Here is a 55,051-nt window from a genome sequence, read left to right as displayed (position 1 = left end):
TTTTCGGTCTGACCGGACCAACGAAATGGCTCTCGCGATTGCGAGAGCTTTTTTGTGTCTGATAGGCAGGTTTATACGGGCCGGGTGGTTTATCGCCCACGCGGGTTTATTCGTGTCTGAAACGGATCAAGAAGACGACAGTGCGATGCCAGTCTGATCCCGCATCTGATCGCAGGGGCAAGGAAACAGCCCCGGCGATGCCGCCGAGCAACGCACTGCGGCAGATGGCATTGCTGAACCGCAATGGCTCGCGGTCCAGAAAGAAGGCGATCAGCTAGGCTGCACCTGCCGGCAATTTTGCAACGCCATGCCGATCAGCAGCAGGGCCGGCCAGTAGAGATAGGCCAGAGATTCCAGATTCTCGCCGAAGCTGTACATCAGCAAAAGTAGGGCCAACGAAAGCCCCATCCGTCCCAATGCGGAGGTTAAGGCAGAGCGCAGAAACAAAGCCAGTGTGACCATCATCGGTATGGCCAGCGCGAACAACCCCAACAAGCCTTTTACGAACAATAGCCCATACCAACTGTGGTGACTGCCAATGGGCATATATTCGACCAGATGCGGGCCGCGCTCGACTATACCATGGCCAAACCAGAAGGCTTCGGCTTGCCAGCGTTCCACTGCAATCCGGCCCAATGTCTCACGCACCCTCGTTGAGTCAGCACGGGCCCCGGAAAATTCGGATTTTGCGAGATTCAGCGCCTCGAGAATATCAATCGCAAACCATCCAGCCAGCAAGACAAATGGCAATATCACAAACCACATCCACGGGCGGGTAACCTGGCTGAAGAGGAAGGAAATGGGAGCGACAATCACCAGGCCGACAAGAGCAAGTCGCGATTGAGACAATATGATCATGGCGAGGGCAGCAGCGATACCCCAGCTTCGCCATCCACGGTCTTTCTCCTGGATCGCGCAGACCAGATAGACCAGGCCGATCATCCCGGCTGCGGGCGACCATGGCGCAAAAAACTGCCACCGCGGTACTCCAGAGCCGGGCTCCAAAGTGTAAAGGATCGTGGCAAAATATTCCGGACCGGATCCGCCAATTATCTTCAACGGCGAAACCCACAGGCTCGCTGGCAGACCGACAAAGGGTGCGGCGAGAAACAAGGGTAGCAGAAATATCGTATATTTCCCGGTTCGGCAGATCGCCCGACAGACAATCTCGGCCCTGATCGGGAGCACCGCGCCAGCAAATATGAACAACGCAATGAGAAGCCAGCCCTTCGCCCAGCCGATCGTGGATTTGATAATCACTCCCGTACCGAGACTGAAATTCAGATGTCCCGCTACCAAAATTACCAACATCATGATCATCGAGACGAGCCATATCGATACAGACCAGTGTGGCGTTGTCAGTCGCTTGGCTTTTGGCAAGCTTGGTGCGATATAGTAGAAATAGAGCGCTTGCAGGGAGAGTATACATCCCAGTACCGGCCCAGCTATATATAGGCCGCCGATCAACCATAATAGCCATGTGGCTATTATGGTATAATAGATCAGATTTTCGGCGCTATTCTGCGAATGATCGGTTGTCTGAACCATAATAATGCCAGTCCTACAAGGATGATGAAGGTCGCACCGGTTGCGCCTAATAAAGCGAGCAAAACAGAAGGGCTCGACGGCGATTGCGGCAAGGATGGCTGCTCCAGTGTCTGCACCAACGGATAGGAAGCAAAGGGATCCTGCTTGTTGGTATCAACCCGCGCCAGCGCAGAAGAAAATACCGCTTCGGCCACCCTGTGATCTCGCACAAGATCTGCCAGTTGCGACGCCTGTTTGACCAGCTTTTCACTTTTCATAGACTGATTGGAAATGTCTCTGCGTATCTCGGCAAGGCCTGCCTGTGCACCAGCGCTTTGGGAGTTGGCCACGATCATTCCCTGCATCATATTGGCTCTGCCATCGGCAACCGCGATATCCACGTTTTTCAAAATTGCATCGGCACCGAGACCCGTGAGAGAGCGTCCGCGCTTAACCAGGGCACCTTTTAGCTGGTCCCGCTCGGAATTGGCCTGCACCATATCGCCGTGATTTTCGCCCAATGTGGCTTCTTTTTCCTGTACCTCGACTTCCAGTTTCGCATAGCGGTCTGCCAACTGCTGGAACACCGGATCAGAACGCAGCCGCAATGCGGTATTGGCGCCAGTGACACCCTTGCCGAGAATGGAAGAGAAGCGGCCCGATTCCGCAGATTTCTGCTGCAGGCTAATCCGCGCTTCTCGCTCTTGCTGGCGCAGCGCGTCCATATTGGCAATCCGGGTATTGAACTGGTCCAGCGATACCAACCCCGTTTTCGCTTGAAAATCCAGCAAAGCCTGTTGGGTCGTCCTGACTTTCTTTTCCAGACCGACCAGATTTTTATTATCGGAACTTTCCCGCATTTCCGCTTCGTTTTTGCGCAATTCATCCAGTTGTTTCAGGAATGTATCTTTCAGGGCGATGGCGCGTTTGTTCGCCTGCTCGCCGTTGGCGCCAATCACTTCCACCTGAATCAGGTTTGTCTGGTCAATCAGTTTCACATTGGGAGCGGGGAACTTGTGCAACTGGTCACCGGATTTTTCCGCGCTCTGGCGCAAAGTCTTGTCCGTCATCAGCAGGCGCTTGTAATTCTCGGTAGGGCTGAGGGTGGCGCTGGAAAAAGCAGAAGAAACCGATGATTGTGCCTGACCAATGCTTTCCACATTCAATGACCCGCCAGCGCCTGAACCTGGCAATATCAGGGTAAACTTGCTTCGATATTGGTCGGGCGCCAATGCCAGGAACAAGCCTGTCAGAACCCAGATTACGACAATCCATATCGCCGCCGTGTTCAAATAGCGCCGGTGACGCATGCGCAGCGGTTTCCGGTTTTTCACGGCGTTCCAGAGCCGTGTGTTCAGGCCGGGCTGTTCGATGATTTTCTGCTGCATGATCAATCCAGATTTTTCAGAAGAAAATATGGGGAAGCGGTTTCGCCGACCAGACTGATAACATCCCGAACATTCATCGCGAAGCTATCGTAGCAGGCAAGGCTGTCACCCGGCATGAGATAAGGGTCCTTGCCATCGCGATCATCCTGGCGGACCAGCTTTTCGACCGAGCGCTGGATGACAACCGATTTCCCGTTAATCGGGTTGCGCGACATCAGCACGACTTTTCGAGCTGCGTTCATCGCCGATCCGCCGACACAGTTAGCGGCCACCATGGCCTGTGAAAGTCGGGTGCCGTAAGGCAGATTTGTCGCATCCCGATTAATCGCGGATGAGGCGTTGTTGCTTGCCGGACGGGACAGGTTTGACATGTAAACCCTGATACCGGGCGCGGTAATCTGCGATGGCTTCACCAAGGCATCCTGGAAACAGGCCCGCGATCCGACAATGACCCGGTCGTTTGCCGTCAATGCAATGTCATCAATAGCGTTGCCGTATATCGCCCCGTTGAGGTCGATTTTCGACCATTGTCCGCCGCGGACAAGATATACAGCTGAAAGATCAGCGTCGGGCCGCACGCCGCCAGCCGCTCGCAATGTCGTCGTCAAAGACCGGTTGGCATTGCGATCGCCGGAATCACTGTTGCTCAAATTCACGCCACGGGTCTCCGCATTGCGCTCTCCCACCCGGATCATTCCCGGTTCGAACACCGCACCGCTGACCGCGACGCTGATTCCACCCAATTCCAACAATTGCAGCCGTACACTGTTCTTGAGACCACGAATAAGCCCTGCATCGGCCAATTTTTTTGCAATGGCCTTTTCTGCCTCGACGATGGATCCTCCGGCTATTGCTATCACCAGCCGTCCATCCAAAGTGATCGTACCATTAGCGGCCAACACATAGGTCCGCGACAGGCTGTCTTGATCTCCAGCGACTTTCAGGCGGACACGGTCTCCGGATGCCAGCAGATCAGGGGTGCTGGCAAATATATGCGATGCTACCTGCTGGGTTGGCAAGTCATGCGTGGGAGCCATTGCGACCTGGCATGAGTCATGGCCCTCTCCGGGGGCCTCGAATTGCTGTGGCGCGTATTGACTGCCAACAGCGTTTGCAGGCCGTTCCATGGTCGCGCAGCCGCCAAGAAGCGATGCAGAAATAAGAATAGCGATTGTTTTGTGGGTCATATTTCACCTGAAGATTGAGTTCAGGCTACACACTGCAACGGCCGTGCCATTGCCTGTTTTATGCGACGTACAAAGGTTAATGTTCCGAAAATGCAAAATATTCCAGCGCTTGTTTGCATTTTGCGAAGCTTTTGTTGCATATTGCAAGCAAGTATCGTTGCAAAATGCAAGCCTGCGATAAGGGATCGCAAAAATCAGCCATTCGCATTTTGGCATAGAAGATGCTTTGATCTGGAGAGCATCCGGTATGAAAAGGAATGGAGCAAGATGAAGGGTATAATTTTTACGGAGTTGGTGCGATTTATGGAGAAAGTCCAATCGCCTGAATTTGCCGACCAAGTGATTTCAGGTGCCGCGCTTCCCAATGATGGTGCGTTTACATCGATCGGCAATTATCCTTCAGAATATGCGTTGGCCATGGTCGGCGAAGCTTCTGAAAAATCCGGCATCGAAACAACGGAACTATGTCGTGTGTTTGGTAAATATCTCTACGGTCGGTTCAATATACTATATCCGCATATCATGGAATCATACAAAACAGCGGAAGCTCTTTTGACCCATGTCGGCAGCCATATTCACACAGAAGTCTGTGTTCTCTATCCCGATGCGCGCCCTCCTCAGGTCACCGCGGAAGAGCAAAATGGTGAAACGGTCATTCACTATCTTTCGCATCGGCCGATGGCCGCTATTGCCCATGGCATGGTCCAGGGCTGCATGGAACATTATGATGACCGGCGTTTATTGGAATGGGAATGTGCCGTTGATGGAAAGTCAGCGATATTCAGGATAAAAGGATAAGCCCGTGTCCAGCCACAAAATTCTGATCATCGAAGACATAGCGTCACTGTCCATTGCTTATGCAGGTCATTTGGAAACCGCGGGCTTCCATTGCGTCATTGTCGATAGCCTTGCCGATGCCAGCACGGAATTGGGGCATAGCAAAGCCGGATTTTCGGCTGTTTTGCTGGACCTGCAATTGCCCGATGGCAACGGTCTCGACTGGCTGGAGCATAATGCGGCCATATTGTCCGAAATTCCTGTCATTGTTGCGACGGCAGATGGGTCAATCAATCGGGCAATCGACGCAATGCGCTTGGGTGCCTATGATTTCATGGTCAAGCCGCTGTCACCAACCCGTCTGGTGACGGCAATGAAAGGGGCTGTCGAGGTTACAAAATCTGTCCGGGCCGACGTAAAGGAACAGCCATGCAGCATTTCCGGTACCAGCGATTTTGCAGGCTTTATCGGTTCCAGTCCGCCGATGCAGGAAGTCTATCGCCAGATAAAAAATGTCGCCAATTCCAAGGCGACGGTCTTTATCACCGGCGAAAGCGGGACAGGTAAAGAGGTTTGCGCTGATGCAATCCACAAGTCCGGACCCAGAGGTAAGAAACCATTCATTGCCATCAATTGCGGCGCGATTCCCGAAGATCTGCTGGAATCAGAACTTTTTGGGCATCTGAAAGGTTCATTCACCGGTGCCATTGCTGATCGAGTTGGTGCCGTGCAGGCCGCTCACGGCGGAACCCTTTTTCTCGATGAGATTTGCGAGATGCAACTGAAATTGCAAGTCAAACTGCTACGGTTCTTGCAAACAGGAACTGTCCAGAGAGTGGGCGCGACCAAGGCCGAGGATGTCGATGTACGGATAATCTGCGCAACCAATCGAAATCCAGCGCGGGAAGTCGAACAAGGACGTTTTCGGGAAGACCTCTACTACCGGCTCGCCGTTGTCCCTGTCGATCTGCCACCGCTTCGAGAAAGAGGCAGTGATATCACGCTGCTGGCAAATTCCTTTTTGATGAAATTCGCCGAGGAGGAGGGAAAGAAATTCTTGCCGTTAAGTTCCAGCTTGGCTGAAAATTTCGAACGCCACAATTGGCCCGGAAATGTGCGCGAACTGCAGAACCTCATGCGCCGCGCAGCAGTGATGTTTGGCGGTCCTAATCTCGACGCGAGCATTTTGCCAGAATTTGTCGATCCAACAGTCCAAACGCAAAAAACTTTCCAACGCCCTTCTTTGTCGGTTGAGCCAGGTGTCGAACAATCAGCAAATAGCAGGATGGACAAGTCTGATGGATTCAGCGGTTTCGATGGCATGACACTGGATCAGATCGAGCAGGTGGTTGTCGAAAGGGCGGTTCGCAGCTGCAACGGCAGCCTGACCAAAGCGGCCCAGAAGCTAGGAGTCAGCCCGTCAACGCTCTATCGAAAACGAGAGAAATGGAACACATCATCGCTCGCAACTTAGCTTGATTGCGCGAAAAGATTTGTTCGGTCGATATCTATTATCAGTGAGCAACCGTCGTTTTTGATATCCCGCTCGTTATTCCGATATACTAGGGAGGGTATTGCGCCTAACGTCGTAATAAGTAGCAAATAAAATACTGTTTGATTTTTTGATCATTCGCACAAGGCACTCCAAACTCCAGGCTGACTCTTGATGTCTGATCAATGTCTGTTTTTCCAACCAGCCATTTAGAATCCGCCAGACCGCTTCCCACCCAGTTGCTGCCATTCGAGCGCGAGCAAAAGGGTACGGGCTGGCCGTCTGCTTTCAACAACAAGCTTCGACATTGGTAATGACGGTAAGAAGGCGCAGAACCGACGTGAGAAGGCGTGTTTGACACCTTCCATTTCAGCCGATAGCAAATCACGAGTTGCCTGCCCAGAGCACCACCCACGCCATACCCAAGCGCGTCCCCATGTTAGGGCACTCCCCGTTGCGACGTTGAAAACCGTATGACGGCTTGCACCGCAGAGCCAACCTTCTAACCTAAAGATCAGGCGCCCCGAATGCAGACATGGAGATTGGTAGCTGCGTCTCCAGCAATTGTTTCTTATATTTCCGAGTGCTTCAGTATCGCATGTGATCTAAGCCCACATTTCAGAGCAAATCGTCAGCTTGTTATTGCGCATTCTGGCTGTGGTAGCAGGCCCCGTGCAGCTAATCGCTGCGCAAGATCACGGGAATAACGCATGCCGCCGTCCCGGTTAAAATGTATCGGGTCACGGAAGCCATCCAGAACCCGACTGAAATCCGTAGTCGTCAGGTCATTGATAGTAAGCACTCCGGCAGCCCTAAATTCGGCATCTCTTTCTGCTAACTGCACCAAATCGTCGGCTAGCGCTGTAGGCGCTGCAGCGGACATAGCAGGCCCAGCCGGCATGGTAACCAGCAGCAAGCGCGAATCGTTTGCGGCAAGCAAAGCGTTGATCCTAAGGATAGCCTTCTGTGCTCTTTCTGAAATCGAGACATCATGCTGCCGCATTGAGGCAAGCTCGTTATCTCGCTTGGATAAGAACCGCTTCGTCTGCTGAACATCCAGCTGGCTGCTGGTTAGCTGCTGTTGGGAAAACGCTGGATCTTGGAAGATAGAGTTACGCTTGGCCAATTTGTCACCAATAAGCCGAAAGTGGCCTTGCCACTGGTCATACCCTAAGGCTGGAAAAGCTAGCGCTCTGACTGCGCCTTGCCAATCAGTGCCGATCAGGCGCCAATCCCCGCGAGCTTGCAGATTGCGATAGGCATAGATCCGCCGATACGATCTATGCGTACCGTCCGCCCCATTGTCGGATTCAAACAGACCCGGGAAAAGACCGATGATGACCAACTTGGGTAAATTGCCAGCTTCATGCAAATGCATGATCAGGGCCTCAGATTCAAATATGTCCTCCCCCGCACCGGCCAAGTTAATGCCTTGCTGGCACATAGCTTGAGGATAAATGTGCTGCGCAATGGAAGGTCCCAAAACGGCGACCTCTGCCTGCCCGGCGCGATCAAGCTCATTTTGCCAATCGGCCAAATAGTCGGGGCCTTCAGCCCAACGCGCTAATACATTGAGCAAGGTGATACACGCCAGGAATGCACCTATGGCGAACGCAATACGGTACCCTACCCTGAGCATGCCTGCCGGTTCCTTTTCAATGTCGGGGGCGGTTGCTTGCATATTTTGATGTTAGGCTACTCAATGGTGCTGATCAACCGCATCACATTGGCTATTTCCGGGCAAATCGAATCTGATGCCACTCCGTGAAAGAGACGTTTTGACTGCAAGACTGATAGGAAAACGCATTGCCTCAACAATGCTGTAGAAGTGACCGATATTGATTTACAAGACGACGCCCGCTGCATGGAATTGAGCCATATTATCGCGATAGATTTCTTATTTGGACAAGCTGTACCCAAGACAAGGCCCAGCCGAGTAGGCCCTTTATGGCGGCAAGGAACTAGACCATTAAACTTTTGCCAAGATTGTTCATGAACATAGGCGCGAGGGATTCTATTCTAGCAACGAAATGTTGCACGCGATACAATATGCCGGAACAGGCGCGTCGCGCGATAAGGGTCAGAACTGGAAATACAGGAAATCGGGCGTATCGAATGTACCGAACACAATGATCCACACAGATAGCATGAGATAAAATGCCAAGGTTAATGCATAGCTTCTTGTCGCGAGACGGCTATGTACGCTGTATTTTACATCAAACCATTGAAATACCTCCAAAAGGAAAATGGCTACTGCAAGGTAGATGGGCCAGGCGGGCAAGGCTGAACGGTCGAAACGGATCAGCTCTGCAGGAAGCATGGCGATACGCCCCAACATCTGCACTGCATCAGAAAAATCAGGCAGTGCCACCATTGATCCAAGAAACAGCAGAAAAGGCCACAATAGTATACGCTCGCCCCAGTCATAGCTTCGCTTGATCGTCGGCCCGTAAACTCCGGAAGCAATCACGCGCTTACGCCCTAAATTGGATATCGAAATAATCAGCCCGGAAACGGTACCTATCACAAGCCAGTTGAGCGTGCCCCCGTGCCATAAACCAATCACAATCATCGTGATCTGAGTGGCAATGAACCGTGCTGCACTATTGGCACCCAGCCGGCGAACTAACGGAATATACAGATAGTCCCGAAACCAGTTCGACACTGTAATATGCCAGCGCAGCCAAAAAGCGCTTATGGATTCCGCAGCAAAAGGACGGTTGAAATTTTGCGAGAGCTTTATGCCAAATAGCAGCGCTGATCCGATAGCAATGTCTGCATAGGCGGAAAGATCGGCGTAGAATCGATATGCCGTACCGAGTGAAACGCTTGCCAATGTCAGACTGGAAGCGGTTTCCCAGTGCACCATCTGTGTTCCGATCCAACGGCCCAACCCATCGGCGATCACCAGCTTTTTGAACAGACCTATGATTATAAGGCCCAATCCAGTGGCTCCGCGCGCCCAGTCCCAATCATTGACGCGTCGTAATTGCGGTATGAACCGGCCGGCACGTTCGATCGGGCCAGCAATTAGCTGCGGGAAAAACATGACATAGACCGCAAAATATCCTGCATGCCGCTCGGGCTCCCGCTTATTGCGAAACACGTCGATAGTGTAGCCCAGCGTCTGGAATGTGTAGAAGGATATTCCCAAAGGCAGTAAAAGCAGCATCGGGGTCGCCGCACCGTCTGTTGGTGTGAACGCGACCTGAAACCAACCATTGGCCGTCTGCGTGAAAAATTTGAAAGCGATCAACAGCCCCAAATTGCAGGTGAGGCTGACGCCCATAAGGACGCGGCGCCACCCCTGGCTGTGAACCGCAGGTAATGCCCTCCCAACACTATAATCAACGGCAGCCGAGAACAGCAAAAGCGCCAAAAAATCGATGCGCCAGCTAGCATAGAACAGAACGCTGGCTAGTAGCAGCGCGATCCAGCGCAATCGTCCTGGCGTCCAGAAATAGGCTAGCAGAGCCAATGGAAGTAATAGCGCGTACTCGAGGCTGTGAAAGCTCATGCGATGATCGCTACCTGAGGCCTGAAAGCCGATATGGTTGTGTTTACCGGCGATCGTTCAATTAGCTCGCATAAGCCAGGCATGATAATCAAGACGGCCTTCTCCCGTGGCACGCAAGCCAATCTGAATCTACAACTCCCAATATCGCATTGTCACGAGGCTGCGGAGCCCGAAAAAAAACGACCAGCAGAACTACGGCATAAATGAACGGTCGATGATACGCCTGCAGAAAACAAAAAAACCGGACTTGTCAAACGATACGACTAAGTATCTGTTCGCCAACTCGCAGTTTCAGTGCTCCCCAAAGCTATGACTTGCCCTGCTTTATAGGGGCGCGTAAAACGGCGTTGTCAAAGCAAATGCTCCTGATTGAAAAGTGCTTGACGATACGGCGACCATCGCGTTGGGGTTTTGTTGGAGCATCGCAAAACGAGGGTAACACCATGCGAACCAGGAATCGTGGGATCGGTTGGATGTCAGCAGCCAGTGCGTGTGCCGACTGGTCCGGATGGATTATTTATCGCACCTTCGGAAAAGCCTGCACCCACATAAGAGCATATCTTTGTTGCGAAGAGGCGGTATCCGGCGCTGGCTGGTGTGGGCAGTTCAAATATCGCCATATTGTCCTCCGCAGAGTCCAACGATATCCGCGAAAGGCAATTTCTTGATGCAGCGTGACTCCAAAGGCCAAATCACTCACCACATTTTTGAACCGTCCGAACGGGGCGAGATTGGGGCATTACCGCGCGTAACGAAACCGGGCCATATCCGGCATCTCTCCTCAGTCAATATCGAACCGCTGAAGGCGAAAGTGGAGCACCTGTCGGAAACGGCTTGGGGCAAGGAGGACGAAGGGAAGCCCAATAGCTTCCCCTGTTTCCACCATACACAGCATATCCTGTTCCGATTCATCCCCGATAACCGGAATGCAGAAAACTTTGTTTCCTATGCCAGCTGGCCGTTATGGGAACCGTTGTTGCTGCCGGTGATGCAGGCTGCGATCGCGCCTTATAATTTTGCCCGGCCGGCTTTTCCCAAAGCGATGCTTGCCCGGCTGCTTGCCAAGCGGCACATTGATTTGCATCGGGACGGCGCTGGTTCGAACCTGGAGACGCACAAAATCCACGTACCACTGCAGACAAACGACGGAGTCCGATTCCAGTTCGACAATGCGGAATTTCAACTGCGTGCTGGCGAAGCCTATGAAGTGAACAATATCAGGCGGCATGGTGGCTGTAATGCCGGCGACGAGCACCGCATCCATTTTATTTTTGAAGTCTTTGACGCGCCGGCATCCAAGAAAATCACTTACTAACATGCTACAATATTAGCGCGCCTATCGATTGGATTTCGCATCCGAATTGGCTCTGCCGTTCGAGCCTGTGGACGCTGCGGAAGCTGCTGTGACTGTCATACGACGGAACATACCAGAGGATATGGAAGACAAAACGCGCAGTCGCGGATTGTGACGGGCGAAGCCGATCATTTCCTGGTCCAGAATGGCGATACCACGACCCATTCGATGAAAACAAATTCTATAATTCGAAGCTTATGCTCTGACAGTGTCCAGCCGACTAATCCTCGACCTTCCACTGCCCTTCTTCAATCCATTGATACAAATCGAGATCATAAGGAAAGTCAGCATAAACTCTTTGCCTTATCTCGTCGTCAAGGGTTTGATGGCGACGAATCCGTTCGCCTTGAGATGGATGGCTTGGCAAATTAAGAGGCCCTGACAGACCGGCCACCCGTTGATTTTGCCAATCCATCGGTATGTCCAATGATTGGCAAATTTCTGAGAGAAGTTCATTCAACTGCCGGGTGGTTGTCACCATCCAAAATTGGCGCAGAAGGGTTTTCGCCATATCGAACATTTGCCGATCACCAGCATCTTCTAGCTCGCTGCGCGACCATCGCTCGGCAAAGAAGCGAACTGCGCTGCTGCGCGGGTTGATACGGTATTGGGTGTCGTACCATTCCTCAAAACAGGCTGGGGCATGGCCGCGGCTATGCTGGAAGTTAAAAGCCGAGACGCAGCGTTCAGCAGGCTCGCGAACTGAAGTGAGATAGCGCGGCTCTCGTCCAGGGCACAAAAGGTGTATGCCGTAATTTACATTATGCCCAACAAGAACCCGCGCATTCTGTCTCTCCGTCAGCGCGCGATGGGCAAAGGATGTGCGGCAGTTTTCCCGCCTATACACCTCACCCCAATTGCTGAACTCGATAAAATCTTCGTCCATGGTCAGATGCCGCGCGAGATGCGCTGACACTGTAGTACCGCCGCTTTTCGGCAGATGCATGAAAATCAAAAGTGGATTCTGGTCTACCATTACGATGCCAGTTGGTAACCGAATTTTGCGAGCGTCCCACCAAATTTCGAAAGAACTGCATTAGCATCCTTAATTTCTTTTGCGGTCAAGCGAGCGATCTGCTTGTTGTTGTTGTTGACGATGGCGCCAAGCAGTTGCCCCTTCACCTGCACCTGTTTCGCAAAATCGATATCGCCCAATTCGGGTGCCAATTCCTCAATCTTGGCCGCCGCTGCCGCAGGATCTTCACACAAATCCTCGTACGTTATCGAGATACTTAAGTCGGCATATTGGTCGATATTGATGGCCTGCTGATGCAGAGATTTCCCAATATGGTTGGCGGCAACTTTCGCAATGTCTTCGCCGGGTGCCAACGGCTGCTGGTTCGCACGCCGTATAATGCCTTCGATCGCGGCATAGGGATTGCGCACGAGGAAGATGAAGCGGGGATCAGGAAATTGCGTCCTTAATTGGTCAACGATCAACAAGAATGGCGGTGATGATGTCACCAGTATCCTGCTCGATGATTTCTGATAATCTTCCCCGTTGCGGGCCTGCAACGCCCACGCGTGTTGGGTCTTGGGCCAATCATAGGCTGACGGATCACGAAATGCGCTTACCCACTCTGAGCGGCTTGCCCAAATCAGCCGCGTGCCGGTTCCGCGCGAGGACGGTCCGATAAAACCGGGGACATGCTGCCCCTCCATAGGAAGCGTGAGACACTGGCTGCCGGTTTCTATCAGAGTCCGCAGAAGCGTTGATCCTGAATTATTCGGCCCAATCACGAACAGATGCGTATCTATTACGGCTTCAGTCTCCATAGATTCGATCAGCACCGCCGCGTGCCGCACGCAAGTGCCAATGGGTAAGGAAGCTATCTTGGGCGCTATTCCATAATTTCAGTGCCGCAATCATGGTCGGGTTAGGCGGTCCGGACGCAGCCGACCATGATGCATGCCATGGCTTATGCGGACCATTGAAATGCAGCATAGCTGCAAAGGCTAAAGCGTCCGGTGCCGGAAATGGCGGTGTTCCAAGCAGGAGATTGAACCGGGCTTCGACGAGCGAGACCTCATCCGCAAAGTGCATGTTCAAAATGCGCTGATCGGTGAACGGGCTGCTATGACCTGTCCAGTTTTCCGGGGCTAGCGCTCCAATCAATGCCTGATGAACATCCGCCCCAAGGCATGATGCACCAATACGCATCATGCCGGCATTGAACGTATGCGGAAAAGCACCTTGCGGAGTTTCGTTGACGAGAAAGCTGTCGCGGTCGCGGTACTGGCTGAGCAAAGTCGAAGAATCGGGACATGCCAGCAATGGTTCGGCTCGATCGAACAGGTCGCGCACATCGTCTAGGAACAGCGTGTCACTGTCGAAAAACAAAATTTTGTCAAATCCCTTGATGGCGAAGGCATCAAGAGACAAAAACCGGTCCCGCCGGTTGGTCAATGATGGTTCTGCGTCCATCAGAATATCCAGCGCGCCGCTGAGCGAAGCACTGGCTGGATGCAGGACCACTGCCGGAAAATTCGATTTTAGAAGACGCTGTCCGTCAGCCGACAATCGTTCATGAATGACAGCAATTTCACCATCGAACCCGCTGTTTGCACGAAGGAAAGAGTGCAAAGCAATAACCGTCCCGTGAAGGAAATCGTTAGATGTTGCAGTAGCGATTGCGTCTCTAGATTTTGGAACCGAGTTTAGAGCCAACTCTACTCCGCCTTAAAAGTAAGCGTCATGCAAAGATGCCGGGCAGAAACACGCTCCCCAGCGATCAGCTTGGAGTATAAAAACTATCTTCGGCGCTGCTCTTAACGAAGCTACCGCCCTTCGTCTCGCGTACAGGAAGGAACGAGCTCAATACTGGCGGCACCCATTTTTCCCGGTCGTCAGAAGCACTGGTCTCATTTTGATCATTTTCCATTGTGGTCCAAATCCTTCAATCTATGCCTTTGCCGAACTATACGCCTGATATCAAAAACACAATCCCAAATTGCAATGATGCGCGCCACAGCGATCAGGCTTGCCAATCAAGCAATTGCAGCGCCCCGAACAGGCTAGAGGCTTTAGGTTTATGCAGCGGGAGCCCCTCCCTCAAACGGTTGCGAATGGCTCCCATGTCAAACCATTCGTCACGGGCTGAATCATGTCGCAACGGACCCAGCGCAGAAATAAAATCGGGCAACATCTGGTTCGCTGCATTAACAAGATACTCCACCCGTCCTAGCTCTAGTTTTGACTGGTTCCATGTAATCTCTCGCGGCAGCAGAGGCGCCACGGCGCTCCGCATTAGCCAGCGGTTAACGCCTCCTTTTCGAAACAATCGACTTGGCACGCCCAAAGCAAAATCTAGCACGCGGCGATCGAGCAAGGGATAGCGGTACTCGACCCCGTGATCGAGGCCGCTCTGCGCCCAATCTTCGATCCGCATGGTCAAATGGCCCGAAGTTAGCAACTTTTCCATCAACGCACGGTTGCTTGAAGCTTGCAAAACAGCACGCTCATATTTCCGCGATCGTTTTTGCAAGGATGGATTGAGATATCCGACCGGCGGCGATTCAAACCGTTTAGCCTGCGTACTCGCGATATTCCCGAATCGATTCCTGATGATTATCGCCGCCGCTCGCACAGCGCCTAAATTGTCAGCCCGCGCATCTTTCACAAACTCCCGCCAATGCATGCTGAACAGCAGGTCGGCTCGGGCCAGTCGTCCATTATGCGAGGCGGCGTCGTCCCCGCCCCAACCACTAAGAATCACTTCAATAGATTGCTTTTGGGCGGCGTGCTGCACTGGCAACTCATGGAACAGGTTTGCGGCGGTTGGTGCAAACAAGCCATCCGTGCGGAGCAAGTTCATAAGCAGGTCCGGGGCAAAGCCAGGTTGCTTCACGTCAATGCGCAAATGATCAGCAACAGCGTCCACCAATCGTTGTTCAAAATCGGATTGAGTGGTCGTTTGCGGCGGACTCCAGCTAAACCCGATTGGATCTGGTGCGGCTGTCTTTCGCCGGATATTCGTCGCCACCGCAGCCACTACGCCGCAATCCAACCCTCCGCTAACATGCACCCCAAGCGGCCCATCTCGGGGAGTCCGGTCAGCCACAGCCTTTTCGATCAGTCCGCGCAAGGCATCTGCGTAGTCTTCATCCTTGGCGAAGTGTATTGAGGCGGCGTTTTGGGGCTTCCAATATCTCTGTATCACGACACCTTCGGCAGAAGCCCTTAGGCTGTGCCCCGGCAAGAGCTTGCGAACATGCCGGAAATATGTGCGGTCAGGAAGCGGCATCATGCTCTTTGCGATTTTGGACGCAACTACATCCATATCAAGTGCGGCATCAATGAAGGGTGCATCGAGGACTTGTTGGATTGTGCTTCCTACTGCAAAGCGGTTACCGGACACCGCATAAAATAACGGGCGAACGCCCATATGATCGCGTGCGCAAAACACCGTTTGCTTCTCGCTATCTGCCACAATCAAGGCAAAATCGCCGAGCAGGTATTCAGGCACACATTCGCCCCATTTCCGCCAAGCCAACAAGATTAATTGTTCATCACTATGCTGTCGGCTTGTGCCGATCCGATCAGCCAGGGTTGCTCTGTCATCAAGCCGCCCATCGAGGACAAGCGTCATGGCGCCGTTTACAGCCATAGATTGCGGACGTGAAGTATGTACCGATAAAGGTTCACCGGCATTGCCTCCAAGCCAGTCATTGGGGGCCGCTGGATGCAGACTTGCTGCAATATGCGTACGGGTCGAAATGGTAAAAACTCCCGCAGGAATTATCTTATGGCTCGATCACGACTAACGCTTTTTCACGCAATACGGTAATAAATCGCGATACGTCATCGGCACAGTCTGCCGCTGACGTGCGATATTTGATCGCTAACTTTGCGCATATCTCATCGAGAGTTTTCGGCTCTTCAATGAGTTTCCAAATGGTCGCTGCACTATCACCTAAATCGTAATAATTGCCTCCTTCGAGATCCATCATCACGATGGATTTGTCCAAATCGCTAGACAAAACCGATGGGCTGCGAGCGACTTTACCTGTGATCGTTAGCATGCAAAAAACTATCCCGTAATTTTTGCTATTAGCCCTAGTCAAATCGATCGATGAATTCCAGTGCAAGTGTCAAATATCCTAGCCGTTGCATTACGGCACCATGCCTTTTGGTGATCCGGCCAACCTGATCTTTTGACAAAACGTCGCGCCACTGTCCGGCGGTTCCTGATCGGAAAAAGTCTGTCTGGTTCATCGCCTTTTCAGGAAACCCAGATACAAGCTCGGCTGCTGCCAACGCATCAAAATGTGTTGCAGTACATGCCCTTCGAAGCGTTTGCACATGTGGTTCGATCCCGCAAAACTCTAACACTCGCTTGAATGTCCCAGTGATGTCGGCCTGCATGTCTTCATATCTGACCAAACATACTGGTATCTCTGTCTGATCGAGCCAACCAGCAACATTATGTGACCAATCCGCCCATCTTTCTGGCAAATGAGTCGAGCCGATGCTGTTATAAAAATAGTCCTCCGCCATTTGCTCGATCGCTTCGTCGATAGATTTGCTGAATTGGTCAGCATAAGACAGCGCGATATCGAGAGGGTTGCGCACGATTTGGATCACCGCTTTCGATACCGTTGCCGGAAAAATCGACATTCCTTGAGCATCGGTTTGAAAACACGAATGGACTTTCAGGAAATGCGGATCGGCTACCTGTTCCGCGAAATCGCACCAAAAATCCGGAAGGGCGTTGTTCATCTCCAGCCACGTCAGTTCAGCTGACGGAATACCGAGAAAATCGTCAACAAGCTCGCGATTGACATGCTCGGAACCACCAATCAATTCGTTCAGTTGCAGAGTATCCTGTTCGGCAAAATAGGCGGTGAGCAACGCCCGCATCCAAGTATTTCCTGATTTTGGATAGGATGCCAGCCAGACAAGCGGCTTGTGTTGCTCCATCCTAGGCAATCACCGGTTGATAGGGTGCGATAGCCAATGCGTTTGTGATTTTTTCAGCGACTTCATCTGCACAAAATGGTGCCATTGGCCGCTGAACGCGGATCACTGGTGCACTCTTCGCCAAGGCGGTAGTGACGGAAAATTGGAAGGCCAACAAATTTTGGCATTTCAGGAAACGTTTGCGAAAGGTGAATCGCGAAAAAACTCCAAATGCCTCCGATTGAGGGATATGTGTAACCTCTATCTGGGGCTCGTTGTGCACCTGCAAGATGACCCCGCCTGCGACCTGTTCTGGCTGGTCGTGAAAGGTGCCAATGTTGAGGTAATATTTGCTGATGTTTTCACGCACGGATAGTAATTCGTCTGCGCTGTAACCGAAACCGCCCAAAGCGTCCGCCCACAACCGGGTAGAAGGATAGGCGGGAAGCGCGACAAGTTGTCCGTTCCTCAGACTTACCGGCGTAATATCGTCCGACACCATTGCAAAACCGCGCCTTGTCAGAGCCGTCATTGTGGTCGATTTCCCCGCCCCGGATTTGCCAAGAATCAACAAAGCGCCGCGATTGGTCGCGACGGTGCTGGCATGGAATGGCAGTGCGCCGCGCTGTTGCAGCAACGCACCCAAGGCGGAGCTCATCAGAAATGCGACAAGGTCGGAATGTGATGCAGTTTTGGTAGGATTGATCGTGATGATACAGCCCTCTTCGATAACATATTGCGCCACACCTTGGACCATCAGTTTGAACCAGCCCGAGCGCCCCGCCCATCTGTGGCTTGCCAACTCTTTAGCCTCTGCTGCATCCAAGTTCGCACCAAGGACAATCCGCACGTCTGCGCGGCAATCTGATACTTCAGGTAGTGGCAGCGCAATGGGGCTGGATATTGTGAGCTCATAGGCTCTGTGCAGAAATTGTGTCATCAAGCGCGATTGCCACTAACAGTGGCAAATTTGCAAGGGCGGAATAGTGAAAGAGCACAGGACATGCATCGCACTGTATATTCCAGCGCGATAGGCGAGCCTCAGCTATGGCCAACAAGATGAAGCTTTCTGCACCTACGCTTGGCCGGAATGGTCATAAAAAGCGTCAGCTATTAGGGGCTAAAAAATCGAGCTGCCATGTCGGAAATTGGGCGCGAAGCGGACATAGAAACGGACTGCTGAGAATGTCCGCAACTGAGGCGATTGCTGACTGGCCGCTTTTACAGCAAAAAAAATAGGGGCGGCAAAGCCTACCCGGACAGAAGCAATCCCACCACAAGGGCGGAAAAGCTCCAATCCGGGCAAACCTCTAATTTACACCCCCTTGGACCAGTTCACATCCATCTTGGCGGCTCCCGCTTCGGCTGCGGCCATGAGCGTATCGTTGGCAAGATGCGAGTAGCGGGTGGTACTGGCGACGCTGACGTGACCGATCATCTTGCCGACCGTGTATGCGTATGCCTTTTGCATCCGTAACAGCTTTTCCAATGATGCGGACCCAGAATTTTGTATCATCACCCCGCTGATAGAGCACCTCGATTTCGGCGGCCTCCTCGCCATCCCGGATGATTTTGGAAAGCGGATATTCGTTACTTTCAACTTTCCTGCCATCTTTATGAAATGATACCCATTCACCATAATTGTCTGCACTTGCGGAATGAAAGACAGGATGCTTGAGCATGATTTCAATCTGACTGTTCCCCATGAAGATTTTACCGTCATTATCGGTTACGACTACGCCAACCGGCACGATGTCCAGGACAGCCTCAAGAAGCTGGAGTCGCTCCGCTGTTCTGTCAGCATATTCTGCGCCATGTTTGTGAGCCTGCTCTGCGCTGGCCAATTGCGCCTGAAGGTTGAATATCTCTTCGCGAAGCATTTCTTTGGATCTGTCAGGCGAAACAATGACTTTCTTAGGTTGAAGCAGTTATCAATGTTTCTCTGCATTGAGGCTGGCAGGCAATTTGAGACAAATCCCTGTTGAACAAGCACGTATTGAACTCCAATTGATGACAGATACTTGGCGGTCACCTTTCGGCATTGCAAGCACAGATGTTCGATGACTTTTGTTCTGCTTTGTTTCCCTTCTCTGATGCCAATCGACGTCACTAACCACGCGGATATTCGGCATTGATAAATCGAGCTGCCAAGTCGAAATTTAGAATCATTTCAGGTCGGCTGCTTCTGGGCCGATACCGGCCAAAGATTCAATTTTTTGCGATTTTGGAATGGTGCATCGGGACTGGGAGTTTCTTGCGATTGAGCGAAACCCTCCGGCCGAGCGCACCTTTTGACATCGAGTGACCAGTTGATACCGGAACCGGAAAAATCTTAGTTTGATCCATAGGCTGTGTCTAAGCCTGTGTTATTGGTTTTTCTGATTAATTCCAAAGAAGTTAGAATCTACGAATTTCTTTATTGCTGCATTGTCTTCATCATTATTCCCGCCCGTATATTCCCATATTTCTTCATGCAGGACGACCTCTTTCGACCGAGCGTCAATTCCAATCAGTGCGATCGGCACTCCCGCAGCCTTTGAGATACGCAGGTACCCCTTTTTATATTCGCCTACTTTGCTACGAGTTCCTTCAGGCGTTATTCCCATCCAGACATTTTTGTTGCGATCGAACCAATTCACCATTTGGGAAGTCACATCTCTTTGTGACGAACGGTCAATCGGCACTCCACCTAAATACTTGAAGAAAGTACCGAACGGCCAGAGAAAGGCCTCTCTTTTCATCATAAAAGAAACTTTGAGCCCTACAGATTGCATACATGCCATGGCAATTATGAAATCCCAGTTGGACGTATGAGGCATGCCGACAATGATTAGCTTTTTTTCTGACGGTAACTTTCCGACCATTTTCCAACCGATGCACCGCAACACAAAACGTCCAAGCCAACGCGTGAATCCATTTCCCATACGTGGACTGGATGCCGAAAGTATGTTGTCACAATCTTCTCTCATCCTCAAAACTCGTTTTTTCAAGCAGAGACAACCGAACATAACTTGCGGTCAGGCTGTGAACAACTTAGACTGTATCAGACTGTTAGAGTTTCTTCGAAACCTTCGAACGCAATGATATCATTTTGCGAGATCGGAATACTTCGCGCGATGCTTACTGGCACGCCCATTTACCCGCTTTCTCCACATTCGAAAACTACCTGGTCGCAATTGACAACGCATGACTTTTATTACGTCACGTTCGCTAAGACCTGATTGTGCCTCTATCATATTAAAACTGATATTATCAGCCCACGCCATGGCTACCAGTTCAGAAGTTGTGATAACTCCGCTATCGTCTTGCTGCACAGAAGCTACGAAGTCATCTGAAAATGATTGTCCTGACATTATGCAAGGCTTAGAGCTGTTCTATTATCCACCCCAAACATCATCGTAACGGGCTGTTCCATCCTCGCGAGGGTAATCGCGATAGGACTTTAATGGTTGCTGAGAGGTTCTAAACACGCCAGCAGTTATGAAAATACCGAGAAGGACAGCCAAATGTCCTACCACTAACTCTCCATAATAAAACCAAGATCCGAGGGCTGTAGAAAAGATGGCCGTCCACATGATCGACAATATTGCCATAATTTGGAACCGTTGAACGCGTGGAAGGCTATTCAGTGGGTTGGACTCCGAATTCATCACAACCGCAATTGAGTTTTCATTGATTTGCTTGACATAATTTTGCATTAAAAGCTCCTGTTACTGCCCGATAGACACGTATCTCTCAATGAACATATCAATGGCTCTGGATATATTACGAGCGCCAAGGCAAATTGGATCATTATTAATTTCAGAAATCGACCGATCAAATGAAATGTTCATTTTGTGGCATTGATAAGGTCTGATTTTCGATGGCATTTACCGGCTTCTCAGCTAGTCGCATTAGAATTAATTTCCGTCTTCGCGCTTTAACCGACGTAGCTGCTTTATCCCGAAAGTGGGCATTCGATAGGTCGGATTCAGGCGGCCGTTCTTGCGGCGCTGGCAGACCGACCGCCTTCAAGATGAGGCATTTCAAAAGCAGAAGATTTAGGTTGTTCGCCTACTAAATTGGTTTGCAGCCCAATTGTAGCCGCACAAGTCATATGGCTGCACTGGCCGGCATAGCCTCAAATGCAAATCTATAAGTTTGGCTTGCTAAAGTGATCCAATCCCGCTGTTCGCACGTACGATCATTAGTAAACCAATCAAAGCGAGCCAGACATGTTTTATTTTCTTATATTTGCCGTAATCTTGTTTGCCGCTGGCGCTGCATTCGCGTTGATACGAGGATTGCTGGCCTTTTCGCAAATCGGAGAAGACATTGCTTCTGACAGCGACAGGGCTGAGAATTTCCGGAAGCAGAATGGTTACATGTTCGCGCGAGTGAAATGGCAGGCTCTCGCGGTGGTGGCAGTATTTCTGGTGGCAACCCTGGCTGGCGCGGGAGGATAGGCTCGGTGGCTTTGTGGCCGCAATGCCAAAGTGTCTTGTAGCGGCGATCAACTCCAATGAACCAGAGAAGTGGGCCTAGCCTTTTGCCTTTGTACCCTGCCGCTATGAGCCGATTGGACGCCAACTATTTTGACATTCCAGCGGCGTGTGGATCGGAAAAATAAATCCCCACCTAAATTGATCGCTGTTGAAAAACTATGCTCATCACAAAGATGCGCTCCGCCAAACCGACGGACCGAAGATCAGAATGGCTGCTGTCGTGGACGCGATCGACGCGATCAGGACGAGAATGGCTTTCATTAATCCGTACTCCAACTAATCGTCGAACAGGTCATTTGACGATTCGCATGACTTCCCAACGCTTTTTTTCCGTCGGCACGCTTGGTCCATCATATCCGGCAACAATTATCGATGAAGCTACCTCCAATTTCTCCATTTCCATGAAATCTCCAATTTTTGCCGCAGCTTCATCGATACGCGCTTGCGACCGTTGACCTGTAAATCGATATGCCACCCGTTTTTCAGCCGTTATCTGCACCAGTTCGATCTTGTCATTATTGGGAATGGGTAGCGTATCCATCGTCCATTTCGAAGGCATGGAAAATTGGACTGTGTAGGCGCCGACATCCTTCTCGGACGTCGTGACAGGCGCCGTCATCGCTATTGTTGTGGAGCCTGATCTTGCCTCTGTTGTTACCGGAGCTGTCATGGCAACATTGTCTGCGCTTTGGTTACCGCCAAAAATATATCCCGCCAATTGCCGAAAGCCCTTGCTGGATGCTTCGTCTGACGATCCGGCCTTTACCGTCACTTCAGCGGCAAGATATGGCGCATATCTGCGTAGCTCAACGCCGTTTGATTGTTTGAGCACCTCATATTTGGGTTGTTCAATATTTTCCTGGGCGTGTGCAATACCGATAGCGGTAAAAAGCCCCACGGCTGAAACCAGCAGATCGCGAATTTTGTTTAACATAATAGCGCCTTATATCCCGATGAGGGGCTTCAGGAGCCTCATGATCGGATTTGAGAATTTAAGACTGCCCTCAAGGGCGACCAGTGTGATGCATGGTTCTCCGTCATCATCAACGATCGGACGATGGGTGCAACTTTCGTCTTCGCGGTGAAGATCTCCCGGACCATAGGTTTCGTCGCCGACCTTATAGCCACCCTGCATGATCAGAGCCCATTCTTCGCCTTCGTGGGTATGACGGGGAACTTTCATTCCGGGAGGTGCCTTGAGCAAGTAAAGCTCTTCACCGTCATCATTGGACAGGGATGCCCGCTCGACACCAAAGCCAAGCTTTCTCCATTTCAATTCCTGTCCGGTTTGTTTCAGGAAATCTTCTAGGGGTGACGGAATCCAGGCATCTTGGCGGGTTGTTTCTGGGCACGGGTCGCCGGCGCTTTCCAGGCCTTGAGAAATCGGTGCAGCTTCCATTTTTTCCAATATCCGCTCAAAAAAATCTTTCGAAAGCGACTCGCCCTGAGCAGATTCCAGCAACGCGCCGCCCACCTGATCAATTGCCGCAAGACGCGACGATAATTCGGGTTTCATTGTCGACTGACAGGAAATGAGCAAATGTTTTGCCGACGACAATCCGCCTGCGCAATAGGAGGCAAGCCATTCTTCATCAACAGAATGGAAAGCGGTTTGTGGCGTATTGTTCATTGATTAACTCCGCGAAAATTCTCTAATTTTGATTTCATATTCTTGAGCGGCACCCGGATACGGCTCTTCACTGTACCCAGCGCCAAACCGGTTCGCTCCGCGATCTGGCTGTGTGAGAGGCCTTCAAAAAAGGCGAGATGCAATATCTGTTTCTGCTCAATCGGCAGCTTTGCCAGTTCAGCCTGCACTGCCTGTGCCGACTGCGACTGGTCATAACTCACATCGGCAGCTGCTACCGGAGCATCGGCCATCGTCGAAACGATGTCCGGCGCTGTCGGCTGCATGCGGTCATTTTTGCGTTTGTGGTCTATCCAAGCGTTGCGAACCATACGGAATATCCATGACGAGAAAGCGCCCTTGATGGGATTGAACTGATTTGCCTTCGTCCACACCGATACCAGTACGTCCTGAACGATGTCTTCTGCCGTGGATGATTGCTCCCCACGATACATTAGCCAAGCCTTCAGACGCGGGGCATAATGGATCGCGATTTCTTCTAGCGCTTCGCGGTCACGCGATCCGCTAACGCGCTGCATCAGAGCGGCGTCCTTAATCTGTCGTCCCGGCAAAGCCTTCACGATAGCGGACCCAGCGGACAAATTGTCCGAACCTTTTGTAGCCGTTTCACGTTGCAGGTGGTCACGCATCTCAATCTCCAATAACGGTGATACGGTCAAGCGCTGGTTTTGGATCATCATTCGGGCAAGTTTTTTTGCTGACTATACGGATCAAATCCGCTTGAAAAAAATCTTCACAAAAACTGATCCAGTTGGGCAGGCCAGCCGTAGACTTGGGGACAATCGACTGAACAACCACATAAAGGAACTATTATGACCATATCCAAAGTCTTGGCCAGCGCGTCGGCCGCTGCCATCACGTCCATGACGCTTTTCGCAATTGCATTGACGCCGGTAACTGCAGCATCGGCAAAACACCACGCCGAGATCCCGTCGGCGGACATTGTTGATACCGCCATCGCTGCCGGATCATTCAAAACGCTCACCGCAGCAGTGCAGGCCGCCGGTCTGGAATCAACACTGCGTAGCGATGGCCCTTTCACCCTGTTTGCGCCCACCGACGAAGCTTTCGCAAAACTTCCGGCCGGGACAGTAGAGACGCTTCTGAAGCCCGAAAATAAGGACCAGCTCGTATCGATCCTGACGTATCACGTCTTGTCAGGTAAGGTCTATTCCAAGAGCTTGGCAGGCAAACAAATCGAGGCTGCCACCGTGCAGGGAACAACTGTTTCGGTAGACGGAACCAATGGCGTCAAAGTTGACAACGCCAACGTGGTGAAAGCCGATATCAAGACATCTAACGGGGTTATCCACGTGATTGACACGGTCCTGATGCCCTGACTGAATAAACCTTCGAGGGTATCCCATTTTTTCCCTCTTCGATGGGTACCCTCTGCCGCCGCTACTCGTGTTCCAGTAGCGGCGGCTATTTTATTTCAACGACGTCCAAAGCACCTTGGATTTTTCGACCACCGCTTATTAAACGCAGACCTTCGAATTAGGAGTATCGTGCAAAAAACACTTTCTTCGCGCGCGCAGATTCTGGGGCTGGCCGGATTATTGCCACAACTCTTCGCTATTGTTGCAGCATTTGACGGCAAAATCCGCTTTATCGCCTTGAGCGGTGCGTTTTTATATGCCGCTGTGATTTTCAGCTTTCTAGGCGGGTTTTGGTGGGGCTTGGCCGTCGCCGCTCCCAAAGCACCCCAATGGATTTATGGCGTCGCAGTATTGCCAAGCTTGCTGGCTCTAGTCAGCGGCATACCATGGATGATCGGTTCAACTTGGCCCGGCCCGTCGCTGGCGTTTCTCGGCATCGCTATCATTGTTGCCCTGTCGGTTGATTTTAGGCTCAATTGGCTCGGCATGATGCCAGACTGGATGCTCCGCTTGCGGATTATATTGTCGACCGGACTGGGATTGACAACGCTCGCCTTGGCAGCGCTTTAAGCCAGAACCATTTTTGCGAGCGCCGTTCCGGACTGCCACGCACATTCTACTCTCGGTCCGATCAGCCAGTCTCCGCAAACGCCGATCTTCAGATCACCATTGTAGAGCGCGCTATGATCCGTTTTACCCGAACGTGCATAGCGCCATCGGTGGGCGGACGCGATCAACGGATCGGGAAGAGTTATGCCCAGCAGTTCAGAAAAGCGATCGGATAGTGCCGCGACAATCTGTTGCGGACTATCTTCCAAATGTTCGATCGACCAATCCGGAGATGCCTGTATGACCCAGCTATCCGGTCCTGTGCGGCCAGGCTTGTCCGAATTGCGTGCGGCCCAACCAATGACGATATCGTCACGCAAAGTTGCTCTGCTTGTATTTACCGGATTGGCGTAGGCCAGCATCAAGGTCCAGCAGGGAGCGGAAACCGTTTTTTCGGCCAGCGCCTGAAAATCGTGTTCCCACGGTTCCAGCAAAGACGCCGCCTGCTCCGCCGGTATCGCCAAAATGACGGCGTCGAATAGCGCCTCGATAATGTGTTCCTCGCTCGCCAGCTGCCAGCTGTCCCCTTGTTTTACCAACCCGTCTATACGCATGGACCATGCGACATCATGACGCGCCGCGAGCGCCTTGATCGGCGCGTTCATGGCGGGCACGCCAACCCAGGCGTCCGGACCCGCAGCAGCCCAAAGCGCCGCTGTACCGGACTCCTGCCATTGCTTTACCACGGTCTGAAATGCCGGATCGCGGGCGGTGAAATATTGGGCACCATGATCGAGGCTTACCTGGCCGACGGCAGTGTCTGCCCGCCGCGTCGACATGCGTCCTCCGGGTCCGCGGGCCTTGTCAAACAGGCAAGCCTGATGTCCGGCCGCGACCAAATGGTCCGCGCAGGCGAGCCCGGAAAGGCCTGAACCAACAATAGCAATTTTCATAACATAGGTCTTTCAGCCGTATGGTCTTGCGAGGAATATGTTCGCATAGGGAACCATAAGATATCGGTTCTCCAAGCTATCAGAACCCTAGGTTTTCCGAAGAGTATTGGATTTCGCAATATGTCCCAATGGACGAGTAGGAAAATATGAACAAGGTTGCAGTCTGGTATGATGGCGGATGCCCGCTATGTCTTCGGGAGATCGCATTTTTTCGGCGGCTCGACAAGAAGGATGCCATCCGGTTTGTCGACCTGACATCGCCCGATATATCCTGCCCTCTCGATCGTAAAGTCATGCTCGACCGCTTTCACGCCCGGGAAAATGACATCCTGCTGTCGGGTGCGGCCGCTTTTGCCGCGATGTGGCGAGCGGTGGCGCTTTTGCGCCCGCTGGGCATTGCGGCTCGGTTCCCAGGGGTTTTGCCCATGCTCGAATCTGCTTATCGGTTATTCTTGCGCATTCGTCCGCGACTGCAGCGCTATGCCAGCGGGCGGCTGAAGCCATGAGGCCTCGACCAGATCCGATCGGACCGGGACAGGAGAGCGTCTGGAACTACCCCCGTCCGGCGCTCGCCGAGCCATGTCCCGCGCGGATCACCATCGAGCATCAAGGACAGGTTGTGGCCGACACGCGCGCAAGCGTTCGCACGCTCGAAACCAGTCATCCGCCCACCTATTATATTCCGTTATCGGACATTGGCTCCGGCCTGCTGCGAAGGGCGGAAGGAAGCTCCTATTGCGAGTGGAAAGGCGCCGCAGTCTATTTGGATGTGGTTGTTGGTAAAACTATACTGCCGCGCATCGGCTGGAGCTATCCCAGCCCTAGTGCGGACTTTTCAATTCTGCGGGATCATATTGCCTTTTATGCCGGTCCCTTCGACCGGTGTCGCGTTGACGGTGAGATCGTGACTCCGCAGCCCGGTGATTTCTACGGTGGCTGGATAACCAGCAAACTGGCCGGCCCGTTCAAAGGTGTGCCGGGAAGCCGGGGGTGGTAAAAGCATGACTGACAATAGCAAGAAACAAAAAGACCGCACCGTCCCGCGCGGCAGATTATCCCGTCTTGGCCAATTCGGGCGTCTGGCCAGTGGTGTCGCAGGCGGAATGATTGCCGAAGGTGCTAGAAGATTGGCCGACGGGGAACGTCCCGCCATGCGTGATATGATGCTCACACCTGGCAACGTGGCCAGAGTTGCAGACCGACTGTCGCATTTGCGCGGGGCTGCGATGAAACTCGGCCAAATGATCTCGATGGATGCCGGAGATATGCTTCCTCCGGAACTGGCTGAAATCATGGCGCGGCTGCGTGATAACGCCCACCGGATGCCGCCACGGCAATTGCAGCAGGTTCTGGCTCAGCAATGGGGGCAGGACTGGCGCCAGCGCTTTGCCCGATTTGGCGCAACACCGATTGCGGCGGCATCCATTGGTCAGGTCCACAGGGCAATGACGCCGGACGGTCGGGACCTTGCGATAAAGGTTCAATATCCGGGTGTGAGGGAAAGCATTGATGCCGACGTCGATAATGTCGCGACGTTATTACGGGTTTCGAATCTCCTGCCGCGTGAATTGGATATTGCACCGCTACTGGCAGAGGCCAAGAAACAGCTTCGCGAGGAAGCTGATTATGTCCGGGAAGGTCGATATCTGGCCTTGTTTGGAGAGTTGCTGGTCAATTCACCCGATTATGTCATTCCCGTTCTCGACAATGAATTTACCACGGATCAGGTTCTGGCAATGAGCTTTGTCGAGGGCAAGGCGATCGAGACCCTTGTGGACGCACCGCAGGAGACCCGTGACGTAGCCATGCATTTGTTGTTTAAGCTGGTTATGCGAGAATTGTTTGAATTCGGGATCGTCCAGTCGGACCCCAATTTCGCCAATTACCGCTATCAGCCGGATACGCGCCAGCTGGTGCTGCTCGACTTTGGCGCAACCAGACAGGTCGATGCGAAAATAGCCGCCGGATATCGGCGGCTGATAACCGCCGCCCTCAATGGTGATCGTGACACGGTGCGGGAAGAATCGGTAGCAACCGGCTTTGTCGGCGCGGCAGCGGTCGCGCGGCACCGGGACCGGATTGATGCGATGATCGATGTCATCGTCGGAGAATTAAACCGGCCCGGCATGTTCGATTTCGGAGACCGGGGGTTTGTGAACATCTTGCGCGATCAGGGCATGGATGTGGCAGCGGACCGTGCAGCATGGCATATCCCGCCCACCGATTTGCTTTTTGTTCAGCGCAAAATCAGCGGCATGGCGTTGCTCGCGGCGCGCTTGAAAGCCAGAATAGATATTCGAGGCCTGGTAGCGGAACATTTTACCAGCGACGTAGCTGACGGTCTGGTTCCGGAAAGCTGAGCCATGCCAAAGATGCGAAAGAAAGCCGACCTGCCGGCCAAAACCTGCGAAGCCTGTCGCCGGCCGTTCGCGTGGCGGAAGAAATGGGCGCGTGACTGGGAGAATGTTCGCTATTGCTCGGATGAGTGCCGGCGGAAACGCTAGTCCAGATTGTCCAGAAAGCGCCGTGCATCCGCGTCGATTTGTGCCTTCTTGTCGTCGCTGAACTTTCCATAGCTGCTGACCATCATCGCCATACGCGGATTGCTGCGAAAACGCTCTGCATGCCGGCCGACAAAATCCCAGTAGAGATAGTTGAAAGGGCAGGCGTCCTTGCCCTCTTTCTTGCTCACGGAGTAGCTGCAATTTTTGCAGTAATCGCTCATCTTGTCTATATAGGATCCGCTGGACGCATAGGGTTTGGAGGCCAGCAGACCACCATCGCCAAACTGGCTCATACCCAAGGTGTTCGGAAGCTCGACCCATTCGAACGCATCGGCGTAGACTGAGAGATACCAGATATGCAGTTGCTTCGGATCGATGCCCGCGATCAATGCAAAATTGCCGGTGACCATCAGGCGCTGGATATGGTGGGCATAAGCTTCATCACGGGTCTGGGTGATGCAGGCTTTCATACAGGCCATATCGGTTTCGCCGGACCAGTAAAAGCCGGGCAGATCACGATCGGCCGCTAGTGCGTTTTGCTCTTCATATCCCGGCATCTCCCGCCAATAAATGCCGCGAACATATTCTCGCCAGCCAATAATCTGGCGGATGAAACCTTCCGCTGCGTTGAGCGGCGCGCGGCCTTTGTAATATTCATCCTCGACGCGGCGGCAAATCGCAAGCGGATCAAGTAGTCCAACGTTCAGGTAGACCGAAATCAGCGCATGAAAGAGAAATTTCTGATCCGCCAGCATGGCGTCCTGATAGTCGCCAAAACAAGCAAGGGCGCGCTCGATGAAGGCATCGAAGGCTTGTTCGGCATCAGCCCGCGTTGCGCCGAACCAATAGTCATCAAGAGATCCGAAATTATCGGAGAACCGTTCACCGACAAGGGTCAGAACCTCGCGTGTTATTTCATCCGGTTCGAAACGCAGCGGCTGTGGCATTGAAGCATCCTCTTTCGCCGGTTTTCGATTATCGCTGTCATAGTTCCACGATCCGCCTTCCGGCTCGTCGCCATCCATTAGCAATCCGGTGCTTTTGCGCCTGTCGCGATAGAAATTCTCCATGCGAAAAGTCTTGCGGCCCTTCGCCCATTTGTCGAATGTCGAGTGGTCGCAAATAAAGCGGTTATCAGGGTGGATGGTAACCGGAACGTCGAACGCCTGTTTCCAGCCGTCAATCATCTCCATGACGCGATATTCCGAAGCTTCGGTGATATGCACGGCCGTGGCTTGATGACGAGAGACGGCGCGCTTCACCTCGCCGGTGAAATTTCCTGAATTGCCTTCATCGTCCAGCGGTACATAATCAACCATCCAACCTTGGTCCCGCAGTTCTTCGGCATAGTGGCGCATCGCGGAAAAGATGAAGGCAATCTTCTTGGGATGATGAGGTACATAACTAGCTTCTTCCATCACCTCCATCATCAAAATGACCGAATTTTCTCGGTCAGCCTCGGTCAATGTCGGCAGGCTCGGTGAAAGCTGGTCTCCCAGCACGGGTATAAGGACGGTCATGATTCTGACAATAAGCAGCTAATGGCCCGATCAACAATGCGTTACAAAGTACAGCCGCCTTTTCCGACTCCTTGGACGACACTATATCCCAAATTGTTCCGCTGGGTTTTTGATGTGTTGAATTTGGTGAAGATCCGGTTCTCACCCAACTTTCTTACGAGTTGACTGAAGTTTAACGGCCGCTTTCGGGGAGATGCAGCTACTAAGCCAACGTCTGCTTATGGGCGCATTTCAGACCGGCGGCAATTGGGCCGTTGGCAGAATGGCCGCTATTGGACGCTGGGCGGTGGAAAGCGGACCTTCCGCTTCCGCCCCAATTGCGGACGATGTCTGGATTTTTTCTTAAACGTCTTCGGGGTAAGTGGGTACGCGATCTAAAAGCACATGATAGGCCATATCCGGCATCATGCTGACCAGCAACTTATCTTGCCAATGGCCAAGTGCATTTCACCAATCAGATTTGAACTGCGGCGCATCTTATGGGTTGGGAAAGGTGCGCCAAACATGACGCAATTTGTAACTTGTCCGCCCATCGGGGCGAACTATTAGGGGAGGAGTAACAATTCAAAATTATTAGTTATTCGGGGTTAAGACTATCATGTTCGCTAAATTGAAGACTTCGCTATTCATCGCTTCCGGTGTTACTACAGCTCTTCTCGCAATAAGCTTCCCCGTCGTGGCTGTACAGGCTCAGAGTGGCGAAGAAATCTTGTTCCAATCCCTCAGCGGCAATTATATGGTTCAGGTGATTAAATCAGGGGGCCGAGCGTGTTCAATACGCCAGTTTCGTGACGAACAGGGTATGAGCGCCATTAGCATCAACTATGACCGGTTCGGCGCACCACTCCTCACGGTTATCGTTCCGAATTACCCCGGCTACCGACAGGGCAATTTCGATATTCGTTTCGATATGAGTAACGGCGCTGCAAGGTCCAACATCACAATACCTAAAATGGGCCTTACCAACCCAGCTGCCGGCGCATTTATTTTGAATAAACAGATCTCGCGCGACCAAGTCGAAGCACTTCTGGCTAGTCCCACCGTCACAGCGGCAGCTCACAATGGTACAGAGATAATCTCTCTTTCAACGCCATCAGCTTTGCGGAGTGCAGCAATTCAGGAATATGAAAAGTGCGAAGGCACGATTGGGGAGAGCCCGCGCTAAGGGCATATCTGCCTCAAGAAAGCGCCGATTTGCACTTACGTTGCACTTTTAAAGTAAACGCATCGTATTGAGAGTTGAGGCAATTTTGCTTAGGAATACCAAGGTCTCTACCAAAAAATTAAGTCAGTCCGTTCTTCTATTTCGACTTCTTGTCGGGTATATTGCGATTGGGCACTTCGATGTCCGCCTCCCACCCAGTTCCGGTGGTTGGAACTGATTGCATGGAAAATAAAAACGGCTGGTCAGCTTCCGCCCCAATTGTGGACATTATGGAGCCCAGCAGCATGGCCTGATAGCTGCCATTCTTCTAATTTGCCTAATTTATATTCTCATAAACAAGAGGCGCCATAGCTGTTCATTCAATGATTGCACCGGAACCATTTCACGTTAAAGTCGCAATATTGCTGGGGGCATAACGTGTTGGGTTTCGAAACGAAGCAAGATATATTGTTGACGCCATTGGCAGCGGTGCGCGTTTCGCTTTTTGGCAGCTTCCAGTTACTGGCACCTGACGGCGCGGAAATAGTCATCTCCAATCGGCGCGCACGGGCTCTGCTCGCGATGCTTTGTCTGGCACCCGAGGAACCAATTGACCGTGACCATCTTAGCAAAATTTTGTGGCCGGGACGTTTTGAGGCACAAGCGCGAGCGAGTTTACGGCAATGTTTGTTGGATTTGGGTAAATTGCTGGCTGTAGCAGATTGCGACCTTTTGAGTATTTCTCGATCCCGGATCAGTTTGAATGTCAAAGCCGTCACAAGCGATCTCGCAGTTTTTGAGACCGCTCTCGCCAAGCAACAATATCTTGAGGCCACGAACCTGCTTATATCTATCGGAGCGCAGCCATTATTGGATCAGATGCATTTTGGCGACGATTTTGGGAATTGGCTGGATAGCCATCGCCGTCAAATCGAGTTGCGGCTACAAAGTGCGGTTTCGAAAGCCTTGTCAGCGTTAGAACGAAACGACGATTTGGTGGATCATGCGCAATTGCTGAATTCTTGGTCAGTGCGTTATCCCTCTGCTGATGCAATCGACGAAACCGATGGACGGACATCCGGCACCGTCAATAATGGGTCAGCATTAAAAGAACCAGCGAGCTATTCGGTTGGTGTCATTCCGCTCGAAAGCGCGGGTGCAAAGGACGAAAATTTGCTGGCTGATGATGTCAGTCGAGATCTCGTTTCCATGCTATCCCGCGCTCCGCACCTCAGCGTTGCCGCCTTTGATGCCGGTCTCAGGAGCAAGCTGGAGCAGTCCAGTCCTGCAGAAGTCGGGCGATCACTGAACGTCCATTATATTGTGTCCGGATCACTCGTATGCCGCGCGGATCGGTTGGTTTTGCGTATCGGCTTGGTTAATGTTTCGACCAATGCGCATATTTTGTCATGGCGGTTCGATGAGGACATAGACCAGTTCTATGCTCGGCTCGACGATTTCATGCTCGATCTTTCGACTCCGATTTTGAGTGAAATCCAGATTGACGGAGCATCCACAGCCCATCTGCGCGGCCAAAGCAATATCAACGGATTTGAAGGTGTGCAATCGATCGAGATGCTTCGTGCGCTCTATTCCGAAAGCCGAGCCAGCAAAATTGTCGAGCATTTTCGCGATTTGATTGAGCGTGAACCAGCCAACGCAGTGGCAAGAGGGTCGCTTGCGGTCCAGCTTGTCCAGAATGTCGTCAATCGATGGACCCATACTCCTGCTGCAACACAAGCCGAGGCATGCAGACTGATAGAAAGAGCATTGGCAATGGCGCCCAATGATCCCGATGTCCTGATGGCCGCCGGCATTGTTCCTGCAATGCTGGTCGATCCGCAATCTGCCATTCACTATCTAACCCGGTCGCTTGAGATCAATCCCAATAATCCGCACGCGCTGGCTGTCCTCGGGTGGCAGAAATGCATGCTATATCGGGACGAGACAGGTCTCGACATGATCCGTGCTGCCGAACGGAGGGCACCGCATCATCCGCGATTCTCCGTATGGGCGGCCTACCGCGCCATATGTGAGGTCAAACTCGGCAGATTGGATAAAGCGGCAGCGGCCCATCGAGAAGCCAGCGAGCGCAATCCGAATTATTATTCGCCCCATTTGCATGGTGCCGCATGGCTTGCGCTTCTGAAACGCGATGAGGAGGCGCGTAAGGCGATAGACAAGTGCCTGGCAATCTTGCCGCACCTGACCCTTGAAGATTATACAGCCGAAATCGAAAAGTGGGAACATATGCTTCCGGACTGGCTTACCCGGGAAGGGTGTGTCTCGGCGATGGGCCGGGTCTGGCCAAAAACAGAAAATTCGACTTCTTCCAACTAAACTGACGCTTTATTGACGCTTTATTGACGGTAGCGCCGTTGACCCAAAGTTACATTTGGGCGCATCTATAGCGCACTGAGATAGCAGACATAACTGGTGATTTGAACGGAACCGGCAACCACCGTTTCCGCAGCCGGGAGAACTGTGCCTGAAGATAGGGAGAACGCAAATGAAGCATTTCATCGTAGCCAACGGTATCGCCGCCAGCCTCATTCTGATGCCGCTTGCCTGATTAGGAAATCAGCAATGCCCACATCACCAACCCAGCTCGCCCATGTCGTTTACCGCACCCGCCGTTTTGAAGTGATGTTGGCGTGGTATGCCAAGGTATTCAATGCGACGGTGCAATATCAAAACCCGGCGCTGGCCTTCCTCACATTTGACCACGAGCATCACCGTTTCGCTTTTGCCGATCTTGGCGTGATCCGTCCGGGCGAGAATGATCCCAATGATCGCGGGATGATCGGGGTCGATCATGTGGCGTGGGACATGCCCTCGCTTTCCGCATTGCTGGAAAATTATGCCGAACTGAAGGCCGATGGCATCACGCCATATTGGGCGGTGAATCACGGGATGAGCGCATCGCTCTATTATGCCGACCCCGATGACAATCAAATGGAATTTGCCGTCGATTGCTTTGCCACCAAAGAAGAATGCACCGCCTATTTTAAAGGCGAACAGATAGCGGATAATCCGGTTGGAGTAGAATATGACCCAGACGACTGGCTGGCCCGGCTGCGCGGCGGAGAAAGCGCAGCGGATATTTTGAAAATCGACATGGCCGGAGAAGTCTCTCCCATTCGCGGGGCGATGACGGCCGGATGGTTCAATTAGCGGACTTCATATGGCTCTAATTAGGAAACCGATTTTTGCGGACGCTGCCCCAATACCGGGGCGGCAATTAACAGGAGAAGACGAATGAAACTGATGAAAAGGATGATGATGGCCACCGCCATAATCGTTGCCGCGCCGCTCGCGCTATCCACGCCCGCAATGGCAGATGATTTTCCGCTAGTGGCCGGTGATTACACGACCATGACTGGCATCTATATTCAGGATGGTGGAACGGTGGCCTATGCCAAATATCTAGCAAGTGAATGGAAGAAAAATCAGGACTTTGCTAAGTCCAAGGGCTGGATCAGCGATTATAAAATCTACTTCAATGTCGATGCACGCGATGGCGAGCCAAATATGTATCTGACGCAGACCTATCCCTATTGGCCGAGCGGAGCCGAAAGTGAAAAGCGTAACAAGGAATGGGAAGCTTTTGACAAAAGAACCAACGCGCAGCTGGATGCAGAATCCGGCAATCGGGCAAAATTCCGGACGGTCAAAGGTTCAATGACACTGCAGGAAGCGACAATCCGATAGCTTTAAAGCTTGGCCTCGGCGGATGATGTGACCCTTCATACGATCCGCCGGGACTAAAACTAGTCCGGCGGATGGTTTTGCGACCTGCCATCCGCCGGGCTATCCCTTCCAGACGCCGGAGAGTCTCCCATGCAAAGCCTTGCCGAAATTGCGAGAGATTATGCGGCTTTGATGGCAGCAGGCAAGACGCTGACCGCCGCGGAGCGATATTGGGCGAGCGATATTGTCGCGCTTGAACCAGCCAAATCCGGATCAAATGATCCAGCCGTCGCAAACGGTAAGCCAGCCGCCCTTGCCAGATTGAAGCGCTGGCTTGACGACAATGCGATGAGCGAAGTGCTGATTGATGGCCCGTTCATCACCGGCGACCAATTCGCATTATTCATCGACATGGAAATCACACGCCTCACCAATGGCCGCGCCACCGGCAAACGCGAACCATTCAGCGAAATCGCCACCTACATCGTGCGCGATGGGCAGATTGTTGAAGAGAGATTTTTCTATGGGTGAAGCTGCTTTAACGGGCGCTCAAACCGACACCACATTTCTCGGCCACCCGCGCGGGCTTGCGTATTTATCATTCACAGAGGCGTGGGAGCGGTTTTCCTTTTACGGGATGCAGTCGCTCCTGGTGCTGTATATGACGCAGGAATTGTTCCTGCCAGGCCATATCGAGAATATCGCGGGGATAGGCTGGTATCGCTCCATGCTGGAGGGGGCATATGGCCCGCTGTCGCCGCTCGCGCTCGCGGGGCAGACCTTTGGGCTTTATGCTGGGCTGGTCTATTTCACGCCCTTGATTGGCGGCTGGGTTTCCGACCGGTGGCTAGGTGCGAAGCGAACCGTGATTATCGGCGTGCTGCTGATGACGGCGGGCCATGCGGCGATGGCGCTGGATCAGAGTTTTCTGATCGCTCTGGGTTTGCTGACCCTCGGTTCTGGCGCGCTCAAAGGCAATATCGCATCGCAGGTTGGGCAGCTTTATCCAAAGGGCGATGAACGCCCGGCACAGGGTTTTGTCATCTTCAGCACCGGTATCAATATCGGTGCCATTGGTGGTCCGCTCGCGTGCGGATTGCTGGCGCAAATCTATGGCTGGCATGTCGGGTTTAGCACCGCCGGATTGTTGATGCTGATGGCGCTTGGCGTATATCTGAAGGGGCTGCCACATCTTCCCGAAGAACTGCATTCGACGCGCACGGCTGCCGTATCTGTCAAACTCACAAAGGCCGATTGGCGCAGCGTCGGTATATTGATGATCTTTCTGGTATTCCAAGTGCTTCTGGGGCCGGGTTATGACCAGCAGTTTAATATGGGTATGGTCTGGATCGACGCGGCAGTCGATTTGCAAACGCCGTTTGGGCCGGTGCCGGTGGCATGGTTCGTCTCGATCAACTCCTTCGGCACGGTCCTCGGCGCTTTTGCGGCGATTGGCTTTTGGCGCTGGCAGGCAAAGCGTTGGAAAGAGCAGAGCGACAATAATAAGATGGTTGTTGGGGGTCTGCTCTATGGAGTGGGCACGATGCTGCTAGCCATTGGATCAGCGGTTCAGGCACCGGGTTCGGTAAACATCGTCTTTCCGGTGCTCTCCTATTTCATCACGGGCGTCGGCTTCACTTGGTCATGGCCAACGTGGCTGGCGATCATGGCGCGCTATGCCCCGCGCCAAATTGCCGCGCGAATGATGGCGGCGGCTTATCTGGTCGTATTCTTCAGCTCAATCATCGCTGGCTATTTTTCGCGCTTTTACGAGACGATGGACCCCGCCCTGTTCTGGGCACTCAATGCTGCCGCCTGCTGGGTGGGCGCCGCGCTGTATTTCGCATTCGGTCCCATGCTGACGCGGGCGTTGGAGAAGACCGTGGCCGCTGAGCCATCTCCCGACCTTCTGGAGCAACCCGCATGACACAACCACAACTTACCCAAAACCACCTCCAAAAGAGTCTCGGCTTGCCCTTTGCGCTGGCCATTTCTGTTGGTGGGGTTATCGGAACGGGGATCATGCGCGCGCCGGGCGTGATCGTGAACGAGGTGCCTGTATTCTGGATTGCGATGACGCTGTGGGCGGTGGCGGGGCTGTTTATTCTGTTGGCGGCCAACGTCACTGCCGAACTTGGTGCGGCGCTTCCGAAGGCGGGCGGGCATTATGTCGCGGTCCATGCCGCGTTCGGGAATACGATGGGGCTGCTGTCGGGATGGACCAACTGGCTGGCGAATGTGGCGGGGACGACTGCAGTGGCAATTGCCTGCGCCGATTTTATCGGCACCATCAACCCGTGGGTTGCCGCGCATGTGCCATGGGCGGCATCGGCAATCCTGCTCGCGGTGACGGCGGCTAATTGGGTGGGCGTCCGCGAGGGGAAGTGGATGCAGATTATCGGCACGGCCATCAAACTCGGTTTGTTATGCGCCGTCGTGGGGATCGCGTTCTTGATCGATCCGGTCGCCGCACCATCTTCGTCGTCGGCGGCCTATGTCCCGGCAATGCCCGGTGGCGTTGCCGGTTTCATCGCTATCGTAACCGCGCTCCAGATCATCCTCGGCGCGTATGACGGCTGGTTCGGACCAATCTACTTTTCCGAAGAGGACAAGAACCCCGGCAGGAACATCCCGCGCGCGCTGTTCACCTCGGTATTCGTCATTATCGCTGTGTATTTGCTGGTCAATCTCAGCCTCTTCAAGGCGCTCGACATAGCTGGATTGCGCGCGTCCGAATTGCCGATGGCGCTGGTGATTGAGCAAGTATTCGGGCGGACAGGCAATATCGTTGTGGCTCTGATCGCGACAATCATGGCGCTGGTCACGCTCAATTCGATTGTGATGCCGACGCCGCGCATCCTGTTCGCGATGGCGCGCGATGGGCTGTTCCTTCAGTCCGCGACGCGCGTCAATCGCGGTGGCACCCCCACTGTGGCATTGGCCATATCGGCGTTGATTGCCTTTCCGCTGATATGGTCTGGTGGCTTCATCTTCGTGTTCAAGCTGACAGGGGCGCTGTCGATCTTCGCCAGTTCTCTCTACTTTGCCGCCTTCTTCGCCCTCCGCCGCAGCCAGCCCGATCTACCCAGGCCGTTCCGCGCGGTCGGCCATCCGGTCCTGCCAGCGTTGGCTCTTGTGATCAGCGTGTTGCTTCTGATCGCCTTCATTGCCGCCGATCCGATTAGCGGCGTTTCTATGCTGGGCCTGATAGCAATCTGCATTCCAGTGGGCATCCATCTCGGGCGGGAGCGCGGTCGCGCCGCCATTAGTGAAATGTGAATTGTATATAATCCATTGATACGGCAAGCGGTCTTTCCGCTTACTACCCCTTTACGGATGTGCGAGCGCGTGATCTCGGTCTTCAGCTTCTGAGCCAATTCAACTCGGGTTTCAAAGGCTTTGCTTCCAATTTGATACATACATCAAATTGGAAGCAAAGCCTTTGAAACATCACCTAATGGAAATTGGAAGGTCTGATCTGATCGATGATGATTTCGATATTGGCGTAGCGCCCGAATTTGGTGTATCAAGCAAGACATTGCTTTCTCTTATAGAACTTGGCCTTTCTAGAATGTCTGCTGTTGAACTCTATAAGAAGATTGCTCAAGATGACTTAGACAGAGCTGGCTGTGTTACTTGGATTAGACGTTACGCGCCCTTTTTTGAGGGCATGAATATTCCTAACCTCATCAGAAAAGAGATTTTAGACAAGGTCGCACTGGAAAATGAAGCTGGAAAATAGTTATGCCTGCAAAACCTGTTACAATTGGTGAGCACCACCTCGCCAAAAAGGGAGATGCAGTAGCATTTTTCCAAGAGATTCTTTATCGGTATGATCTCGGCGATAAAGTCTCGACCGATGACGAAGCGATCTTGAGACTACTCATAGACCGCCACCCCGACGCGGCGAGAAAAATCGACGTGGGCATAGCCAGTTTTAGTGTTCGTTCTGGCGATTTCGGCACTCGGTGTTTTTGGATTAATCGCATTAATAACACCACAGAAAAGATTTCATTCAGGGCGTGCCTATAGCCTGCGCGTTCTCTAGGTACTGGGCGGTCTTCCGGGATCGAAAATAGAAATTTACTGATAGATAGGACTGAACTCCCGACCTAGTCGATCCGAAACACTCGGTTATGGCAACAACTGGGAAGAAACCGCATAGCTGAAACCTAGTAAGCTCCCACGACCGCATGGCGTAAGACCCCTGCATCGCTTCAACCACCATCAGTGCGCTGACAACCATGAAATGGGTTGTTTTCCCAAGGCACCACCCACGCCATACCCAAGCGCGTTCCCACGCTAGAGCACTCCCCGTAGGGAATTGATTTCCACTAAGCTGAACAAATGGTGCTGCTAGAGAGAATTGAACTCTCGACCTCGTCATTACCAATGACGCGCTCTACCACTGAGCTACAGCAGCCGACCATTTTGAAGCGTCGGCGATAGCCGCCCTATCGGGCGGTTTCGACCGAACCGAGGCGCTAAGACCAAATGCTTGCGATCTTGTCAAGCGGAGTTGCGTTTTTCACGGGATAATGCAATCAGGCGCCATGCCAAAACCCCAGTCCAAATCAGAAAAATTACGCAAGGAAGCGGAGAAAGCCGAGCGATTAGCTGCTCAGCTTCGCGCCAATCTGCGCCTCCGCAAGGCACAGGCGAAGGAAATGGTTCCCGGCGATACCGAGGGCAAGCAGCAATCCTAAGATCAGGTCCTAGGCGTTAACCACTGCCCGCTCCGGCTTGATAATCTCGAAATCGCTGACCGCCTCGATAAATTTTGCAGATACCGGCGCGACCTGTTCGGTTGCCGGATCAAACCAGACATAGGTCAGCTTGACCACATTGAGCAATTCTTCCCCGCGCAAAATATACACCAGCAACGTATAGCTGGTCCGGCCGAACCGCGTGATTCGCACCGCGATGTCGAGCAAATCATCGGCCTTTGCTGACGCACGATAATCGACGTCGGCATGGCGCACCCAGTTGTCGCCGCCAAAATGGCGCGTGAAACTACCGAGCATATCGTTTTCGTCCCGCGGCCGGTCTGCCGCTACTAGCGCCCGCATATATTCGGTCATGCCGACATCGGCAAAGGCCAGATAATGGGCGTTGAAGACGATGCCCTGCAAATCGCATTCGGCATAGCGCACGCGCAACGGGGTGATCAGGCGAAAGCCGTCGCGGGGGTTTTTCTGTTCTGTCATGGCGCTGGCTCTTTCCCCAGCACCGTCTGGCTGTCAACCGGCTTTGCAATCAACGCGTTCAGAGCGGCGCGGTTTGGGCCTCCAGCCATTCCAGCGCATCGCATTGCAGCTGCGGCGCAATCACCGCACGCACCTTGGCATGATAGTCATCGACCCACTGGCGCTGGCTTTGCGACAACATATCGACCTCGATCAGCTTGCGCTCGAGCGGCGCGAAGGTCAGCGTCTCGAAGCCGAGCATGGTCTGCTCGCCGCCTTTGATCTCCCGCTCCTCGACGAGGAACAGATTCTCGATCCGGATGCCGAATTCACCAGCCTTGTAATAGCCAGGTTCGTTGGACAGGATCATGCCCGGCTGCAGCGGCTCGTTCAGGCCACTGGAGCTGGATATCCGCTGCGGTCCTTCGTGCACCGAAAGATAACTGCCGACGCCGTGGCCGGTGCCGTGGCCATAGTCCACGCCATCGGCCCAGAGATATTGACGGGCCAAAATGTCGAGCTGCCCGCCGGTCGTGCCTTTGGTAAATATCGCCTGATCGAGGGCAATATGGCCTTGTAGGACCTGCGTATAGCGCTTGCGCATTTCTGCGGTCGGTTCACCAACCGCAACCACGCGCGTCACATCGGTGGTGCCGTCGAGATATTGCCCGCCGCTGTCGACGAGATAGAGAGAATTCATCGCGACCGGCTGGTTGGTTTCTTCGTTCACGCTATAATGCGGCAGTGCGCCATGATCGCCCGCGGCAGAAATCGTGTTGAAGGACAAATCCTTCAGTTCCGGACTTTCATCGCGAAACTTGCGCAACCGGGCAGCAGCCGACAATTCATCCAGGGCGCCCTTTGGCGCTTCCTGTGCCATCCAGTGCAGGAATTTGGTCAACGCCGCTCCGTCACGCTTCTGCGCGGCCTTATGGCCGTTGATTTCGGCTTCATTCTTGATCGCCTTGGCAAGAATGGTCGGATCGCGATCCTTGACGATTGTGGCTCCAGCCTTATCGAGCGCTTCGAAAATGGCGGCAACCGAACGTTCGGGATCAACCGCAACGGTTTTGCCAGCCAGATCAGACAAGGCGTCGGCCAGTTCGTCATAATCGCGAATCTCGACATGATTGCCAAGATGTTCGCGCACCGCGTCGGTCAGCTTTTCCGGCGCGACAAACAGGGTCGCAGTTTCGTCTGCTCGAACAATTGCATAAGCCAAAGCTACCGGCGTATTCGCGATATCCTTGCCGCGGACGTTGAAGAACCAAGCAACCGAATCCAGCGCGGCGATGACCGTGGCATCATAGCACTTGTCGTTGAGCCATGTCGCGACATCCGCTCTTTTGTCCCGCGCCGATTTTCCGGCATATTGATCGCTATGGACCGCCAGCTTGTCCGGCGAGCGTTGCGGCTGGTCTTCCCAGACCGCATCGACCGGATTATTTTGCACGGCAACCAGTTCCGCGCCGGTCTTGGTCAGCGCCTTGCCGGCCGTATCCGCCCATTCGCGGGTGTGTAGCCAGCCGTCATAACCGATTTTCGAGCCTTTCGGGGCATTGGCGGCGAGCCATTCGTGCGGCTTCTGATCCGCTACATTGACATATTCATAGAGATTTCCGTCGACCTGGTCACGGACCTGGACGACATAGCGGCCGTCGATAAACATCGCCGCCTTGTCTTTCAGCACGATAGCTGAACCAGCCGAACCGCCGAAGCCGGTGAGCCAAGCGAGCCTTTGCGCATATTCGCCGACATATTCGCTCATATGCTCGTCACAGATCGGCACGACAAAGCCGTCGAGGCCGACTTTTTGCATTTGTTCCCGTAACGCTTTGAGACGGGCTTCATAGGTAGACATCAACATCGCCGAGCAAACTCCTTGAATAAGCTTATAGTGCAACACATAGGGGTTCCGGGCCCCATTCGCCACCTAAATCCGGCCGGAGATATATAGAGAATATGACCAAAAACCTGACTCGTGCGCCATTTGCAGAACAGCGTCCTCACAGCTACGAGCGGCACGGATATGTCGTCAACGATCCGTGGCACTGGCTGAAAGATGCGCGATATCCGGTTGTCGAGGACGAGGATGTGCTCGCCTATCTCAAGGCCGAGAATCAGTGGTTCGAACAGAATATGGCGGATCGCAAGCCGCTGACCCAGTCGCTGTTTCAGGAGATGAAGGCGCGGATCAAGGAAGACGATAGCTCGGTGCCGCAAAAGGACGGCGACTGGCTCTACTGGAGCAAGTTCGAGGAAGGCATGCAATATCGCCAGCATTGGCGCAAAGCGGTATCGGGCGGCGAAGACCAGCTGATGCTGGACGAGAATGTGTTGGCGGAAGGAAAGGAATATTTCCGGCTCGGCGCAGCATCTGTGTCGCCAGATGGCCGCTTGCTGGCTTATGCCTATGATGACAACGGATCGGAACGGTTCGAAGCGCGGGTCAAGGATCTGTCCAGCGGAGAACTGCTGCCCGACATCATCCCCGGCACCCTCTCGAGCCTGGTCTGGTCCGCCGACTCAACAATGCTGCTCTACGGTCTCGCCAATGAACAATGGCGGACCGATAATGCCCGGCTGCATGCTCTGGGAACCGATATCGCCGATGATGTCGAGCTGTATCACGAAGATGACGAGGGCTTCCGCGTCGGCATTGGCCTGACCCATTCGGAAAAATACATCGCCATCTCGACCGGCGATCACGAGACCAGCGAAATACGGCTGGTGCCGACCGACAATCCGCTCGCCGAACCGATACTGGTATCGGCGCGCCAGACCGGCCGCGAATATGACGTCGAGGAACATAACGGCACTCTTTATATCCTGACCAACGATGACCATGTGAATTTCCGGCTAGCCACAGCGCCGGTTGCCGACCCTGAAAACTGGACAACATTGATCGCCGGATCGGACGAATTTTATCTCACGGATGTCTGCACCTTCAAGAATTTCTATGTAACCGAAGGTCGTGAAAACGGCCTCGATCAGATTGAAATCCGTTCCTATGGCGATCCCGCCAAGGTCGAGCGTATCGCCTTTCCCGAGGCCAGTTATAGCGGCGGACTGGACGACAATCCCGAATATGATGTCGACAAGCTGCGGCTCGGCTATGATTCGATGGTCACGCCGGGCACGGTCTTTGACTATCACCTCAACGACAAATCGCTCGAAACGCTCAAGGTGCAGGAAATCCCGTCCGGCTATGACGCCAGTCAATATGTCACTGAACGGCTGATGATCGAGGTCCGCGACGGGACGATGGTCCCGGTGTCGCTCGTCTATCGCAAGGATACCAAAATCGACGGCAGCGCGCCGCTGCATCTCTATTCTTATGGTGCCTATGGCTATGCCGTTCCGCCAAGCTTCTCGACGACGCGGCTCAGTCTGGTCGATCGGGGCTTCGTCTATGCCATTGCCCATATCCGCGGTGGCGACGATCTGGGCCGCAACTGGTATCTCGACGGCAAGCTGACCAAGCGGACCAACACGTTCAACGATTTTGTCGATGTCGCAAAGGGCCTGATTGCCAAGGACTATACGAGCACGGGCCGGATCACCGCTTCGGGCGGCTCCGCTGGCGGCGAGTTGATGGGCGCGATCGTCAACAGTGACCCCGAACTATGGGGCGCCGTCGTGGCCCATGTGCCCTTCGTCGATGTGCTCAACACGATGCAGGACGAAAGCCTGCCGCTGACCCCCGGGGAATGGCCGGAATGGGGCAATCCGGTCACCGACAAGGCGGCCTTTGAGTATATCCGCAGCTATTCGCCTTATGATCAGGTCAGCGCGCAGGCTTATCCGCCGATGCTGATTACCGGCGGGCTCAATGATCCACGCGTCACCTACTGGGAGCCGGCCAAATGGACTGCCAAGCTGCGTGCGACCAAGACCGATGATAATATATTGCTGCTCAAGACGAATATGGGCGCTGGCCATGGCGGCAAGTCGGGGCGCTGGAATGCTCTGGAAGAAACGGCAGAAGAATTCGCCTTCATCCTCTGGCAAATGGGGATGGCGGAGTGAACCCACCGGAAACGGCCTTCGCTCTCTCAATCACCGCTCAACCCGACGACATAGACGAACTCGGTCATGTCAATAACGCGGTCTGGGTGCGCTGGATTCAGGATATGGCGACAGCGCACTGGAATGCGATCGCACCGAAAGAAGCCATCGAACAATATATCTGGGTAGTGACCCGCCACGAGATCGATTATCGCGGCAACGTCGGGGTCGGCGAGACAGTGACCGGACAAACCTGGATTTCCGAGCCGCCGAAGGGCGCGCGTTTTTGGCGCAATGTCAGTTTCACCGGAGCCGATGGCAAGATCAAGGTCGCTGCGAAAACCAACTGGGCGATTATCGATCGGGCAAGCGGACGACCCGTTCGCGTTCCCGCTGATCTCGCGGAACTGTTCCTGAGAAATTAGGGCGCCGGTATCGCGGTCGAAGGCGCAAGAGGTGAAGGCTGGTCCACTCGTTCCCCTTCCGCCGTACGCAATTGCTGCGGCTCGAGTATCGCAGCGGTTTCAATCACGTCCAGCGCGCGCCTGGCCTCGTTATAGCGCCGGGCCTTTTCCATCCATTGCAAGGATTCCTCATCCTTTTCGACTCCGGACAATTTCTCGATTTCCGCAATGGCGGCATCGACATTACCGGTTTCGACGTAGCGTTTCGCACGGATCAAGCGCTGTTGCGGCGCCGGGGATGGTGTACCTTCCCGGCGGATCACGAATAGTTCGGACAGTTCCCGCTGGAAATCCGCCCAGAAGCCCGCACCGCTCGAACCGGTCATCAGCGCCGGGCCCAGTTCGTCCAGTCCTGATGACAGCTCTTCCAGCGTCACCGGCTGGCGGGAGGCGTTGATAATAGTCGTCACCGCCTTGGGCTGCGCATCGCCGAAACGAAGCCGCAATTGGGGATCGATATAGCCAAGCGGAGATCCGCGATCGAGCGCACGACGCGCGGCAAAGGCGATCAGCAGACCCTCGGCCCGGGCAGCATTGCCCGAAGCGGCCTGCGCCTGCACATTGATCCGCGACAAACGATCTTCGAGGTCGGCAACGCGCACAGCAAGCGCGCGCTCCAGATCGGGTGTCAAGGTTGCTGCCGGACTGGCTCCTGCTGACTGTGCAGGCGTCGGCAAGACGCTACCGTCGGCATCGATACGGTTGGCAAGCGCGGTTGCCGGATCAGGCTTTGCTTTTGTGCCATCGCCAATGGCAACTGCAGCAGCTTCCGTGTCCGAAGTGCTGTCGAACGGATTGTAGCGGGACAAAATCCATCCGGTCAGAATCGCCCCTCCGATAAAGGCCACCACCATCAAAATCAGTACATTACGCGTCAAATTGCTCTTGCCAGTCGACGGCGAAAGCCTTTCATAATCGCGGCTCATTCCGGTTTTCCTTCCCGGCCCGGCCTCATGGCGAACCAAATAATCTCATTCACTCTGGCATAGTCGGGTCGCCAGAGACAGTAAAGACTCGTCGTCCGGATGGTCCGCCACCTGTATGCTCTTCCATCCCTGTCCTGCCGCTGCAGCTACTTTCGCGGAAAAGGCCACCACATGATGTTGGCCTCGCATTATGTGCAAGCGGTCAAGTTCGGTCACCAGATGCTTTGCCGCGCGGGCCGAGTGGAGCAGGATAACCGTTTCCGCTTCCAGACAAGCCGCGGTCTTCTGGCCTAACGCGATTGCTCGCGAGCGGTACACCGGAACGATATCGAGTTGCCGCTCGCCGGGATCGAGCAAACTATGCTGCTCGCCCGCCAGCCACAATATGCTTCGATATCGATCCGTCTCCAACTGGTTGAGAAGCTGCTGGCCACTGGAATCTCCGGTTTCCGCTATATGGAATCCGGCATTTTCTGCGACCCGGGCCGTTGCTTGACCGACCGTCAGAACCGGCAGCGGTTTATAGACATCCAGCTGGTCTCCGCCATAGGTCACTGCATTGGCACTGGTCAGCAGCAAGGCATCAAAATCCCCCGCCGCCGGGCCAGACCATATGATCGGCTCGACGATGAACAGTGGATCGACAACGGCCTGCAATCCCAGCCCCTTCGCCCGCCGCTCGGTCTGCAGCGCGCCTTCGAGTGGCCGGAGGATCAGCAGCGGCAGCGTCATCGGCCAAATACGGCCTTCAGCTCCGCGCTTGCCTGACCCAGCAGCTTGTCGGCCAATATGCCGGGGGCGGAAACATCGCCGGTATCGAAGCTGGACGTTGCTTCGACATGTTCCGATCCGTCGGGCAGCAATATCTCTGCCCGTAGATGAATGGTCGACCCTTCGATCGTTGCCAGCGCCGCAACCGGGCTATGACAATCTGCGGTCAATTGTTTCAGGAAAAGACGTTCGGCAATGACCGCACGAAATGTGTTGGTCGAAGATATTGCGTGCATCAGTTTGCGGACATGCGGGTCGTCGGATCGCGCCTCGACGCCGATCGCGCCCTGCGCTGGCGCGGGCAACATGATCTCGTCGGAGATATCACTTCCGACATCCTCCATATCTAGGCGTTTCAGACCGGCTGCGGCGAGCAGGGTCGCATCATATTCACCATCTTCGATTTTCTGCAGCCGGGACTGCACATTGCCCCGGATCAGCCGGATGTCGAGATCGGGTCTCTGCCGCAAAAGCTGGGCCTTGCGGCGTGGCGAAGCGGTCCCGACAATGGCTCGATTGGCCAGCGCGTCAATCGACTCCGCTCCGATCAGCCGGTCATGGATATCGGCCCGCTCCAGCATCGCCGCGAGAATGAATTCCTCCGGCCGGATGGTTTCGACATCCTTCATGCTGTGAACCGAACAGTCGATTTCGCCATTACCGAGCGCGTGATCCAGTTCCTTGGTCCACAATGCCTTGCCACCGACGTCAGCCAGCGCACGATCCAATATCTTGTCGCCGCTGGCGACCATCGGCACCAGTTCGACCTGATCGGGTCGCCAGCCATGGATGGATAGTAACGCATTGGCGGTCATTTGTGCCTGCGCCATCGCCAGCGGGGATTGGCGCGTACCGATACGCAATGGCCGGTCCAGACCGGCGAGAATCTCTTTTTTGGCGTTCTTGCTCATGATAGCGCTTGTCCTAATAGCTTGAGCGCCTAAGTAAAAGCGTCATGAGCCTGATCTTGGGAATTGAATCCAGCTGCGACGAAACGGCAGCCGCGCTAGTCACGTCTGATCGAGAGATTCTGGCGCACAAACTGGCTGGGCAGGAAGCAGCTCATGCTCCCTATGGCGGCGTTGTTCCGGAAATTGCCGCGCGTGCCCATGCCGAAATTCTGACGCCGCTGATCGCAGCGGCGCTGGACGAAGCAGGAAAATCGCTCGACGAAGTCGATGCGATCGCCGCCACCGCAGGCCCCGGCCTGATCGGCGGGGTGATGGTTGGCCTAGTCACCGGCAAGGCGCTGGCGATGGCCGCGGGCAAGCCGCTGATCGCCGTCAACCATCTGGAAGGCCATGCGCTGTCCCCGCGATTGGTCAATCCGGATCTGGCCTTTCCCTATCTGCTGATGCTGGTGTCCGGCGGGCATTGCCAGATATTGCGCGTCGAGGGCGTTGGTCAATATCGGCGGCTGGCAACCACGATTGATGATGCGGCGGGTGAAGCATTCGACAAGACCGCAAAAATATTGGGTCTCGGCTATCCGGGTGGCCCGAGAGTCGAGGCCTTTGCCCGGCAGGGTGATCCAGAGGCGGTTCCCCTGCCCCGTCCCCTGATCAAATCGAAAGAACCGCATTTCTCTTTCGCCGGGCTCAAAAGCGCGGTGGTGCGCGCCCACCAAAATGGCGCGCATAGACCCGAAGACATAGCCGCCTCCTTCCAACACGCTGTGGTCGATTGCCTTCGCGACCGGCTGGAAAAAGCGATTCGCGATCATGGCAGTTGCGCCCATCTGGTCGTTGCGGGGGGTGTTGCGGCCAACACGCCGATCCGCGCGATGCTCGAACAAGTCGCGGGGGAGCATAACATGGCGTTCACCGCTCCGCCGCAATGGTTGTGCACCGACAATGCCGCGATGATAGCCTGGGCCGGTGCCGAGCGATTCGCAGCGGGCCTGACCGATTCACTCGATTTTGTAGCCCGGCCACGCTGGCCGCTGGACCCGACTGCTGAAAAAGCGCGCGGTGCGGGGGTTAAAGCATGACTGCTGCTGCAAAAATAGGCGTCATCGGCGCGGGAGCCTGGGGCACGGCACTGGCGCAGGTCCTGTCCGAAGGACAAGACGAACTGCTGCTATGGGCACGCGAACCGGAAGTTATCGACCAGATCAACCGGGCCCACGAGAATGTGTCCTTTCTCCCAGGCCATCGGCTCCGCAACAACATATGCGCAACGCAGGATTTAGACGCAATAGCAGCCTGCGATGTGCTGTTGCTGGTCACACCGGCGCAACATCTACGCGCCACCCTGCAGACTCTGCCCGATTCCGACGCTGCGCTGATCATGTGCTGCAAGGGGATCGAGGCGCGCAGCCGGTTACTGTTAAGCGAGGTTGCCAAGATCGTGCGACCGGAAAATGACCTCGCAGTCCTGTCCGGCCCGACCTTCGCCCATGAAGTGGCGAAAGGCCTGCCGACTGCCCTGACGCTGGCTTGCGAAAGCGAAGCCCTGTGGGAACGGCTCAATCCCCTGATCGCCAAACCAAGCTTCCGGCCCTATTATTCCGACGATGTTGTCGGCGCGGAAATCGGCGGTGCGGTGAAAAATGTCCTTGCGATTGGCTGCGGCGTGGTCGACGGGGCCGGCCTTGGTCAAAATGCCCGTGCATCCCTGATCAGCCGCGGCTTTGCAGAAATGCTCCGCTACGGCGCCGCCCGCGGTGCGCGAGCGGATACGCTCGCCGGCCTGTGCGGTCTCGGCGATCTCGTGCTGACCTGTTCTTCAACCAGTTCGCGCAATTTTTCGCTCGGCAAGGGATTGGGAGAAGGCCAGTCGGCCGAAACATTATTGTCCGACCGGACCACGGTCGCCGAAGGTGCCTCCACAGCTCCTGTTCTGCAGCAGGATGCCAAAGCACGCCAGGTCGACATGCCCATTGTCGACGCTGTTTGCGCGTTGCTGGCTGGCGAGGCTGATGTTCAGTCTGTGGTCACCCAACTCATGAAAAGGCCGCTGGTTTCTGAACGCAGATAGACCAGCGAGCCATGATGATGACAAAATTCCGAAACTGCTATAGACAGCTATCCCTGAAGCGGGCCAACCGGAGAGCGATTTGAACAGTCCTGAACCATCAGGCACGGCTGGTGCAGCGCCACCGGAAGGCGACAAGCCAACTGACAAGAGCAAGGACGATATTGCCGCGCTGGCGAAAGGCGGACGGACCAATATATTCGGTTTTCTGCTGCGCCTCGCCGCGCGCCTGCCGTTTCTTTTTATCGCCGGACGTATCTATGGAGCCGATGCGCTGGGACGATTTGCCTATGCAATCTTGGTGGTGGAATTTGCGGCACAACTTGCAACCCTCGGTCTCAAGCGGGGACTGGCGGCGCAATTGAGCAAGACCCAGAGACCGCATGTTCATGTGGTCTGGGACGGCCTGCTGGTCAGCTTTCTTGCCTCTGCGGTTGCGGCGGGCATATTGATTGCCTTCCCGTTCATCATGTTCCCCAATAGCGAAATCAACGGCCTGGACCGGTTTCTGCCGCTCGTCATCTTCACCGTTGTCGGTGCGGACATCTCCCTGGCGGCCCTCGCCTATCGCTACGACATTGCCTCGACAGTGCGCGCACGGTCGATTGTAGAGCCCTGGACGATCAGTATCGCCGCTTTTCTCTTCTCTTATTATTCGCTCCGCGACGGCCTGATCATTGCCTATGTCGTGTCGATGGTCGCGGCACTGCTGGCATCGCTCTGGCCCTTGTTCAAAAGCTACGGACTGCCGCACGGCTGGCGACCAGAGCCGCTGAAAATTGCGAAGATCGCTCGGCGCAATATGCCGCTCGCGGCAGCCGACGCCGCCGAATGGGGATCGCGGCGGCTGGATCTGGCGATCCTCGGTCTGTTCGCTTCGCCAGCGATCGTCGGTATCTATTATATCGCCCAGCAAGTGGCGAGCCTGCCCCAGAAGCTCAAAACCAGCTTCGACCCCATTCTCGGTCCTGTCATCACCCGCAATCTCGAGGCAGGCAATTTAAAAGCCATTGCCAGCCAGGTCAGTCAGGTCGGCTACTGGATCATTGCCGCACAAATCGGCATTGCGCTGGCACTAGCGATCCCGGGAGAAGCCGTGATGGGACTGGTGGGGCCCGGTTTCGTCGGCGGGACCGGCGCACTGGCATTTCTACTCGCCGCCGAAGCCGTGGCGGCAACCGCTGTGGTCAGCGAATCGGCCTTGGTCTATATCGCGCGTCATCGCAATCTGCTGATCTCGCTGTCGATGCTATTGCTGCAAGCAGCGCTCAGCGTCGCCTTCATCCAGATCTGCATCTATCTTCAATGGGGACCATTGTTCCAGGCTGCGGCGGTCGCGGCAGCGCTGATGGTAGCACTCGCTTATGCGTCGGTGGTGAAAGCAATTTTCCTGTCGAAACTGCTCGACGCGCCGGTCAACGGCTGGCGCTGGACCTTGATGATCGCGGTCGGCGTCGCCAGCGCGGTCGGCTATCTCGCCACCCGTCTGCCCGAATGGGCGGAACTGATCGTCGGCATTCCGATGATCCTCGGCAGCTACGCCTGGGTCATCTGGAAATGGGGCTTTGGTCCGGAGGACAGGAAGCTCTTCAAAATGAAGGGCTGATCACCCCAGCCGTTTACTGACCAATTCCTTCAGATCCGCTTCCGGACGAGCACCAAAATGGGAAATCACTTCCGCTGCGGCGATCGCACCGATGGTCAGACATTCTTCCATTGGACGCTGCTCGATATAACCGCTCAGGAAGCCCGCTGCAAAAAGGTCGCCGGCACCGGTGGTGTCAACAATATGATCAACCGGCTCCGCAGCAACCGCAGTCGTCTTGCCATCACGAACCGCGATCGCGCCCTGTTCACTGCGTGTCACGATCAGAGTTTCGACCTTGGCAGCCGTCTGGGCAACCGCAGCGTCAAAATCTTCGGTTTCGGCCAGCATCATGATTTCCGCTTCATTGGCGAACAATATATCAATCTTGCCATCATCGATAAGCCCGGCAAATTCTTCCCGATGCCGGTCTACGCAAAATGTGTCAGACAGGGTGAAAGCGACCTTGCGGCCATGTTTCTTGGCGATATCGATGCCCAGCGCCATGGCGGCCTTGGGTTCGTCGGCGTCCCACAGATAGCCTTCGAGATAAAGGATCGCGCCGCTGGCGATCAAATCGGCATCGACCGCAGCAGGCGGCAGAAATTGCGATGCGCCGAGAAAGGTATTCATCGTACGCTGTGCGTCAGGCGTAACAAAAATCAGGCAACGCGCAGTCGGTGGCTCTTTGGCCAGCGGGGGCACGTCAAAATCGATGCCGGTCGCCCGAATATCATGGGCGAACACTTGGCCCAACTGGTCATCAGCCACCTGCGCGATGAGCGCGCACTGGCGACCCAGGGTCGACGCGCCAGCCAACGTGTTTGAACCCGAACCACCGCTAATTTCCCGCGCCGGCCCCATATCACGGTATAATTCTTCAGCGCGAGCGGCATCGATCAGCGCCATGCTGCCTTTGACCAGCTGCTCCTCGTCGAGAAAATCGTCGCTTGCTTGAGAGATTACGTCGACAATTGCATTGCCGATGGCGACGATATCATAACGGGCTTCGGTGGTCATAAAATTCCCTTTGAGCGGTTCGCGTTCTGTCGCGTGCGTTACGGCTTTGACCCGGAGCCTTCAAGCAGAATTGACGCTGGCCCGGCAATCGTGACATGAAGCGCAAATGTTTCAGGCCCTTGCACGTTCTTTTGCTCAACTCACCGACCGGACGATATTGGCAGTCCTGCTGAAGGTCATCCTGCTCACTATCCTGTTGTTCGGACTATTCGGCGTAGCAGCCTATTTCGGGCTAGTCTGGCTGTTCGCTTGGCTTGGCTGGACGGAAGGCGGATTTGCTGCTGCAGCTGGTGCAGCAATCATCGCCATATTAACCGGGCTTCTATTGTTCCGGATCGTCGCCATTTTCGTGCTCAACATCTTTTCAGATGATATAGTCGGAGCGGTCGAGCAGCGTTTTTATCCGGAACAAGCGGAAACCGCCAAACCGCCGGGCTATGTCGTCGGCATTAAAATGGGGCTCGCTTCCACTGGACGCGCGCTCGGCTATAATATTCTTGCCGCTCCGCTTTATATCTTACTTCTGGTGACCGGCATCGGTGTTCCGATTGTGTTTTTCTCGGTCAACGCCATTTTGCTAGGACGGGATCTTCAGGACATGGTCGCTGCCCGGCATGCCAGCGATTTCCACAATCTCGCTGCGGGCTGGAAACTCCCGAAGGTCGAGCGGTTTTTCCTTGGATTGATTACCGCGCTTTTGCTGGCGATACCCTTCGTCAATTTCCTTGCGCCGGTTTTGGGAGCCGCTATGGCTACCCATCTGGTGCATGGGAAGAAGAAAGAACAATCCACATGAAAGCCAAATTTCTTATATTGCTCAGCCTGCCTGCTCTCGCCGCCTGTGTCTCGACGGCGACTACGACCAGAAGTACCGGCCTGCCCGCCGTTTCGGGATCACCGCTCAGTTCCGTGGCAGGGCTAGATATCGTCATGGGTAAGACCGCCGATCAGCTGACTCGCCTATTCGGCACTCCCAAGCTCGACATTTCCGAACCGCCCGCCCGAAAACTGCAATTCGCCAGCGGCGCCTGCATCCTCGACGCCTACCTTTACCCCCAGGAATCCGGCGGGACCCAGCGGGTGACGCATATCGATACCCGCCGCAGCGACGGCGCAGCGGTCGACCGGGTCAGCTGCGTCAATGCGTTAAGGTTGCGCTGAGGCCAACTGATCAAGCGCCCAGCCGGCCGCTTCCCTGATCACTTCATCTTCATCTTTGAGGAGCGCCTGCACCGGCGCTACCAATGCTGCATCGCCGCTATTACCGGCAGCGATAAGGGCGTTGCGCACCATCCTGTCGCGGCCGGTTCGCTTGATCGGTGATCCGGAAAATACCTGCCGGAAATCGGCATCATCCAGCGCCAATATATCTACGAGTGCCGGAGCCGCCAGCTCCGCGCGCGGCAGGAATGCCTTGTTCGCCGCCCCCGCCTTCGCAAATTTATTCCACGGGCAGACTGCCAGACAATCATCACAGCCATAAATATGGTTGCCAATCGCCTTGCGATATTTATGCGGGATCGGTCCCTTATGCTCGATTGTCAGATAGGAAATACAGGCTCTCGCATCGAGCTGATAGGGCGCGGGAAAAGCGCCGGTCGGACAGACGTCCTGACAAGCCGAACAACTGCCGCAACTGTCTTTGCCCGGATTTGAAGGCTCCAGATCAAGGGTCGTGTAAATCGCGCCCAAAAACAACCAGCTTCCGTGCTCGCGACTGACAACATTGGTATGTTTACCCTGCCAGCCAAGACCCGCGGCCGCAGCAAGCGGTTTTTCCATCACCGGCGCGGTGTCGACAAAAACCTTTACCTCGCAATCCGCCTGTTCGACCAGCCAGCGGGCTGTCCGCTTGAGCGCGCCTTTCACCACATCATGATAGTCCTTGCCCTGTGCATAGACCGAAATACGACCGTGGTCGGAAACACCCTCCAGCGCGAAAGGATCGGTGGCAGGCGCATAGCTCATGCCCAGCATGATCACCGTCTGCACCTCGGGCCAAAGAGTTGCCGGATCAGACCGCTCGTCCGCCCGGTTCACCATCCAGAGCATATCGCCCTGACGACCGTCATCGAGCCATTGCTGGAGGCGCTGCTGCGTCCGGGGTCCAAGCGTTGCCGGAGCGATGCCGACAGCAGAGAAGCCCTCTTCCGTCGCCTTTTTTTCCAGCGCTTTGGTCAATCTTAACTTGTCATTCGGCATAGGCTGTCCCTATCAAACACTCCCGTCATATATGAAAGCCGTAAATGCACGCGCCCCATTCCGAATTTGCCGTAGAAGCTCGCAATATCAAAAAAAGATTTGATGGCGAGACAGCAGTGGACGGGATTAACCTGACGATCAAAAAGGGAAGCATATTCGGCATATTGGGCCCGAATGGTGCGGGCAAAACCACGACTTTGCGGATGCTGCTCGGGATAATCGACCCTGATGAAGGCGAACGTTTTCTGCTCGGATCGTCCGAACCGATTTCAAAAGCGCATCAGGTTGGCTATCTTCCCGAAGAGCGTGGCCTCTATCAATCAATGAAAGCCTATGACGCGATTGCCTTCATGGGCGCGCTGCGCGGTCTACCGCTGGCCGAGGGCCGCAAGCGTGGACGCAAGATGATGGAAGATCATGGCCTGGGGGATGCCGCCGACAAGCAGATCCGTCAGCTATCCAAAGGCATGGCCCAGACGGTGCAATTGCTCGGCACGCTTGTGCACGACCCCGATCTGATCATTCTCGACGAGCCTTTCTCCGGACTGGACGCGCTGAACCAGGGCAAGCTGGAGCGGTTGATCCGCGATCAGGCCGACAAAGGTGTCACGATTATTTTTTCGACCCATGTGATCGCACATGCCGAAAGATTGTGCGAAGAGATCGCCATTATCGCCGACGGCAAAATCCCGTTTAAAGGCAAGGTTTCAGCAGCGCGCGACCGGCTGCGTCCGCAAGTCCATCTCGAAACCCGCAATCTCGATGGCCCCTGGCGCAAAGCGATCCCTGCCGACTGCAAACCGCTCGGTCACAACTGGCATTTCACTTTGCCGGAAAGCGGCGTCGAGCCCTTGCTGCATGCCCTTGTAGAAGGCGGTGCCGGAATCGAATCCCTGTCGAT

General features: G+C 54.2%; 58 protein-coding genes and 1 tRNA gene (1 of these 59 only partly in view). 29 read left to right on the top strand and 30 right to left on the bottom strand.

The window, feature by feature from the left end; translation table 11 throughout:
- Positions 1 to 270 precede the first annotated feature (270 nt).
- The 3 genes from ACWFTY_RS04755 to ACWFTY_RS04745 are packed head-to-tail and all read right to left on the bottom strand — an operon-like array spanning position 271 to position 4,102.
- Positions 271 to 1,548: an O-antigen ligase family protein gene (locus ACWFTY_RS04755; protein WP_447526245.1), complete on the bottom strand. Its 1,278-nt coding sequence runs from the start codon at positions 1,546 to 1,548 to the stop codon at positions 271 to 273.
- Complete coding sequence (locus ACWFTY_RS04750) at positions 1,503 to 2,915, bottom strand: GumC family protein (RefSeq protein WP_447526244.1); 1,413 nt, start codon at positions 2,913 to 2,915, stop codon at positions 1,503 to 1,505. Before ACWFTY_RS04750 ends, ACWFTY_RS04755 begins: the two co-directional genes overlap by 46 nt.
- Positions 2,916 to 2,917: 2 nt before the next feature.
- Positions 2,918 to 4,102: a polysaccharide biosynthesis/export family protein gene (locus tag ACWFTY_RS04745; protein ID WP_447526243.1), complete on the bottom strand. Its 1,185-nt coding sequence runs from the start codon at positions 4,100 to 4,102 to the stop codon at positions 2,918 to 2,920.
- A 60-nt stretch (positions 4,103 to 4,162) separates the two neighbouring features.
- On the opposite strand from ACWFTY_RS04745, the gene ACWFTY_RS04740 reads away from it, so the two are divergent.
- Both ACWFTY_RS04740 and ACWFTY_RS04735 read left to right on the top strand, forming a co-directional pair.
- Positions 4,163 to 4,900: a heme NO-binding domain-containing protein gene (locus ACWFTY_RS04740; RefSeq protein WP_447526242.1), complete on the top strand. Its 738-nt coding sequence runs from the start codon at positions 4,163 to 4,165 to the stop codon at positions 4,898 to 4,900.
- A 4-nt stretch (positions 4,901 to 4,904) separates the two neighbouring features.
- Positions 4,905 to 6,353 carry a sigma-54-dependent transcriptional regulator gene (locus tag ACWFTY_RS04735; protein ID WP_447526241.1) on the top strand — a complete coding sequence of 483 codons (1,449 nt, stop codon included), beginning with the start codon at positions 4,905 to 4,907 and terminating at the stop codon, positions 6,351 to 6,353.
- A 649-nt stretch (positions 6,354 to 7,002) separates the two neighbouring features.
- On the opposite strand, the gene ACWFTY_RS04730 is transcribed toward ACWFTY_RS04735, so the two are convergent.
- Both ACWFTY_RS04730 and ACWFTY_RS04725 read right to left on the bottom strand, forming a co-directional pair.
- A complete protein-coding gene (locus ACWFTY_RS04730) occupies positions 7,003 to 8,052 on the bottom strand; it encodes a hypothetical protein (RefSeq protein WP_447526240.1) in 1,050 nt (349 codons plus the stop codon).
- Between the two features lie 399 nt (positions 8,053 to 8,451).
- Complete coding sequence (locus ACWFTY_RS04725) at positions 8,452 to 9,888, bottom strand: MBOAT family O-acyltransferase (protein WP_447526239.1); 1,437 nt, start codon at positions 9,886 to 9,888, stop codon at positions 8,452 to 8,454.
- 508 nt (positions 9,889 to 10,396) lie between these two features.
- Between ACWFTY_RS04725 and ACWFTY_RS04720 the strand changes: the two genes are divergently transcribed.
- The gene (locus tag ACWFTY_RS04720) at positions 10,397 to 11,203 is read left to right on the top strand and encodes an aspartyl/asparaginyl beta-hydroxylase domain-containing protein (protein WP_447526238.1); all 807 of its coding nucleotides are present in this window, start codon (positions 10,397 to 10,399) and stop codon (positions 11,201 to 11,203) included.
- A gap of 259 nt (positions 11,204 to 11,462) precedes the next feature.
- On the opposite strand, the gene ACWFTY_RS04715 is transcribed toward ACWFTY_RS04720, so the two are convergent.
- The 7 genes from ACWFTY_RS04715 to ACWFTY_RS04685 all read right to left on the bottom strand — a co-directional run bounded on the left by ACWFTY_RS04715 (position 11,463) and on the right by ACWFTY_RS04685 (position 18,081).
- Positions 11,463 to 12,218, bottom strand: a complete 756-nt coding sequence (locus ACWFTY_RS04715; protein WP_447526237.1) for a sulfotransferase family 2 domain-containing protein — start codon at positions 12,216 to 12,218, stop codon at positions 11,463 to 11,465.
- Positions 12,218 to 13,018, bottom strand: coding sequence for a sulfotransferase (locus tag ACWFTY_RS04710; RefSeq protein WP_447526236.1), 801 nt, complete (start codon positions 13,016 to 13,018; stop codon positions 12,218 to 12,220). Before ACWFTY_RS04710 ends, ACWFTY_RS04715 begins: the two co-directional genes overlap by 1 nt.
- Positions 13,008 to 13,910, bottom strand: coding sequence for a glycosyltransferase (locus ACWFTY_RS04705; protein ID WP_447526235.1), 903 nt, complete (start codon positions 13,908 to 13,910; stop codon positions 13,008 to 13,010). The genes ACWFTY_RS04710 and ACWFTY_RS04705 overlap by 11 nt, the downstream gene beginning before the upstream one ends.
- A gap of 307 nt (positions 13,911 to 14,217) precedes the next feature.
- A complete protein-coding gene (locus tag ACWFTY_RS04700; RefSeq protein ID WP_447526943.1) occupies positions 14,218 to 15,930 on the bottom strand; it encodes an asparagine synthetase B family protein in 1,713 nt (570 codons plus the stop codon).
- A 55-nt stretch (positions 15,931 to 15,985) separates the two neighbouring features.
- The gene (locus ACWFTY_RS04695; protein WP_447526234.1) at positions 15,986 to 16,264 is read right to left on the bottom strand and encodes a PqqD family protein; all 279 of its coding nucleotides are present in this window, start codon (positions 16,262 to 16,264) and stop codon (positions 15,986 to 15,988) included.
- Positions 16,265 to 16,298: 34 nt separating this feature from the next.
- On the bottom strand, positions 16,299 to 17,162 hold the full coding sequence (locus ACWFTY_RS04690; RefSeq protein ID WP_447526233.1) for a sulfotransferase domain-containing protein: 864 nt from the start codon (positions 17,160 to 17,162) through the stop codon (positions 16,299 to 16,301).
- A 1-nt stretch (position 17,163) separates the two neighbouring features.
- Positions 17,164 to 18,081, bottom strand: a complete 918-nt coding sequence (locus ACWFTY_RS04685; RefSeq protein WP_447526232.1) for a hypothetical protein — start codon at positions 18,079 to 18,081, stop codon at positions 17,164 to 17,166.
- Between the two features lie 107 nt (positions 18,082 to 18,188).
- Between ACWFTY_RS04685 and ACWFTY_RS04680 the strand changes: the two genes are divergently transcribed.
- Positions 18,189 to 18,380, top strand: a complete 192-nt coding sequence (locus ACWFTY_RS04680; RefSeq protein ID WP_447526231.1) for a hypothetical protein — start codon at positions 18,189 to 18,191, stop codon at positions 18,378 to 18,380.
- A gap of 71 nt (positions 18,381 to 18,451) precedes the next feature.
- Here ACWFTY_RS04680 and ACWFTY_RS04675 read toward each other — a convergent pair whose 3' ends face one another.
- The 5 genes from ACWFTY_RS04675 to ACWFTY_RS04655 form a co-directional block, all read right to left on the bottom strand.
- Positions 18,452 to 19,021 carry a hypothetical protein gene (locus tag ACWFTY_RS04675; RefSeq protein WP_447526230.1) on the bottom strand — a complete coding sequence of 190 codons (570 nt, stop codon included), beginning with the start codon at positions 19,019 to 19,021 and terminating at the stop codon, positions 18,452 to 18,454.
- A 328-nt stretch (positions 19,022 to 19,349) separates the two neighbouring features.
- Positions 19,350 to 19,487 (bottom strand): DUF6653 family protein, encoded by a 138-nt coding sequence (locus tag ACWFTY_RS04670; RefSeq protein ID WP_447526229.1) that lies wholly within the window; start codon positions 19,485 to 19,487, stop codon positions 19,350 to 19,352.
- Between the two features lie 20 nt (positions 19,488 to 19,507).
- Positions 19,508 to 20,110, bottom strand: a complete 603-nt coding sequence (locus ACWFTY_RS04665) for a 1-acyl-sn-glycerol-3-phosphate acyltransferase (protein ID WP_447526228.1) — start codon at positions 20,108 to 20,110, stop codon at positions 19,508 to 19,510.
- A gap of 117 nt (positions 20,111 to 20,227) precedes the next feature.
- The gene (locus ACWFTY_RS04660) at positions 20,228 to 20,494 is read right to left on the bottom strand and encodes a TIGR03643 family protein (protein WP_447526227.1); all 267 of its coding nucleotides are present in this window, start codon (positions 20,492 to 20,494) and stop codon (positions 20,228 to 20,230) included.
- 24 nt (positions 20,495 to 20,518) lie between these two features.
- Positions 20,519 to 20,839, bottom strand: a complete 321-nt coding sequence (locus tag ACWFTY_RS04655) for a hypothetical protein (RefSeq protein ID WP_447526226.1) — start codon at positions 20,837 to 20,839, stop codon at positions 20,519 to 20,521.
- 516 nt (positions 20,840 to 21,355) lie between these two features.
- Between ACWFTY_RS04655 and ACWFTY_RS04650 the strand changes: the two genes are divergently transcribed.
- Positions 21,356 to 21,586 carry a hypothetical protein gene (locus ACWFTY_RS04650; RefSeq protein WP_447526225.1) on the top strand — a complete coding sequence of 77 codons (231 nt, stop codon included), beginning with the start codon at positions 21,356 to 21,358 and terminating at the stop codon, positions 21,584 to 21,586.
- Between the two features lie 331 nt (positions 21,587 to 21,917).
- Here the strand turns inward: ACWFTY_RS04650 and ACWFTY_RS04645 are convergent, their stop codons facing one another.
- The 3 genes from ACWFTY_RS04645 to ACWFTY_RS04635 are packed head-to-tail and all read right to left on the bottom strand — an operon-like array spanning position 21,918 to position 23,902.
- Entirely contained in the window at positions 21,918 to 22,559 is a 642-nt protein-coding gene (locus ACWFTY_RS04645) for an SOUL family heme-binding protein (protein WP_447526224.1), read from the bottom strand.
- Between the two features lie 9 nt (positions 22,560 to 22,568).
- Positions 22,569 to 23,255, bottom strand: coding sequence for a ChrR family anti-sigma-E factor (locus ACWFTY_RS04640; protein WP_447526223.1), 687 nt, complete (start codon positions 23,253 to 23,255; stop codon positions 22,569 to 22,571).
- Positions 23,252 to 23,902, bottom strand: a complete 651-nt coding sequence (locus ACWFTY_RS04635) for an RNA polymerase sigma factor (RefSeq protein ID WP_447526222.1) — start codon at positions 23,900 to 23,902, stop codon at positions 23,252 to 23,254. Before ACWFTY_RS04635 ends, ACWFTY_RS04640 begins: the two co-directional genes overlap by 4 nt.
- A 183-nt stretch (positions 23,903 to 24,085) precedes the next feature.
- Here ACWFTY_RS04635 and ACWFTY_RS04630 point away from each other — a divergent pair, with 183 nt between their 5' ends.
- Both ACWFTY_RS04630 and ACWFTY_RS04625 read left to right on the top strand, forming a co-directional pair.
- Positions 24,086 to 24,613 (top strand): fasciclin domain-containing protein, encoded by a 528-nt coding sequence (locus tag ACWFTY_RS04630; RefSeq protein ID WP_447526221.1) that lies wholly within the window; start codon positions 24,086 to 24,088, stop codon positions 24,611 to 24,613.
- A gap of 168 nt (positions 24,614 to 24,781) precedes the next feature.
- Complete coding sequence (locus ACWFTY_RS04625) at positions 24,782 to 25,222, top strand: DUF3429 domain-containing protein (protein ID WP_447526220.1); 441 nt, start codon at positions 24,782 to 24,784, stop codon at positions 25,220 to 25,222.
- Here the strand turns inward: ACWFTY_RS04625 and ACWFTY_RS04620 are convergent.
- Positions 25,219 to 26,154 (bottom strand): NAD(P)/FAD-dependent oxidoreductase, encoded by a 936-nt coding sequence (locus ACWFTY_RS04620; RefSeq protein WP_447526219.1) that lies wholly within the window; start codon positions 26,152 to 26,154, stop codon positions 25,219 to 25,221. The two genes, ACWFTY_RS04625 and ACWFTY_RS04620, sit on opposite strands and share 4 nt — an antisense overlap.
- Positions 26,155 to 26,300: 146 nt before the next feature.
- On the opposite strand from ACWFTY_RS04620, the gene ACWFTY_RS04615 reads away from it, so the two are divergent.
- The 4 genes from ACWFTY_RS04615 to ACWFTY_RS04600 are packed head-to-tail and all read left to right on the top strand — an operon-like array spanning position 26,301 to position 28,658.
- The gene (locus ACWFTY_RS04615) at positions 26,301 to 26,660 is read left to right on the top strand and encodes a thiol-disulfide oxidoreductase DCC family protein (RefSeq protein WP_447526218.1); all 360 of its coding nucleotides are present in this window, start codon (positions 26,301 to 26,303) and stop codon (positions 26,658 to 26,660) included.
- A complete protein-coding gene (locus ACWFTY_RS04610; RefSeq protein ID WP_447526217.1) occupies positions 26,657 to 27,151 on the top strand; it encodes a DUF427 domain-containing protein in 495 nt (164 codons plus the stop codon). Before ACWFTY_RS04615 ends, ACWFTY_RS04610 begins: the two co-directional genes overlap by 4 nt.
- 4 nt (positions 27,152 to 27,155) lie before the next feature.
- Complete coding sequence (locus ACWFTY_RS04605; protein ID WP_447526216.1) at positions 27,156 to 28,514, top strand: ABC1 kinase family protein; 1,359 nt, start codon at positions 27,156 to 27,158, stop codon at positions 28,512 to 28,514.
- A 3-nt stretch (positions 28,515 to 28,517) separates the two neighbouring features.
- Complete coding sequence (locus tag ACWFTY_RS04600; RefSeq protein ID WP_447526215.1) at positions 28,518 to 28,658, top strand: DUF2256 domain-containing protein; 141 nt, start codon at positions 28,518 to 28,520, stop codon at positions 28,656 to 28,658.
- Here ACWFTY_RS04600 and ACWFTY_RS04595 read toward each other — a convergent pair.
- A complete protein-coding gene (locus tag ACWFTY_RS04595; RefSeq protein WP_447526214.1) occupies positions 28,655 to 30,178 on the bottom strand; it encodes a cryptochrome/photolyase family protein in 1,524 nt (507 codons plus the stop codon). The genes ACWFTY_RS04600 and ACWFTY_RS04595 overlap by 4 nt on opposite strands.
- Positions 30,179 to 30,776: 598 nt before the next feature.
- On the opposite strand from ACWFTY_RS04595, the gene ACWFTY_RS04590 reads away from it, so the two are divergent.
- The 9 genes from ACWFTY_RS04590 to ACWFTY_RS04550 all read left to right on the top strand — a co-directional run bounded on the left by ACWFTY_RS04590 (position 30,777) and on the right by ACWFTY_RS04550 (position 39,044).
- Positions 30,777 to 31,343, top strand: coding sequence for a hypothetical protein (locus tag ACWFTY_RS04590; protein ID WP_447526213.1), 567 nt, complete (start codon positions 30,777 to 30,779; stop codon positions 31,341 to 31,343).
- A 1,008-nt stretch (positions 31,344 to 32,351) separates the two neighbouring features.
- Positions 32,352 to 33,662, top strand: a complete 1,311-nt coding sequence (locus tag ACWFTY_RS04585) for a tetratricopeptide repeat protein (protein ID WP_447526212.1) — start codon at positions 32,352 to 32,354, stop codon at positions 33,660 to 33,662.
- A gap of 246 nt (positions 33,663 to 33,908) precedes the next feature.
- Complete coding sequence (locus ACWFTY_RS04580) at positions 33,909 to 34,496, top strand: VOC family protein (RefSeq protein WP_447526211.1); 588 nt, start codon at positions 33,909 to 33,911, stop codon at positions 34,494 to 34,496.
- Between the two features lie 84 nt (positions 34,497 to 34,580).
- Complete coding sequence (locus tag ACWFTY_RS04575; RefSeq protein ID WP_335654164.1) at positions 34,581 to 35,033, top strand: hypothetical protein; 453 nt, start codon at positions 34,581 to 34,583, stop codon at positions 35,031 to 35,033.
- Positions 35,034 to 35,162: 129 nt separating this feature from the next.
- The gene (locus tag ACWFTY_RS04570; protein ID WP_447526210.1) at positions 35,163 to 35,543 is read left to right on the top strand and encodes a SnoaL-like domain-containing protein; all 381 of its coding nucleotides are present in this window, start codon (positions 35,163 to 35,165) and stop codon (positions 35,541 to 35,543) included.
- The gene (locus ACWFTY_RS04565) at positions 35,446 to 36,939 is read left to right on the top strand and encodes a peptide MFS transporter (RefSeq protein WP_447526209.1); all 1,494 of its coding nucleotides are present in this window, start codon (positions 35,446 to 35,448) and stop codon (positions 36,937 to 36,939) included. Before ACWFTY_RS04570 ends, ACWFTY_RS04565 begins: the two co-directional genes overlap by 98 nt.
- Positions 36,936 to 38,291, top strand: coding sequence for an APC family permease (locus tag ACWFTY_RS04560; RefSeq protein ID WP_447526208.1), 1,356 nt, complete (start codon positions 36,936 to 36,938; stop codon positions 38,289 to 38,291). Before ACWFTY_RS04565 ends, ACWFTY_RS04560 begins: the two co-directional genes overlap by 4 nt.
- Before the next feature lie 148 nt (positions 38,292 to 38,439).
- The gene (locus ACWFTY_RS04555) at positions 38,440 to 38,754 is read left to right on the top strand and encodes a hypothetical protein (protein ID WP_447526207.1); all 315 of its coding nucleotides are present in this window, start codon (positions 38,440 to 38,442) and stop codon (positions 38,752 to 38,754) included.
- A 2-nt stretch (positions 38,755 to 38,756) separates the two neighbouring features.
- Positions 38,757 to 39,044: a DCL family protein gene (locus ACWFTY_RS04550; protein ID WP_447526206.1), complete on the top strand. Its 288-nt coding sequence runs from the start codon at positions 38,757 to 38,759 to the stop codon at positions 39,042 to 39,044.
- Positions 39,045 to 39,360: 316 nt separating this feature from the next.
- On the opposite strand, the gene ACWFTY_RS04545 is transcribed toward ACWFTY_RS04550, so the two are convergent.
- Positions 39,361 to 39,435, bottom strand: a tRNA-Thr gene (locus tag ACWFTY_RS04545).
- 130 nt (positions 39,436 to 39,565) lie between these two features.
- On the opposite strand from ACWFTY_RS04545, the gene ACWFTY_RS04540 reads away from it, so the two are divergent.
- Entirely contained in the window at positions 39,566 to 39,718 is a 153-nt protein-coding gene (locus tag ACWFTY_RS04540; protein ID WP_447526205.1) for a hypothetical protein, read from the top strand.
- Between the two features lie 9 nt (positions 39,719 to 39,727).
- Here the strand turns inward: ACWFTY_RS04540 and ACWFTY_RS04535 are convergent, their stop codons facing one another.
- Complete coding sequence (locus tag ACWFTY_RS04535; protein ID WP_447526204.1) at positions 39,728 to 40,219, bottom strand: acyl-CoA thioesterase; 492 nt, start codon at positions 40,217 to 40,219, stop codon at positions 39,728 to 39,730.
- 58 nt (positions 40,220 to 40,277) lie between these two features.
- Positions 40,278 to 42,059, bottom strand: coding sequence for an aminopeptidase P family protein (locus ACWFTY_RS04530; protein WP_447526942.1), 1,782 nt, complete (start codon positions 42,057 to 42,059; stop codon positions 40,278 to 40,280).
- Positions 42,060 to 42,160: 101 nt separating this feature from the next.
- Here ACWFTY_RS04530 and ACWFTY_RS04525 point away from each other — a divergent pair, with 101 nt between their 5' ends.
- Both ACWFTY_RS04525 and ACWFTY_RS04520 read left to right on the top strand, forming a co-directional pair.
- A complete protein-coding gene (locus ACWFTY_RS04525) occupies positions 42,161 to 44,227 on the top strand; it encodes a S9 family peptidase (protein WP_447526203.1) in 2,067 nt (688 codons plus the stop codon).
- The gene (locus ACWFTY_RS04520; RefSeq protein WP_447526202.1) at positions 44,224 to 44,631 is read left to right on the top strand and encodes an acyl-CoA thioesterase; all 408 of its coding nucleotides are present in this window, start codon (positions 44,224 to 44,226) and stop codon (positions 44,629 to 44,631) included. Before ACWFTY_RS04525 ends, ACWFTY_RS04520 begins: the two co-directional genes overlap by 4 nt.
- Here the strand turns inward: ACWFTY_RS04520 and ACWFTY_RS04515 are convergent.
- From ACWFTY_RS04515 to hemC, 3 genes are read right to left on the bottom strand one after another with little or no spacing between them, the layout of a single operon-like run.
- On the bottom strand, positions 44,628 to 45,596 hold the full coding sequence (locus tag ACWFTY_RS04515; protein ID WP_447526201.1) for a mitofilin family membrane protein: 969 nt from the start codon (positions 45,594 to 45,596) through the stop codon (positions 44,628 to 44,630). The two genes, ACWFTY_RS04520 and ACWFTY_RS04515, sit on opposite strands and share 4 nt — an antisense overlap.
- A 45-nt stretch (positions 45,597 to 45,641) precedes the next feature.
- A complete protein-coding gene (locus ACWFTY_RS04510) occupies positions 45,642 to 46,328 on the bottom strand; it encodes a uroporphyrinogen-III synthase (protein WP_447526200.1) in 687 nt (228 codons plus the stop codon).
- Positions 46,325 to 47,278 (bottom strand): hydroxymethylbilane synthase, encoded by a 954-nt coding sequence (gene hemC / locus ACWFTY_RS04505; protein WP_447526199.1) that lies wholly within the window; start codon positions 47,276 to 47,278, stop codon positions 46,325 to 46,327. Before hemC ends, ACWFTY_RS04510 begins: the two co-directional genes overlap by 4 nt.
- 44 nt (positions 47,279 to 47,322) lie before the next feature.
- Between hemC and tsaD the strand changes: the two genes are divergently transcribed.
- From tsaD to ACWFTY_RS04490, 3 genes are all read left to right on the top strand, one after another.
- Positions 47,323 to 48,357 (top strand): tRNA (adenosine(37)-N6)-threonylcarbamoyltransferase complex transferase subunit TsaD, encoded by a 1,035-nt coding sequence (gene tsaD / locus ACWFTY_RS04500; RefSeq protein ID WP_447526198.1) that lies wholly within the window; start codon positions 47,323 to 47,325, stop codon positions 48,355 to 48,357.
- Positions 48,354 to 49,346, top strand: coding sequence for an NAD(P)H-dependent glycerol-3-phosphate dehydrogenase (locus tag ACWFTY_RS04495; protein ID WP_447526197.1), 993 nt, complete (start codon positions 48,354 to 48,356; stop codon positions 49,344 to 49,346). The genes tsaD and ACWFTY_RS04495 overlap by 4 nt, the downstream gene beginning before the upstream one ends.
- A gap of 79 nt (positions 49,347 to 49,425) precedes the next feature.
- The gene (locus tag ACWFTY_RS04490) at positions 49,426 to 50,949 is read left to right on the top strand and encodes a lipopolysaccharide biosynthesis protein (RefSeq protein ID WP_447526196.1); all 1,524 of its coding nucleotides are present in this window, start codon (positions 49,426 to 49,428) and stop codon (positions 50,947 to 50,949) included.
- Here the strand turns inward: ACWFTY_RS04490 and ACWFTY_RS04485 are convergent, their stop codons facing one another.
- Positions 50,950 to 51,948, bottom strand: a complete 999-nt coding sequence (locus ACWFTY_RS04485; RefSeq protein ID WP_447526195.1) for an adenosine kinase — start codon at positions 51,946 to 51,948, stop codon at positions 50,950 to 50,952.
- 106 nt (positions 51,949 to 52,054) lie between these two features.
- Here ACWFTY_RS04485 and ACWFTY_RS04480 point away from each other — a divergent pair, with 106 nt between their 5' ends.
- Positions 52,055 to 52,744 carry an EI24 domain-containing protein gene (locus ACWFTY_RS04480; RefSeq protein ID WP_447526194.1) on the top strand — a complete coding sequence of 230 codons (690 nt, stop codon included), beginning with the start codon at positions 52,055 to 52,057 and terminating at the stop codon, positions 52,742 to 52,744.
- The gene (locus ACWFTY_RS04475; RefSeq protein WP_447526193.1) at positions 52,741 to 53,109 is read left to right on the top strand and encodes a hypothetical protein; all 369 of its coding nucleotides are present in this window, start codon (positions 52,741 to 52,743) and stop codon (positions 53,107 to 53,109) included. Before ACWFTY_RS04480 ends, ACWFTY_RS04475 begins: the two co-directional genes overlap by 4 nt.
- Here the strand turns inward: ACWFTY_RS04475 and queG are convergent.
- Positions 53,095 to 54,150, bottom strand: coding sequence for a tRNA epoxyqueuosine(34) reductase QueG (gene queG / locus ACWFTY_RS04470; RefSeq protein ID WP_447526192.1), 1,056 nt, complete (start codon positions 54,148 to 54,150; stop codon positions 53,095 to 53,097). The genes ACWFTY_RS04475 and queG overlap by 15 nt on opposite strands.
- Before the next feature lie 44 nt (positions 54,151 to 54,194).
- Here queG and ACWFTY_RS04465 point away from each other — a divergent pair, with 44 nt between their 5' ends.
- Positions 54,195 to 55,051: the 5' portion of an ABC transporter ATP-binding protein gene (locus tag ACWFTY_RS04465; RefSeq protein WP_447526191.1), read on the top strand. It continues 106 nt past the right edge of the window; only the first 857 of its 963 coding nucleotides appear in the window; it begins with the start codon at positions 54,195 to 54,197; its stop codon lies beyond the right edge, outside the window.

Source organism: Parasphingorhabdus sp. NYA22 (assembly GCF_976973735.1).
The sequence above is the reverse complement of the archived record's forward strand: the minus strand, read 5'-3'. Positions and strand labels throughout refer to the sequence as shown.

Excerpts from the sequence above, each read along its gene's own strand:
- ACWFTY_RS04640 (WP_447526223.1), bottom strand. The coding sequence starts at position 23,255 with ATGAACAATACGCCACAAACCGCTTTCCATTCTGTTGATGAAGAATGG.
- ACWFTY_RS04740 (WP_447526242.1), top strand. The coding sequence starts at position 4,163 with ATGCGACGTACAAAGGTTAATGTTCCGAAAATGCAAAATATTCCAGCG.
- ACWFTY_RS04750 (WP_447526244.1), bottom strand. The coding sequence starts at position 2,915 with ATGCAGCAGAAAATCATCGAACAGCCCGGCCTGAACACACGGCTCTGG.
- ACWFTY_RS04580 (WP_447526211.1), top strand. The coding sequence starts at position 33,909 with ATGCCCACATCACCAACCCAGCTCGCCCATGTCGTTTACCGCACCCGC.
- ACWFTY_RS04730 (WP_447526240.1), bottom strand. The coding sequence starts at position 8,052 with ATGCAAGCAACCGCCCCCGACATTGAAAAGGAACCGGCAGGCATGCTC.
- ACWFTY_RS04600 (WP_447526215.1), top strand. The coding sequence starts at position 28,518 with ATGCCAAAGATGCGAAAGAAAGCCGACCTGCCGGCCAAAACCTGCGAA.
- ACWFTY_RS04590 (WP_447526213.1), top strand. The coding sequence starts at position 30,777 with ATGTTCGCTAAATTGAAGACTTCGCTATTCATCGCTTCCGGTGTTACT.
- ACWFTY_RS04680 (WP_447526231.1), top strand. The coding sequence starts at position 18,189 with ATGGCCAACAAGATGAAGCTTTCTGCACCTACGCTTGGCCGGAATGGT.
- ACWFTY_RS04535 (WP_447526204.1), bottom strand. The coding sequence starts at position 40,219 with ATGACAGAACAGAAAAACCCCCGCGACGGCTTTCGCCTGATCACCCCG.
- ACWFTY_RS04540 (WP_447526205.1), top strand. The coding sequence starts at position 39,566 with ATGCCAAAACCCCAGTCCAAATCAGAAAAATTACGCAAGGAAGCGGAG.
- ACWFTY_RS04570 (WP_447526210.1), top strand. The coding sequence starts at position 35,163 with ATGCAAAGCCTTGCCGAAATTGCGAGAGATTATGCGGCTTTGATGGCA.
- ACWFTY_RS04620 (WP_447526219.1), bottom strand. The coding sequence starts at position 26,154 with ATGAAAATTGCTATTGTTGGTTCAGGCCTTTCCGGGCTCGCCTGCGCG.
- ACWFTY_RS04495 (WP_447526197.1), top strand. The coding sequence starts at position 48,354 with ATGACTGCTGCTGCAAAAATAGGCGTCATCGGCGCGGGAGCCTGGGGC.
- ACWFTY_RS04645 (WP_447526224.1), bottom strand. The coding sequence starts at position 22,559 with ATGTTAAACAAAATTCGCGATCTGCTGGTTTCAGCCGTGGGGCTTTTT.
- ACWFTY_RS04715 (WP_447526237.1), bottom strand. The coding sequence starts at position 12,218 with ATGGTAGACCAGAATCCACTTTTGATTTTCATGCATCTGCCGAAAAGC.
- ACWFTY_RS04690 (WP_447526233.1), bottom strand. The coding sequence starts at position 17,162 with ATGGAGCAACACAAGCCGCTTGTCTGGCTGGCATCCTATCCAAAATCA.
- ACWFTY_RS04565 (WP_447526209.1), top strand. The coding sequence starts at position 35,446 with ATGGCCGCGCCACCGGCAAACGCGAACCATTCAGCGAAATCGCCACCT.
- ACWFTY_RS04595 (WP_447526214.1), bottom strand. The coding sequence starts at position 30,178 with ATGACCGTCCTTATACCCGTGCTGGGAGACCAGCTTTCACCGAGCCTG.
- ACWFTY_RS04630 (WP_447526221.1), top strand. The coding sequence starts at position 24,086 with ATGACCATATCCAAAGTCTTGGCCAGCGCGTCGGCCGCTGCCATCACG.
- ACWFTY_RS04725 (WP_447526239.1), bottom strand. The coding sequence starts at position 9,888 with ATGAGCTTTCACAGCCTCGAGTACGCGCTATTACTTCCATTGGCTCTG.
- hemC (WP_447526199.1), bottom strand. The coding sequence starts at position 47,278 with ATGAGCAAGAACGCCAAAAAAGAGATTCTCGCCGGTCTGGACCGGCCA.
- ACWFTY_RS04615 (WP_447526218.1), top strand. The coding sequence starts at position 26,301 with ATGAACAAGGTTGCAGTCTGGTATGATGGCGGATGCCCGCTATGTCTT.
- ACWFTY_RS04650 (WP_447526225.1), top strand. The coding sequence starts at position 21,356 with ATGTTTTATTTTCTTATATTTGCCGTAATCTTGTTTGCCGCTGGCGCT.
- ACWFTY_RS04675 (WP_447526230.1), bottom strand. The coding sequence starts at position 19,021 with ATGCTTCGCGAAGAGATATTCAACCTTCAGGCGCAATTGGCCAGCGCA.
- ACWFTY_RS04605 (WP_447526216.1), top strand. The coding sequence starts at position 27,156 with ATGACTGACAATAGCAAGAAACAAAAAGACCGCACCGTCCCGCGCGGC.
- queG (WP_447526192.1), bottom strand. The coding sequence starts at position 54,150 with ATGCCGAATGACAAGTTAAGATTGACCAAAGCGCTGGAAAAAAAGGCG.
- tsaD (WP_447526198.1), top strand. The coding sequence starts at position 47,323 with ATGAGCCTGATCTTGGGAATTGAATCCAGCTGCGACGAAACGGCAGCC.
- ACWFTY_RS04670 (WP_447526229.1), bottom strand. The coding sequence starts at position 19,487 with ATGGATCAAACTAAGATTTTTCCGGTTCCGGTATCAACTGGTCACTCG.
- ACWFTY_RS04745 (WP_447526243.1), bottom strand. The coding sequence starts at position 4,102 with ATGACCCACAAAACAATCGCTATTCTTATTTCTGCATCGCTTCTTGGC.
- ACWFTY_RS04480 (WP_447526194.1), top strand. The coding sequence starts at position 52,055 with ATGTTTCAGGCCCTTGCACGTTCTTTTGCTCAACTCACCGACCGGACG.
- ACWFTY_RS04485 (WP_447526195.1), bottom strand. The coding sequence starts at position 51,948 with ATGACCACCGAAGCCCGTTATGATATCGTCGCCATCGGCAATGCAATT.
- ACWFTY_RS04655 (WP_447526226.1), bottom strand. The coding sequence starts at position 20,839 with ATGCAAAATTATGTCAAGCAAATCAATGAAAACTCAATTGCGGTTGTG.
- ACWFTY_RS04610 (WP_447526217.1), top strand. The coding sequence starts at position 26,657 with ATGAGGCCTCGACCAGATCCGATCGGACCGGGACAGGAGAGCGTCTGG.
- ACWFTY_RS04635 (WP_447526222.1), bottom strand. The coding sequence starts at position 23,902 with ATGCGTGACCACCTGCAACGTGAAACGGCTACAAAAGGTTCGGACAAT.
- ACWFTY_RS04475 (WP_447526193.1), top strand. The coding sequence starts at position 52,741 with ATGAAAGCCAAATTTCTTATATTGCTCAGCCTGCCTGCTCTCGCCGCC.
- ACWFTY_RS04695 (WP_447526234.1), bottom strand. The coding sequence starts at position 16,264 with ATGCTAACGATCACAGGTAAAGTCGCTCGCAGCCCATCGGTTTTGTCT.
- ACWFTY_RS04525 (WP_447526203.1), top strand. The coding sequence starts at position 42,161 with ATGACCAAAAACCTGACTCGTGCGCCATTTGCAGAACAGCGTCCTCAC.
- ACWFTY_RS04575 (WP_335654164.1), top strand. The coding sequence starts at position 34,581 with ATGAAACTGATGAAAAGGATGATGATGGCCACCGCCATAATCGTTGCC.
- ACWFTY_RS04755 (WP_447526245.1), bottom strand. The coding sequence starts at position 1,548 with ATGGTTCAGACAACCGATCATTCGCAGAATAGCGCCGAAAATCTGATC.
- ACWFTY_RS04515 (WP_447526201.1), bottom strand. The coding sequence starts at position 45,596 with ATGAGCCGCGATTATGAAAGGCTTTCGCCGTCGACTGGCAAGAGCAAT.
- ACWFTY_RS04660 (WP_447526227.1), bottom strand. The coding sequence starts at position 20,494 with ATGTCAGGACAATCATTTTCAGATGACTTCGTAGCTTCTGTGCAGCAA.
- ACWFTY_RS04665 (WP_447526228.1), bottom strand. The coding sequence starts at position 20,110 with ATGAGAGAAGATTGTGACAACATACTTTCGGCATCCAGTCCACGTATG.
- ACWFTY_RS04720 (WP_447526238.1), top strand. The coding sequence starts at position 10,397 with ATGGATTATTTATCGCACCTTCGGAAAAGCCTGCACCCACATAAGAGC.
- ACWFTY_RS04550 (WP_447526206.1), top strand. The coding sequence starts at position 38,757 with ATGCCTGCAAAACCTGTTACAATTGGTGAGCACCACCTCGCCAAAAAG.
- ACWFTY_RS04710 (WP_447526236.1), bottom strand. The coding sequence starts at position 13,018 with ATGGAGACTGAAGCCGTAATAGATACGCATCTGTTCGTGATTGGGCCG.
- ACWFTY_RS04685 (WP_447526232.1), bottom strand. The coding sequence starts at position 18,081 with ATGACACAATTTCTGCACAGAGCCTATGAGCTCACAATATCCAGCCCC.
- ACWFTY_RS04510 (WP_447526200.1), bottom strand. The coding sequence starts at position 46,328 with ATGACGCTGCCGCTGCTGATCCTCCGGCCACTCGAAGGCGCGCTGCAG.
- ACWFTY_RS04560 (WP_447526208.1), top strand. The coding sequence starts at position 36,936 with ATGACACAACCACAACTTACCCAAAACCACCTCCAAAAGAGTCTCGGC.
- ACWFTY_RS04530 (WP_447526942.1), bottom strand. The coding sequence starts at position 42,059 with ATGTCTACCTATGAAGCCCGTCTCAAAGCGTTACGGGAACAAATGCAA.